The organism is Streptomyces sp. NPDC002640 (assembly GCF_053592575.1).
Map to the genome: position 1 here is coordinate 1 of NZ_JBSFVZ010000011.1, position 55,138 is coordinate 55,138.

Sequence of the window (55,138 nt, forward strand, 5' to 3'; positions counted from 1 at the left end):
GGATCTCCGGGGTCTCCGGGATCTCCGGGGTCTCCGGGCTCTGCGGGGTCGGCGGGATCTGCGGGGTCTCCGGGATCTGCGGGGTCGGCGGGATCTCCGGGGTCTCCGGGATCTCCGGGGTCGGCGGGATCTCCGGGGTCTCCGGGCTCTGCGGGGTCGGCGGGATCTCCGGGGTCTCCGGGATCTCCGGGGTCTCCGGGATCTCCGGGGTCTCCGGGCTCTGCGGGGTCGGCGGGATCTGCGGGGTCTCCGGGATCTGCGGGGTCGGCGGGATCAGCGGGAGAGGAACTGGGGGCCCATGGGGGGCAGGCGGAACTCCTGGTCGCCGACGGGCTGGGGGTAGCCGTACGCGGAGGCGTGCGCCGGCACCCGCTGTGCGGGAGCGGGCTGCGGATACCCGTACCCCGTGGGCGCCACCGGCGCGGCCGGCGGCGGATACCCGTACCCCGGGGTCGTCGGCGGCGCCGCCATCGCGGGCGCCGTGACGTCCTCCGCCGACACCGCGGCCGACGGCCGCGAGAAGTCCGGCCCGCCCTCCGCGGCGGCCCCCTCCGCGTGCCCTCCGGCCGCGTCGGCCTCCGGCTCCTCCACCGAGATGCCGAAGTCCGCCGCGAGGCCTTCGAGCCCGTTCGCGTACCCCTCCCCGAGGGCGCGGAACTTCCAGCTCCCGCCGCGGCGGTAGAGCTCGCCGCAGATCATGGCGGTCTCCTCGCCCGTCTCCGGCACGATGTCGAAGTACGCCAGCGGAGCCCCGTCCGGCAGGTCCGCGTCGTACAGCAGGATGCGCAGGTCCTCCACGCGGGAGAACGGAACGCCGTCCGCCGAGGCGACGACCAGAACACGGCCGACATCCGCCTCGACACCGTCGAGGTTCGTCTGGACCGTGTCGGTGAGGCCCTCGGTGACGCGCTTCTTGCCGAGCCGCCAGACCTTCCCGGAGGGATGCCGTGGCTGGTTGTAGAAGACGAAGTCCGCGTCGGACCGCACACGACCGTCCGTCCCGAGCAGCAGCGCGGAGGCGTCCACGTCCGGCGCCCCCGGTCCGGCGGACCACCGGAGCACGGCGCGTACCGTGCCCGCCTCCAGCGGGACGTTCGACCCCTTCAGCATCGCGTGCGTCATGCGGGCAATCCTGCCCTCTGGCTCTGGCCAGGACAATGCGGGGGTGCCGTCGGACCGGGCCGGCCCCCGGGCAGGCTTTGGCCGGACCTGAGCGGACATATGCCTGTCACCGGAACTTCACGGACCCCGGGAACTACAGAAATGGATCCGTACGTACTATTACCGGCCACCCTTTTCGGCCGCTGATTCACACGGGGGACACCCAATGCGTCACTTCGGGCACGTAGCCCCGGGGGTGCGAGAGCGCCTCTTCCACCAGCAGCCCTGCGCGTTCACGGCCGATTCGCCCGCTCCCGTCCTCTCCGCGGCGCTGGGCGCCACCCTCTACAGCCCGGCCACCCGCCCCCGGCTGGCCGACGACGTGCTCAAGCAGGCCGCCCGCGGGGTCGTCTCGATGGTGCTGTGCCTGGAGGACTCCATCGACGACGCCGACGTCGAGGCCGGCGAGGAGAACCTGGTCCGCCAGTTCGCGGAGCTCGACGCCCGGCTCGGCGACACCTCCGGCGAACGGCTGCCGCTGCTGTTCGTGCGGGTCCGGCACCCCGGCCAGATCGGCGACCTGGTCCGCCGGTTCGGCGCGTCCGTCCGGCTGCTCTCCGGGTTCGTGGTGCCCAAGTTCACCCAGGCACGCGGCACCCCCTACCTCGAGGCCGCCGCCGACGCGGAGACGGCCAGCGGCCGGCGGCTGTTCGTGATGCCGGTCCTGGAGTCCCCGGAGCTGCTGTACCTGGAGTCCCGGACCGAGACGCTGGCCGGAATCTTCGACGTGGTGGACAAGTACCGCGACCGGGTGCTGGCGCTGCGGCTCGGCGTCACGGACTTCTGCTCCGCGTACGGCCTGCGCCGGGCCCCCGACATGACCGCCTACGACGTGCGGATCGTCGCCTCGGTCATCTCCGACGTGGTCAACGTCCTGGGGCGGGCCGACGGCACCGGATTCACCGTCACCGGCCCGGTGTGGGAGTACTTCCGGCTGCAGGAACGAATCTTCAAGCCGCAGCTGCGGGAGAGCCCCTTCCGCGGCGAGGCGCAGGAACTGCGTGAGACCCTGATCGAGCACGCCATGGACGGCCTCCTCCGGGAGATCGCCCTGGACCACGCCAACGGACTGCTGGGCAAGACCTGCATCCACCCCACGCACGTCCAGCCGGTCCACGCGCTGTCCGTCGTCAGCCACGAGGAGTTCTGCGACGCGCAGGACATCCTGCGGCCCGAGCGGGGCGGCGGCGGGGTGCTGCGGTCGGCGTACACCAACAAGATGAACGAGGTCAAGCCGCACCGGGCGTGGGCCGAGCGGACCATGCTCCGCGCGGAGGTCTTCGGCGTCGCGCACGAGGACGTGGGCTTCGTCGACCTGCTCACCGCGGCCGCCGACGCCTGCCCGTGAGGGACACCGCGCCGCGGCGAACGCCCGGCGGCACGCCCGCGCCACAACGAGGTGGCCCGCCGCCGCGCGCCCGGCCTCCGGCTGCCCCTGCTGCCGCGGCTGTCGCGCACGGCCGCCGCCTCACGGCGCGCGCCGGCCGGGGTGGGGTCACCTGGGCCTCGTCGGCCTCGTGGGCTGGGGCCACGTGGGTCGGGGCCACACGGGGTGGGGTCACGTGGGCCGGGGCCACATAGGCCGGGCTCACGTGGGTCGAGGGCACACAGCCCGGGTCCCGCGGGGCGGGTTCCATGGGGGGCGAGGGACAGGGTTCCGGGCCCGTGAGGTGAGGGGGCCCGTGAGGTGAAGAGCCCGGGCGGGAGCCGTGGGCAGGGAGGGTTCGGGTCGTGGGGAGGGCGGCCCGGGGCGACGACGCAGGCAGACGGTCGCCGGCACCTGGTGGCGCACGCCACCGAGGCGCCGGCCGGACACACAAGGGACACATGAAGACAGCCGACACCGCCGAGGACCGCTCCGGGACCTGGACCGGCACCTGGGTCGCCGAACGGCTGGGCCTCGCCCTGGAGGGCGACCCGGCTCTGCGTGACCTGCTCGGGCTCGCCCTGCGCCGCAACCCCCGGCGGGCCCACCTGCTGGTCTCCCACGTCCTCGGCAAGCACGTGCCGCAGTCGCCCGCCGTGGTCCACGGACACGGCCTCGCGCTCGGCCACCGCGTCCGGGAACTGCTGGGCGCCGAACAGGCCGCCCGGGCCGTCGTCCTCGGCTACGCGGAGACCGCCACCGGCCTCGGCCACTCGGTCGCCGACGGCCTCGGCGACGCCCCCTGCCTGCACTCCACCCGCCGCCCCGTCCCCGGAGTGGAACCGGCCGGCGGCTTCGAGGAGTCCCACTCCCACGCCACCAGCCACCTCCTGCTCCCCGAGGACCCCGCCCTCCTCACCGGCGACGGCCCGCTGGTCCTGGTCGACGACGAGTTCTCCACCGGCAACACCGTCCTCAACACCATCCGCGCCCTGCACGCCCGCTACCCCCGCGAGCGGTACGTCGTGGTCGCGCTGGTCGACACCCGTTCCCCCGCCGACAGCGGCCGGCTCGCCGCCTTCGCGCAGGAGATCGGCGCCCGCGTCGACCTGGTCGCCACCGCCTCCGGCCGGGTCCGGCTGCCCGAGGACGTCCTGGCGAAGGGCCAGGCCCTGGTCGCCGAGCACGAGGCCCGCGCCGAGGCCGCCGCCCCGCGCGCCGCGGACCTGGTCCCGCGGCAGCGCACGGCCGCGGCGTCCGCCGTCCGCCGGGTGGACCTCGGCTGGCCCGACGGCCTCCCCGACGGCGGCCGGCACGGCTTCACCCCCGCCCACCGCGCCCGGCTCGACGCCGCCCTGCCCGCCATGACCGGCCGCCTCACCGCGGCGCTCCCGGACGCCGCCCGCCGCGGCCGCGTTCTCGTCCTCGGCTCCGAGGAGCTGATGTACGCCCCGCTGCGGCTCGCCGCAGAGCTCGAGCGGAACCTCCCCGACGCCGGCGTGCGGTTCTCCACCACCACCCGCTCGCCCGTCCTCGCGGTCGACGACCCCGGCTACGCCATCCGCACCCGCCTGGTCTTCCCCGCCCACGACGACCCGGCCGACGGCCCCGGCGACCGCTTCGCGTACAACGTGGCCGGCGCCGGCTTCGACGCCGTGATCGCCGTCGTCGACTCCGCCGCCGACACGCCCGCCCTGCACGGAGAGGACGGCCTGCTCGCCCAGCTCGCCGCGCACACCCCGCAGGTGCTCCTCGCCGTCGTCCCCAGCCACGTCCCCGCGAGAACCGCCCGCCAGGGCGCTCCCGCGCGCGCACCCGAAAGGCCCGCCATGCTGCCAGAGCCCCTCCGCGGACCGGACTTCTCCTCCTACGCCCCCGACGAAGTGGGCTGGCTCCTGCAGGACCTCTCCGACGTCACCCTCGAGGCGCCCACCGAGGAACGCGAGGAGGCGATCCAGAGCGGCGGCGCCCACTACGCCGAATCGCTGCCCGTCGAGTACCAGCCCAGCGACGACTACCAGCGGCTCTTCCACGCCGCCCTGGAGACCTCCGCCGCCCGGATCGCCGAGGCCGTCGGCGTGGTCACCGAGACGGTGCTGGCCGAGCGGGCGCCGCGCAGCGGGCAGACCGTGCTGGTCTCGCTCGCCCGCGCCGGCACCCCCGTCGGCGTGCTGATGCGCCGCTGGGCCCGGCAGCGGCACGGCCTCGACCTCGCGCACTACGCCGTCTCCATCGTCCGCGGCCGCGGCATCGACGCCAACGCGCTGCGCTGGCTCGCCGCCCACCACGACCCGCGCGACGTGGTGTTCGTCGACGGCTGGACCGGCAAGGGCGCCATCACCCGCGAACTCGCCGCCGCCATCGAGGAGTTCGAGGCGACCGAGGGCATCACCGGCTTCGACCCGGAGATCGCGGTGCTCGCCGACCCCGGCTCCTGCGTGCGCACCCACGGCACCCGGGAGGACTTCCTCATCCCCTCCGCCTGCCTCAACTCGACCGTCTCCGGCCTGATATCGCGCACCGTGCTGCGCGCCGACCTGGTCGGCCCGGACGACTACCACGGCGCCAAGTTCTACCGCGAGCTCGCCGGATCCGACGTCTCCGTCGCCTTCCTGGACGCCGTCTCGGCCCACTACGACGACGTCGCCGACGCCGCCGAGGCCCGCGCCAAGGAACTCCTCGCCGCCGACCGCACCCCCACCTGGGAGGGCTGGGCCGCGGTGGAGCGGATCAGCGAGGAGTACGGCATCCACGACGTCAACCTGGTGAAGCCCGGCGTGGGCGAGACCACCCGGGTGCTGCTGCGCCGGGTACCGTGGAAGATCCTCGCCCAGAAGGACGCGGGCGCCGACCTTGACCACGTCCGGCTGCTCGCCGCCCAGCGCGGAGTGCCGGTCGAGGAGGTGGACGACCTGCCCTACAGCTGCGTCGGACTGATCCACCCGCGCTTCACGCGCGGCGCCACCGGCACCGACGGTCGGGCGGTGGCCGCGCGATGACCGAGTTCCCCGCCGCCGAGGCCCGCGCCCCCCGGTCCCGTGCCGCCGAATCCCATACCGGCGGCCCTCGCGCCGTCGTCGCCAGCGACCTGGACCGGACCCTGATCTACTCCACGGCCGCCCTCGCGCTCACCATGCCGGACCCGGACGCCCCCCGGCTGCTGTGCGTCGAGACCCACGAGCACCGACCGCTCTCCTTCATGACGGAGACTGCGGGCGAACTCCTCGCCGAACTCGGCGAGACCGCGTGGTTCGTGCCCACGACCACCCGCACCCGCGCCCAGTACGAGCGCATCCACCTGCCGGGGCCCGCGCCCCGCTACGCGATCTGCGCCAACGGCGGCCACCTGCTGGTCGACGGCGTCTCCGACCCCGACTGGCTGCGCACCGTCGACGCCCGCCTCGCCGACGAGTGCGCGCCGCTCGGCGAGGTCTCCGACCACCTCCGCCGCACCGCCGACCCCGCCTGGCTGCGCAAGCACCGGATCGCCGAGGACCTCTTCGCGTACCTGGTCGTCGAACGGGACCTGCTGCCGCCGCAGTGGGTCAAGGACTTCTCCGAGTGGGCCGAGAACCGCGGCTGGACGGTCTCCCTCCAGGGCCGCAAGATCTACGCCGTGCCCAAGCCGCTCACCAAGAGCGCCGCGGTCCGCGAGGTCGCCCGCCGCACCGGGACCGACCTGGTCCTCGGCGCCGGCGACTCCCTCCTCGACGCCGACCTCCTCCTCGCCGTCGACCGCGGCTGGCGCCCCAACCACGGCGAACTCGCCGACACCGGCTGGGGCGCCCCCACCGTCGTCCCGCTGGTCGAGCGGGGGGTCCTCGCGGGGGAGCGCATCCTGCGCGAGTTCCTCGCCGCGGTGCGGGGGTAGCGGGGGGCGGGCGGCACGCACCGTGCGGCGGGGCGGGCGGGGCGGCGCTGCGGCGGAACCTTGGCGCCCGCCGCGGTGGCTGTTCCCTCGCCTCCGCCGTTCCGTCGCCTCCGCCGTTCCGTCGGCCTGCTCCGCTCCCCGGTCTGCGCGGACCTTCGCTGCCCGACCGTGCTCGTGGGGCGTGGCGGGGCTCATGGGTGCCGTGGTTCACCGTGCCCCGGCGCGGGGCGGGCAGCTGGCTGAGGCCACGGCTCGGCCCTCTTCGACGGGGTCGGGCCCCGGGCCGCGGCCGGAACGCATAATGAGGCCATGCCTCGTTACGAGTACCGCTGCCGCACGTGCGGCGACACCTACGAACTCAGCCGCCCCATGGCGGAGTCCTCCGCCCCCGCCCCCTGCCCCGCGGGCCACGAGGACACCGTCAAGCTCCTCTCCACCGTGGCCGTGGGCGGCCGCTCCGGCGGGTCCCCGGCTCCCGCCCCCTCGGGCGGTGGCGGTGGCGGTGGCGGCTGCTGCGGAGGCGGCTGCTGCGGCTGACCCGCACGGCGGTGGGCCCCGCCCTGTCCGGCGGGTCCCGGCGCCTCACCCCGCCGCGCGTTCCTCCCGGATCGCCGCGACCACCCGCGCCACGTCCTCCCGCACCGCCCGCGTCTCCCGCAGGAACCGCCACCAGTCCGGGTGCCGCGCCCCCTCCACCGCAGCCGCGGCCCGATCGAGGCGGGCCGCCGCCGCGTCCAGGGGCGCGGCGTGCCGCGGGTCCGGGCGGTGCCGTCCCGCCATCGCCAGCCGCTGCGCGTCCCGCACCGCGAACCGGGTGCGCTCGGTCTCCCCGCCGGGGTCCTTCCGCACCGCCTCCAGCAGCCGCAGTCGCTCCCCGACGGCCGAGACCGCCTCGTCGGCGGCGTTCAGCAGCGCGCGAACCGTCGCCAGCAGCGCTGTGGCGTCCGCCCACCGCTGCTCCTGGCGGGCCGCCCGCGCCTCGGCGAGCCGTTCCCCGGCCTGGGTGACGTTCCGCGCCGCCAGCTCCGGCACCTGCTGCAGGTCCTCCCAGCAGGCCAGGGTGAAGCCGCGCCGCAGCTCGCTCAGCAGCGGCTCGACCTGGCCGGTGCGGGTCTCCAGCGCCTCGGCCCGGGTCCGCAGCGACACCAGCCGCCGGTCGATCTCCGCGGCCCGCTCCGGCAGTCGCGCCGCCTCCGCACGGACCGCCTCCGCCTCCCGCGTCATCCGGTCGGCGCGCTCCAGCGTGGCCGCCGCGCCGTGCCGTCCGGCGCCCTCGTTCAGCAGGGTCAGCTCCGGCCCCAGCGCGGCCAGCCGGGTCGCGAGGTCGTCCGCGCGCAGCCCCGCCCCGCGCGTGACGTCCAGCTGCTCCGCCGCCGCCCGCAGCGCCTGCCGGGCCCGCTCCGCGGCGGGGGCCAGCCGGGCCAGCCGGGTCTCCGCCTTGTCCAGCAGCGGCCCGAGCCCCTCCGCGAACCGTTCCAGCTCGCGCCGCACCTGCTCCAGCTCGTCCTTCGCCCGGGTCAGCTCGGCGCGTGCCCGGCCGGCCGTGCCGGCGTCCAGGTCGTCCCGGTCCAGGTCGTGGGCGTCGATCGCCTCGATGTACCGGTGACTGGCCTCGTCGACCCGCCGCCCGAACTCGTCGAACGACGCGAGCGCCCGCCGCGCCTCGGGCGACTCGTCGACGGCCCGGATCGTCTCCAGCGACAACCGCAGCTCCCGCTGCGCGGTGTCGAGCTCGTAGAAGGCCTGCGCCGCCGCGTCCTTCGCCTCCTGCGCCTGCGCCCGCCGGTCGTCCGTCCGCTCCCCGAACCACCGCCGCGTCCCACCGCCCGCGAAGGCCCCCGCCACCAGCGGCGTCAGCAGCAGCGGCAGCGCCAGCAGCGCCACCACGTCCTTGACCGGCCCGGGCGTCCACGACTTGTCCGACACATCCACTCCCCGTCACCGCCGGGCCGACCCCGCCATTGTCCCACCTGTGTCGACGCACCACACGGCCCTGGCAGTTCGCCCGCCGGACGCGGAGTTTGCGGGAGTGGCGGAGCGGCAGGGTAGGCTGTCGGCTCGTATTGTCCTGCGCGCGTAGCTCAGCGGTAGAGCGCCGCCCTTACAAGGCGGATGTCGGCGGTTCGAAACCGTCCGCGCGCACCGGCGAAAAGGCCCCCGCGAGCACCAGTCGCGGGGGCCTTTCACTGCAGTGGCTGACGGCAGTCCCCGCCACCGGCGCCGCTCTGTCGGACCTGCATGGAACACTCCGGCGCATGTCTCTCGCGGATCTCACCTTCGACCAGTGGCGGTCGTTCGACCTCTCAACCGTGCGTCGGGTCGCGCGTCAGGCAGCTGATCGAGTGGGCGGACGCCTGGTCGCCGTCGAGGCCGGTGAACACCTCGGTGCCCCGATGCACCGTGTGCGGATCGAGCGGGCCGCACAGGAATTCGCCCTGGTGCCCGGCGGCGATGTGGAGCTCGGCTTCGACCTCGACGCCTGGCAGCCGACGGCCGAGCAGGTGGCCGACTACCAGGAGAGCGTGGAGCAGGGTTACGGATACGGCCCGGACCTGCGGGCCCACCTCACGCAGGTACTCAGCCCACGCCGGCGCGTCACCTTGGCGTCGGTACTGATGGCGGTGGAGGACGAGAACCTGACCGAGCCGTCCGCCGGCCTTCCTGCCGCGCTCGCGGCTCGCGGCCTGCGGATGCCGACCTCCGACGAGTGGGAGCACGCCTGCGGAGCCGGATCCACCACCCTGTTCCGTTGGGGCAACGACTGTCCCCTCGACCGGTCTCCCTACGGCGACCGGACCGGTCCACAGCAGCAGCCGAACGCCCTCGGCCTCCACATCGCCTACGACACGTACCGGACCGAGCTGACGAGCGATGTCACCGCGGTGCACGGCGGCGAGGCGGTGTGCGGCGGCTACGGCGGCCTGCTGGAGTGGCTGCCCCTGGCCACGGCCAACCGCAACCCCTTCTACGCCACCGAGTTCGTCCACGGCCCGGAGGGCGAAGACATGTACCACCTGTTCTCCACCCGGCCTGTTCTCGCGCTGTAGACGTACCTCTCCGTCCCTGGCCGGGCGCATGGCGATGCGGGCTCGGTACCACGGCGAATGCGCTGTGCGTGTCCGGCGCTTGGGGTGTGGGATTCGCGGCGTGGCGCTTCGGAGCAGAACGGGCCCCGTCGCGGCGGGGCGGGACTAGCCTCGGCTGCCCGGCAACCGTGAGTCAGGGGGCGCGATGAGCGTGGGTCGACGGGTGGGGATGAGGGCCGCGCGGCGGCGGGGCGAACTGCGGGCCGAGGCCGCGCGGCTCCAGGAGCGGGAGAGCAGGCTGGAGGAGGAGCGGCGGGACGTGGGGCGGGTCCGGTCCCGCGTCGAGGCGTGGGCGCTGACCGTCGCCGCCGTGGTGGGCGCCGCCAGTCTGGGGTTCACGGCGTGGTCGACCCACATGAGCGTCCAGGTGGGCAAGGACCAGCTGCAGCAGTCGACGGAGGAGGACGAGGACGAGGAGAGGTCCCAGGCGTCCCTGGTCAACTACTGGGTGGAGGAGTCGAGGCCGGAGGAACCCGGGCAGGCCTCGGAGTGGGGCAACCGCCTGGTCATCGTCAACAGGTCGCCCGACCCCGTGAGTTCGGTGGGGATCTACTACTCCGTGAGGGAGAGGGGCGGCAACGGCTGGACCGGGGAGCCCGGTTCCCACGTGGCGCAGGACGTCGTCAACGTCGGCGAGGACTGGATTCCGCTGCTGCCGCCCTGCTCCCGGGCCGTGGTCCGCGCGAAGGACGTCCTGGCCTACGACGGCACACCGCTGTCCGCGGAGTCCAGGATCGACGCCCACGAGCTGATCTTCACCGACTCGCGGGGGCAGGACTGGTACCGGGACCACCGCTACCGGCTCCTCGCGTTCGAGCGGCCGGGGAAGTACAGCGTCTTCGCCTTCCCCGAGACCGGCGGGACTCAGGCGCTGTTGCTCGGGAAAGCCAGGACGTGGCTGCGGAGCACCTACGGCACGGTGCCCGCGGACCAGCCCGCCATCACGGACGCGGCCGCTTCCGTGGAACCACTGGGGGAGTGCGGGGAGGCTGCCGGCTCCTGAGGCGCGGCCTCGTCGCGGGCCTGGGCGGTCCGCTTGGTCGTGGTCGTAATCGTGGTCGCGGTGGTGCTCGTGGTGGTGGTCGCGGTCGTGACGGTGGGGCCCGGTGTGCCGGGGGTGGTGCCGGGAGCCGCCCGGTAGCGGGCGGCTCCCGGCGCTCGTCGGGCGTCGCGGCAGCCGGCCGGGCGGCGTCAGGCGCTGTCGCGGCGTTCTTCATGGGCGTGCTTCAGTCCTGAGCGGGCCTCCGGGACGTCGGGGCCCTGTACCTCGGTCCAGAAAGGGTGCGTCGTGACGAACACCGCCAACTCGTGTTCCCGGCGGCGGAGCTTCTCGACCTGTTCCTGTTCGTCCGGCGTCCAGCCGGGGGAGGCGGGACGCTCGACCTTGCGCCAGCCGTTGTCGTCGCTGAAGCCGTCGTGGGGGTCGACGGACCAGGGGAGGCGCTTGAGGAGGGCCGAGAGCTCGGCCCTGACCTGGTGCAACTCCGCCTGACCGTCGAGCAGGTCGCTCGGAAAGTCGTAGGTCTTGGCCACATCGACAATGCTACGCCTGTTCGATTTAGTGAGGCGAGTTCGACCCGGTGGTTTCCCTCGAACGGGTGTCCCGCGTTGTCGGAGTTTGATCGGCGGACGGCGGAAAGTCCGTGGTGGGTTCCACTCGGATGCGTCTACGTTCGCCTGCATGACCGACGAAGGCTTCCGGCATCCCCGGCTCGCGGCGCTCTACGACCCGCTGGACCCCGACCGCGGCGACCTCGACGCCTACCTGCGGATGGCGGAGGAGTTCGCGGCGCGCCGGGTGCTGGACATCGGCTGCGGCACGGGCGTCTTCGCGCTCCTGCTCGCCGAGCGGGGGATCGAGGTCGTGGGCGTCGATCCCGCCGCGGCGTCCGTCGACGTGGCGCGGGCGAAGCCCGGAAGCGGACGGGTGCGGTGGATCCACGGGGACGCGACGGAGCTGCCGCCGCTGCGGGTGGACCTGGCGACGATGACGGCGAACGTCGCCCAGGCGATCGTCGAACCCGAGGTGTGGCACGGGACCCTGGAGGGCGCCCGCGCGGCGCTGCGGCCCGGCGGACGGCTGGTGTTCGAGACCCGCGATCCGGACCGGCGCGCCTGGGAGGAGTGGACGCGGGAGGACTCCTGGCAGGTCACGGAGGTGCCGGGGGAGGGGGCCGTCGAGAGCTGGGTCGAACTGGTCGAGGTCGGCCTGCCGCTGGTGAGCTTCCGCTGGACCTACGTCTTCTCCTCGGACGGCGCGGTGCTGACCTCGGACTCGACGCTCCGGTTCCGGGACCGGGACGAGGTCGAGCGGGACCTGGCCGGGCACGGATTCGTGGTGGAGGAGGTCCGTGACGCGCCGGACCGGCCGGGGCGGGAGCTGGTCTTCGTCGCGCGCCGGCCGTGAACGGTGTGCACGTAACTGTGCGGTGCGGAGCGCTCGCGCGCCACACTGGACGTATGTGTCGCAGCATCAAGACGCTCCGTCCGCCCGCGCTGCCGGGTGAGGCGACGGAGGAAGAGATCAGGGCCGCCGCGCTGCAGTACGTGCGGAAGGTCTCCGGGTTCCGCGCGCCCGCGGCGCACAACCGCGAGGTGTTCGACGCGGCGGTTGACGCGGTCGCCGAGGCGACGGCCGACCTGCTCGCCCAGCTGGAGGTGCGGGGAGGCGGCGCGAGGGCCACGACGGCCTAGGCGGCGCCGCGGTCCCTGCCGCCCCGGGCTCTCCTCGAGTGCGGGGTGCGGGGCCTTCGCGCGCGGGTGCGGTGATCCGCGCGCTGGGCCGAACGGGGGACAGACTTCGCAAGGCGCGGAAAACGGACCTACGGGACGAGTAGAAACGGACGCGAAGTCCACCGGACGCGGAAACGTATCCCCACGCCTCACGGCCGGGGTCACGTGTGCGTCATGGATCGTCCTGGAGGGAACCTTGGGTATCCGCCACATCACCGCCACCACCGTCGCCGCCTTCGCCCTGGTCGCGGGCCTGGCCACCGGAACCGCGTCGGCCGCGCCCGCCGCACCGGAGACCACGGCCTCGCAGAGCGTCGGCGTGGACCGCTGCCACAAGCACCGGGACCACGACCGCCACAACTGGCGCGACAACCGCTGTCGGGACCGGCACGACCGGTGCTGGCGCCGGGACCGCGACCGTGACCGCCGTGAGCACGGCCGGCACCACGGCCGCGGCTGCGACCGCTGGGAGCGGGACCGGTGGGACCGGGACCGCGACCGGGACCGCTGGGAGCGGGACCGCTGGGACCGCGACCGTGACCGGTACGACCGCGACCGCCGCGACCGTCGCCGCTGACCGGCAACCGCTCGGCCCCTTCTGATCTCCGCCCCCGTCGGCCCCCGCCGACGGGGGCGGAGTCGCGTCCTCGGCGCGGTGGCCGGGTGCCTCAGGTCGTCGCCGACGGGGCGGTGTCGGCCAGGGGGCGGCGGAGCAGGTACGCGGCGGCGGCGCCCGCGAGGAACAGGGAGAGCACCGAGACCGCCGTGGTGATCCATCCGGCACCCAGCCACTGGCCGCCGAAGTAGCCGAGGCCGATGCTGTAGCCGGCCCAGCTCACGCCGGCCAGCACCGACCAGGGCAGGAACTGGCTCACCCGGCGCTGTGCCATGCCCGCCCCCAGGCTGACCACCGAGCGGCCGGCGGGGGCGAACCGGGCGACCAGGAAGAGCGCGCCGCCGCCCCGGGCCAGGGCCGCTCCGAGCCGGGCCTGGGCGATGCGCAGGCGGCGGGAACGCGCCAGCACCCGGTCCAGGCGCGGGCCGCCGCGCAGGCCGACCCGGAAGGCGGCCAGGTCGCCGAGGACCGAGGCGGTCGTGGCGCACAGGGTGAGGACGATCAGGTCCGGAACGTCCGTGGCCGTGCCGGACACCGCGTCGGCACCGGCCGCGGCGGCTCCCGTCCCCGCCGCCGCTGCGGTGGCGGCGGCCGCGACCAGCACGCCGCTGGGGAGCACCGGCAGGAAGACGTCCAGCAGGATGGAGATCACGATCAGCCCGTAGATCCACGGACTGGTGGCCAGGGTTCCCACGCTCTCCCACACGGCTCTCTCCCGGACCTCTCCCGGCTGTTACCGGGCCGCGGCGTCGCAGGGAGCGGCAGGAGCGGCCGATGACGGACAACTGCCAAAGAGTACGCCGATCAGGTGATTGGCGTTCCTCGAGGGCACGTATGTCCTCAAGGTCCCGTTCCTCCTTGTGCCGGTGTCGACGAGCGCGGCGCGGCCTCCTCCCGTATCAACGGGAGTGCGAACCGACGGCGAGCAGTGAACGACAGTGAGGAGCGGGTGGAGATGGCAGTTCGGGCGGGAGTGTGCGCGGGTGTCGTGGCGATGGCCGTGCTGGGGGCGGGCGGGGTCGCCGTGGCGGGCGGCGGCGAGCAGCACCCCCATGGCGGGAAGCCGGGTTTCCGGATGACGACCGAGGGCGTGTTCGCGCCGAAGAAGACCGCGACCACGGCGTTCACCTATGACAAGAAGCTGGTCCCGGTGGGCTCCTGGGTGCAGGTCGGGCAGCGGACGGCTCCCGGTGGGGCGACCACGGTGACGCTCCGGGTGAAGGGGCTGAAGGCGGGCCACGCCTACGGCGTCCACGTGCACACCAAGCCGTGCGCCGCCGATCCCGCCGCGGCCGGCGGGCACTACCAGCACAAGCCGTCCACCGACCCGGCGGCGGTCAACCCGCGCAACGAGGTCTGGCTGGACTTCACGGCCGACGCGAAGGGCTCCGGCAAGGCCTCGGCCCATCACGACTGGGGCTTCCGCAAGGGCGGGGCGTCCTCCGTGGTGATCCACGACGAGCCCGGATCCTCGGGTGCCCGCGTCGGCTGCTTCACGGTGCCGTTCGGGTGGACGACCGCGAAGTGAGACGACGGAGCGGGGCGCCCAGCGAGAGGGCGCCCGGGCCGGTGACGACGAGAAGGAGGAAGGACCAGCAGAAGAGGGCGGCCGGCTCGCCGCCGTTCTGCAGCGGCCACGGGTCGCGCGCCTGGTGGACGGTGAAGTACGCGTAGGCCATCGAGCCGGAGCAGACCAGCGCGGCGGCGCGGGTGCCGAGTCCCAGGAGGACGAGGGAGCCGCCGACGAGCTGGATGACCGCCGCGTACCAGCCGGGCCAGGCGCCGACCGGGACGGTGCCCCCGGTGCCGTGGGCGCCGCCCAGCACGCCGAAGAGCGAGGCGGCGCCGTGGCAGGCGAACAGCAGGCCGGTCACGACGCGGAAGAGGGCCAGGACGTAGCGGCGGGCCGCCGCGATGCCGAGGTCGACGGCGAGCGCGAGGGAGGCGGGTGACCCGTCCGGGGGCGCGGAGTCCGAGTCCGCTGCCGTGGCCAGGGTCGCCGCGTGTGCTCCGGCCGCCGTGGAGGGCGCGGGCGCCTCGGGGGAGGGCACGCGTACCTCGGCGGAGGAAGGGGCGGGCATCTCCGCCGACGGTGCGAGCACTTCGGCGGAGAGGGCGGGCACCTCCGCGCAGGGCGCGGGCATCTCCGCGGACGGTGCGGGCATCTCCGCGGACGGTGCGGGCATCTCCGCGGACGGTGCGGGCACCTCGGCGGAGGGCGCGGGTACGCCGGCGGGCGGGCCCTGGGCTGCGGTGGTCGCGGGGGAGGCGTCGTGCGAGGCGTCGTGCGAGGGCTGGGGCATGGTGGGCTCCTCGGAGTGGGCCGATCGAGGACAGTGTGATCGGACCGGAGAGCCCCGCCCCGGCCGTGGCCCACCAGGTCACCGGGGAGAGTGACGGCGGGGCCGCGGCCGGGGCGTCGGAGCCGGGCGGGAGACGGGGCGGAGCGTCAACCTCGCCGGGGCGAGGGCGCGCCGACCGGCTAGGGCCGACTCGGCGGTGCCACCGGCTCGTTCCGGTTCCGGCTCAGCAGCCGGACAGGTAGCTGGTCAGCGCGCTCTTCTCGGCGGAGTCCACGGAGAGGTTGTAGTAGTACTTCACCTGCACCCAGGCGCGGACGTAGGTGCAGTGGTACGCGGTGCGGGACGGCATCCAGGTGGCGGGGTCCTGGTCGCCCTTCGCCTGGTTCACGTTGTCGGTGACGGCGAGCAGCTGCGGGCGGGTCAGGTCGTTGGCGAAGGCCTGGCGCTGCGCGGTGGTCCAGTTGCGGGCGCCGGAGTCCCAGGCCTCGGCGAGCGGCACCAGGTGGTCGATGTCCACGTCGGAGGCGAGGGACCAGGTCGCGCCGTCGAAGGGCGAGTACCAGCTGCCGCTGGTCGCGGCGCAGGAGGAGTCGGTGACGACGCCGGAACCGTCGCGCTTGAGCACGGTCTCGCGGGTGTTGCAGGCACCGCTGATGGTGATCCAGTGCGGGAACAGGTCGCGGTTGTAGCCGGTGCGCACCTCCGTCTGGACCGGGAGGGAGGCGAGGTAGCTGCGGGCGGTGGTGGCGCTGACCGGCGTCGGGAGGGCGGCGGAGGCGCTCGGGGCGGTGAAGAGGCCCAGCGAGGCGAGGATCCCGGCCAGCGCCGTGACTATGCCGAATCGACGACCGTGACGCGCGTAGAACTTGGGCATGCGAAGTCCCTCGGTGGTGGGGGAGTGGAGCGCGGACGACGGCATGCTCGTCGCGTCACGTTGCCGGCGGATGAGCAGCCGGTGAGAAATTAGCGACGCGTACATGCCACGACAAGAGGCCGAGGGAGGTTCCGCCGCGTTCGCCCGGATGTTCCGCACCGGACGTTCACACCGCCGCTCGCGCCCGGAGGTTCCCGTACGATGGACGCAGCGGAAGGGGAGTAGCCCTACGCCGGGACCGTCGACATACTGCTCAGCTCGCTGAGCCGGCGCCCGGGGGCCGCGCACCGGTGCGTCACCGGAGCGGCCGGCGAGACCTTCGGCAAGCAGTGCATACCCGTGTGCATCATCCGTGTGTGCTGCCGTGCCGAGGTGTTCGCAGACGCGCAAGCTCTCGGCGGGGTGGCCCGACCGATTGAGGAACAGTGATCAGTATTGGTGTGACGGCGCTCGTGTTCGGCGTCGTCTTTCTCGCGGAACTCCCCGACAAGACCGCCCTCGCGGGCCTGGTGCTGGGGACGCGCTACCGCGCCTCCTACGTCTTCGCCGGCGTGGCGGCGGCCTTCCTGGTCCACGTGGTGCTCGCGGTCGCGGCGGGCAGCGTGCTGACCCTGCTCCCGCAGCAGATCGTGCACGCGATCACGGGTGTGCTCTTCCTCGGCGGGGCGGCGGTGCTGCTGATGAAGAAGGGCGAGGACGAGGAGGAGGTCCGCAAGCCGGAGAACCAGTCCTTCTGGAAGGTCTCCGGGGCGGGTTTCATGCTCATCCTCGTCGCCGAGTTCGGTGACCTCACGCAGATCATGACCGCGAACCTGGCCGCCCGGTACGACGACCCGCTGTCCGTGGGGCTCGGGGCGGTGCTGGCGCTGTGGTCGGTGGCGGCGATCGGCATCCTCGGCGGTAAGGCGCTGATGAAGAAGGTGCCGCTGGAGCTCATCACGAAGGTCGCCGCCGTCGTGATGGTGGGGCTGGGTCTGTGGAGCCTGTGGGAGGCGATCGCCGGCTGACACCGGCCGGGTCCCGGGGCGGCGCCGCCTCTGCGGTTCCGCCGCCGGGGCCCGGTGGCGCCGCCCCGCCCCTACGGTTCCGCCGCCGGGTCCCGGGCGAAGCCCGATCGGTTCTGCCGCCGGGTCCGGCGATGCAGCCCAATCCGTTCCGTCGTCGGGCCCGGGGCGGGGTGGCGCGCGCTTTGCCCGCCGCGCCGCGCTCGACCTGGTGACTCGGCGGGGGCTGGGGGCCGACGCACGTTGGGCGTGGCCGTTCCGGCTGTGTTCCGGTCGCCCCCGGTCGGGAGTCGACAGGTCGCGTTCGGTGCGCCGCACGTGCTCTGAGCTGCTCTTTCGCCTCGTCGGCGCGGAGTCGGCGCGGGGAGGTGTCCACATCCTGGGCCCCAGGGTGGCGGGAAGCGGACAGGTTTTGTATCGTGAAGGAACAAAGTGGTTCCCGCTCGTCACCCCCTGACCGGCGGGCGGGGCCACCTTGGTTTTCTTCTCTCGTTGTCTGGAGCCGTGCCGTATGGCCGTGGGTGCCGCAGTGGAACTCCCCGTCCGCGCCCTTCTGCTGGACATGGACGGAACCCTTGTCAACTCCGACGCCGCCGTCGAGCGCGTCTGGCGACGCTGGGCCGCGGAGCACGGCATGGACGGCGACCGCGTGATGCGGGTGGCGCACGGCCGGCAGGGCTACGCCACGATGGCGCTGCTGCTGCCCGACCGCCCCATGGCCGAGAACCACGCCGACAACGTCCGGCTGCTGGCCCAGGAGACGGCCGACACCGAGGGCGTGGTGGCGGTTCCCGGCGCCTCCGAGTTCCTGTCCTCCCTGCGGGGGCTCCCGCACGCGCTGGTGACCTCGGCCGACGTGGCGCTGTCCACGGCGCGCATGGCGGCCGCCGGGCTGACCGTGCCGGAGATCCGGGTCACCGCCGAGGACGTCTCCGCGTCCAAGCCGGACCCGGAGGGCTTCCTCAAGGCCGCCGCGGAGCTCGGGATCGCGCCGGAGGACTGCCTCGTGTTCGAGGACTCCGAGGCCGGGATCGCCGCCGGCAAGGCCGCCGGGATGCGGGTGGTCGGCATCGGTGAGCGGGCCGCCGCCCACGGCCCGGACGTGGTCGTGCCCGACCTTCGGGCGATCCGCGTCACGGCGGGCGCGGACGGTCTGATCCTGGTCCGGGCGGAGCGGGACGGGCTCGGCCGGCCCGCCGGTGACTGACCGCCGCCGCACGAGCGCGCCATGACGCGGGACCGGACAGGTCCCGCCCTTAGAACCAACCGGGCCCGGCCCTCATCGCCCGCCGGCCGGGCCCGGTTATCGCCTTGTCGATCTATCGACGGCGGTCGCGGTCGCGGCGGTCGTCGTCGCCGTTGTACCGGTGGTCAGGGCGTCCCTCGCCGGTGGTGACCGACTCCAGGGCCGCCCGGGTGTGCGGGCCGTACGTGCCGTACTCGTCGCCCTTGATGCCGTTGACGTACTGGAAGGCGCTCACGCTGTTGCGGACCTGGTCGTCGTACCGGCCGTCCGGCTCGTCGGCGTAGAGCCAGAGCTCCGCCAGGCGGCGCTGGAGCTCCGCCACCTGCGGGCCGGTGTCCCCGGGGCTCAGGGTGCCCGCGGCCAGGCCCGTGTCGCTCTCCGCTCCGTCGGCCGGGGCCGAGGTGCTGGAACGTTCCGGCTCCGGGGTGGGGGAAGGGGTCCGCGAGGGCTCCGAGGACGGGCTGGGTGAGGTGCTGGGCGACGCGGAGGCGTCCGGCTCAGCCGAGGGGGCGGCCGAGGTCGCCAAATCCGTCTCGGCGGCCACCTCCGTCGGGTCCACGTCCGGGACGCTCGCCCGCTGCGGCAGGGAGGTCGTCCGGGAGGGCGGCTGGTACGAGAAGAGTCCGCTGGTCACGCCCGCGATCACCGCGCCCACGCCGACCACCGAACCGGCGGTCACCAGGGCGACCCGGCGCTTGGGCGTCCGGCGGCGGCGGTGCGCGCCACGCGCCCCCGCGGCGTCCGGTCCGGCCGCCCCCGCCGACCCGACGGAGCCCATAGACCCGGCGGAGCCCATAGACCCGGTGGAGCCCGCAGGCCCGGCGAAGCCGGCGGACCCGGTCCCGTCGGCGGAGCCGAAGCCGTCCGCGGCGCCGGGACCACTCGCGGCGCCGGGACCACCCGCGGCGGCGAAAGCGCCCGCACCGGCGCCCGCGGCACCCGCGCCCACCCCGGGACCCACCGGTCCGGCGGCCCCCTCGACGCGAGCGCCCGCGGCACTCGCGCCCGCGGCACCCGCACCCGCACCCGCGCCGTGGACCGGCGCCGGCTGCTCCGGGGGCAGCGGGCCCGCGAGAGGCACCTCGGCGTCCCGCGCGGCGACGATCTCGCCCACGATCACCCGCGGCTGCCCGGCCGGCGGTGTGTCGGTCCCGGAGCCCAGCCCCACGTAGGGCCGCACCCGCAGCGGGTCGAAGTCCTCCGCCTCGGCGACCTCCCGCTCGCGCGCGTCACGCAGCGCGTCGGCGGCCAGCGATGCGCAGGCGCACGACGGGGTGTGATCCGCCCGGCGCGGCGTACCGCACCCGGGGCAGTCGTTCCCCTGGTTCTCGTTCACGCGACGGGTCCCCTCCCAGGAATCTCCCGTGATTATGCAGATTTTCTGACCGTGCGCCTACGGCGGCCGGGATTCGGGCCCGCCCTCGGGGACTCAACAGGCCATAACGGGTGACTCCGGACACGATGGAGGTAGGCCGAGGCACGTGGAGGCGAGGCGTGCAGGCCGAGAGTCGAGAGCCCGGGAGGACCCATGGCCGACGACGCACAGCGGGGGACGGGCGGCCCCCGGTCCGGGGAGCCGGACACCGGCCGCACCGGTTCCGGTCCCCCGTTCGACCAGCGGGTGCCGGCCGCCACCCACGACGCGGCCCACGCCCCGCACGCCGGGCACGCCGGACACGGCACCCGGGGCGGCGTCGCGCAGGAACCCGCCCATGTCGCGCCCAACGTGCTGCTCTCGATCGGCGCGCTGCTGCTCGGCATGCTGCTCGCCGCCCTCGACCAGACCATCGTCTCGACCGCGCTGCCCACCATCGTCAGCGAACTCGGCGGCATGGAGCACCTGTCCTGGGTGGTCACCGCCTACATGCTGGCGGCCACCGCGGCCACCCCGCTCTGGGGCAAACTCGGCGACCAGTACGGGCGCAAACGCCTCTTCCAGACCGCCATCGTCATCTTCCTGGCCGGTTCCGCGCTCTGCGGCATGGCGCAGGACATGCCGCAGCTCATCGCCTTCCGGGCCGTGCAGGGCCTGGGCGGCGGCGGCCTGATGGTGCTGTCCATGGCGATCGTCGGCGACCTCGTCCCGCCCCGTGAACGCGGACGCTACCAAGGTCTCTTCGGCGCGGTCTTCGGCGCGACCAGCGTGCTGGGACCGCTGCTCGGCGGACTGTTCACCCAGCACCTGAGCTGGCGCTGGGTCTTCTACATCAACCTGCCGCTGGGCGTCGTCGCGCTGGGCGTGATCGCCGCCGTGCTGCACATCCCCCGGCACCGGGAGAAGCACCGCATCGACTACCTGGGCACCCTGCTGATCGCCTCCGTCGCCACCTGCCTGGTGCTGGTCACCTCGCTCGGCGGCACCACCTGGCCGTGGGCGTCCTGGCGGATCGTCTCCCTGGCGGTGCTGGGCGTGCTGCTGGCGGTGGCGTTCGTGGCGGTCGAACGGCGGGCCGCCGAGCCGGTGCTGCCGCTGAAGCTGTTCGCCATCCGCACCTTCAGCCTCACCGCGGTGATCAGCTTCATCGTGGGCTTCGCGATGTTCGGCGCGATGACCTACCTGCCGACCTTCCTCCAGGTCGTGCACGGCATCTCGCCGACCATGTCCGGCGTCTACATGCTGCCGATGGTGGCGGGCCTGCTGCTCGCCTCCACCGCCTCCGGCCAGGTCGTCAGCCGCACCGGCCGGTGGAAGGTGTTCCCGGTGGCAGGCACCCTGATCACCGCCGTCGGCCTGGTGCTGCTGCACCAGCTCGACGCGACCAGCCCGACCTGGCTGATGGGCGTCTACTTCTTCGTCTTCGGCGTCGGTCTCGGCCTGGTCATCCAGGTCCTGGTGCTGATCGTGCAGAACGCCGTGTCCTACCAGGACCTCGGCGTCGCCACCTCAGGCGCCACCTTCTTCCGTTCCATCGGCGCCTCCTTCGGCGTCGCCGTCTTCGGCACGATCTTCGCCGGCCGCCTCGACGACAAGCTGGTGAGCACCTTCAGCGGGGTCACGCTGCCGCCCGGGGTGACCGTCGACGGCCTGGAGGCCGACCCGCGCGGCATCGCCGGACTGCCCGCCGCGCTGCGCCTGCGCGCCCTGGACGCCTACGCCTCCGCCATCACCGACGTCTTCCTCTACGCCGCGCCCGTCGCCGCCCTCGCGTTCCTGCTCGCCCTGGCGCTGCGCGAGGACCCGCTGCGCGGCTCGGTCACCGCCCCGGACGCCTCGGAGACGCTGGCCAGCAACCCCGTGGAGCGTTCCTCGCACGACGAGGCGGCGCGCGCCCTGTCGGTGCTGGCGAGCCGCGAGGGCCGGCGCGAGGTCTACCGGCGGATCACCGAACGGGCCGGCTACGACCTGCTGCCCGCGGCGAGCTGGCTGCTGCTGCGGACCCGCCGGTACGGGTGGACCGAACCGGCCGTGCTGGCCGAGTACAGCAAGGTGCCGCTGGAGCGGATCATGGCGGCCGGACGGCAGGTGGAGGAGCGCGGCCTCGCGGTGCGCCGCGGCCTCGACCTGGAGCTCACCCCCGCCGGGTACGAGGTGGCGGAACGGCTGTCGCGGGCCCGGGAGGAGTCGATGGCCGAACTGCTCGGCGACTGGTGGGGACCCGAGCGGCCCCGCGACCTGATCCAGCTGGTCAAGGAGCTCAACGACGAGCTCTCCGGCTCCGACGCGGAACGGCCCCGCAGGGCCGGCGGCTCCACCTCGCACCGCTACTGGCGCGCCGCCTGAGCGGTCCCCCGCGCCCTTCCGGAGGAACACCGCCACCCGCTCCGCCCCGCCGCGCCCGCGTCCCCTGCCGTGAATGCGCCGTTTGAGCGATGAGGCCCCGGCAAGACGAACGGGACGAAGCGGTCCGCGACGAGGAGCGGGCCGGGAGCGACCCCGGAAGGCATCCATGTCCCAAGGCGTGATCATCGCTCTGATCGTCATCGTGGCCGCAGTCGTGCTGATCGCGGCCTTCATGGCCAAGTCCCGCAAGGCGCACGGCGGGCGCAACCTCCGCCGGCGCTTCGGGCCCGAATACGAACGGACCGTCGCCCGGTACGACGGCGACACCGCCGCCGCCGAGCGGGAACTGACCGCGCGCGTCGAGCGCCACGGCGAGCTGAGCATCCGGCCGCTGGAGCCGGCCGAGCGGCAGCAGTACGAGACGCGCTGGGCGGCCGCCCAGGAGCGTTTCGTCGAGTCGCCGCGCGAAGCGGTGACCGAGGCCGACCGGTTGCTCGCCGAAGTGGCCGCCTCCCGCGGCTTCCCCGGCGGCGGCGAGTACGAGGAGCAGGTCTCCGCGCTCTCCGTCCACCACCCGCACCACGTGAACGGCTACCGGCGCATCCACCGCGCGGCCCTCGCCGCCGCGGGCGGCGCCGCGGAGAGCAGCTCGGCCACCGAGGAGCTGCGCGAGGCCCTGGTCGAGGGCCGGGCGCTCTTCGACGAACTGATCAACGACCGCACCCATCGCACGGGCGCCACCCCGGCCGGCTCCGGCGACGCCCACGGGCACGGCGCACGCCACGGCCAGCAGGGCACCGTCGGCGACCGGGTCCGGTCCCACCTGCCGGGCAACGCCCCCCGGCACCACGTGAAGGGGAGCTGACGCATGAGCGAGCGCATGACCGACCGCATCAAGAACCGTCTGACCGACCAGGGCAACACCCACCCGGACGGCGGCGACCACCACGGCACGACCGACCACGGCACCACCCACCACGCCGGCGACCACACCACCGACCGCGGCACGGGCCACACCAACGGCCTGCCCGCCGACCGGACCGCGGACGGAGCGGGCGCCGTCGACGGATGGGGCCCCGGAGCCTCGGCCGGCACCGCCGTCACCCCGGTCCGCCCGCTCTCGGAGCAGGGCGTCCCGAGCACCCCGGACAACCACGACCTGCGCAACGAGCAGGACCGGTCCGCCGGTCAGGGCATCCGCGACGGCCAGGTGTTCCAGGACAGCCACGACACCACGGACTTCCACAGCACCCAGGGCGGCCACGGCACCCAGGGCGGCCACGGTGCCACCGGCACCCACCTGACCCCGGGCCACGGCACGACCGGCACCGCTGCCCAGGGCACGGGCGCCCACGCCGCTCCCCAGGCGGGCGGCCACGACTTCCCGGGCGACGGGCAGCACGGCACGGCGGTCGGCGGCCCCTTCGGCGGCGTCACCGGCGGGCGGGACTCCCAGAGCGGTGAGTCGTACGGCGGCGAGAGCTACGGCGGCGACACCCAGGGCCCGGGCACCCACAGCACCGGAACACATGGCGTCGGAACCCACAGCACCGGAACCCATGGCACCGGCACACACGGTGCCGGTACCCATGGCACCGGCACACACGGCGCGGCGACCCACGGTTCCGCCGGTACCCATGGCGGCGCTCACGGCGGCGCCCACCACACCGACGACGACGGTCCGGGCGAGACCCTGCACCGGCTGCTCCCGCACGAGGACACCGAGAAGCTGAACCAGCGGCTGCACCACGCCGTCGGCGGCTTCGTCGACGAGCCGCGCGGGTCCGTCGGGGAGGCGGAGAAGGTCCTGGACGAGGTGGCCGAGCGCCTCTCCTCGTGCCTGACGGCACGGCGCCGCACCCTGCGCACCGCCTGGCAGTCGCTGGGCGACGAGACCGCCGACCCGGCCGCCGACACCGAGCAGCTCCGGCTGATCCTGCGCGACTACCGCGAGCTCACCGACCGGCTGCTGCGGCTCTGACCCGAGGGCCGCGCCCTCGCCCCGATCAGGCCCCCATCCGGCTGCGATCCGGCCCCGATCAGCTCCGCCGGGCCCGCCGCTCGGCCAGCACGCCCTCCACGTCGAAGGGCTTGCGGCCCAGCGGCGGGCCCGGCGGCGGTTTGTACATCATCTCGCGGATCCGGACGTTGACGTCCTCCAGGATCCTCCGCGCGGCCTGCTCCGACGGGGCGGCCAGCGCGGCCTCGTGGGCGTCCTCCGCCTCCTTGCGCAGGGCGAGCGCCGGCGGCAGCACCGACAGGCCCTCGCGGGCCATCTTGCGCTTCACCCACCACAGGTCGTCGTGGGCGGCGCCCAGGTCCGGCAGCGGCCGGCCCGCGCCCGGCAGGTCGGCGAACTCGCCCCGCGCCTCCGCCTCGCGGATCTGGCGGTCCACCCAGGACTCGAAGTTCACGCCCGGAGGCTTCCGTTCGGTCATGCGTCCATTGTCCAGGACCGGCCGTCCGGAGGACGAGCGGCATCCGGCCGATCTATCATCGGCACCGGTCCCGCCCGGTCGCACCCTAGGAGCTGAGCGCAGTGCTCGAACTGACCATGGCCGCCGTCTCCGGCACGGAGGAGGGCGCCACGGCCGGCATGCAGATGGCCGACGCGCCCAGCGTGCCCGGCTCGGTGCTGCGGGTCGGCCGCGACAAGGCGGTGTGCCGGCTGGGCACGCCGTCGGACTGGCTGTTCGTCTCCCGGGTCCACCTGGAGTTCCAGTTCGGCTCCGACGGCGTCTGGCACCTCACCTGGCTGCGCGGCTCCCAGCCGGACCCCTCCTCCGAGGTCCGCATCGTCCTCGGCGGCGCCACCCACCCGCTGGCCTACGGCGGCACGGTCGCCCTGCCGCCCGGCGGTTCCGGTGAGGTCGTCGTCCAGGACCGCACCTCGCCGCGCAGCGTCAACGTGGGCTTCTACCACGAGGCCTGAACCCCACGGCCCGGACGCCGGCCCGAACGCCGGCCCGGCTGACGGCCCGGCGGCCGACGGCCCGGTCGTCGGCCCCGCCGCCGCTCAGGACACCACGCGCGCCAGCGCGAACCCGTCGTAGCCCTTGGTCCCCACCGTCTGCAGCGCCGTCGCGCTGAGCCGCGGGTGCCCGGCGATCAGCTCCAGCGCCTCACGGGTGCCCCGCACGTCCGGCGCGTCGCTGCCGGCGTCGGCGACCCGGCCGCCGCGCACCACGTTGTCGACGACGATCAGGCTGCCCGGCCGGGTGAGCCGCAGCGCCCACTCCACGTAGCGCGGGTTGTTGCCCTTGTCGGCGTCGACGAAGACCAGGTCGAAGGGGGCGGTGCCCTCCTCGGCCAGCTTCGGCAGCGACTCCAGCGCCGGGCCGACCCGCACCTCCACCACGGCGTCCAGCCCGGCCCGGGCGAGGTTCCGGCGGGCGATCTCCGCGTGCCGCTCCTCGTACTCGAGGGTGACCAGGCGGCCGTCGGCCGGGAGGGCGCGCGCCATCCAGATGGTGCTGTACCCGGCCAGCGTGCCGATCTCCAGGATGTTCCGCGCGCCCTGCGTCTCGGCCAGCAGGCGCAGCAGCTTGCCCGCGCCGGCCGACACGTTGATCGGGGGCAGCCCGGCCGCTTCCGCGTCCCGCAGCGCCGCGGTCAGTGCCTCGTCCTCGGGGGCCAGCAGGCTGGACAGATAGTCGTCGACGTCGTTCCAGTGAGCGGAGTCGCTCATCGGACGGAACCTTTCCTCGGGGCCGTCGGACCGGGCGGGCGGGCCGTGCGCCCACCCGCCTCCGGGATTATCGTCCGGTCGCGGCCCGCCGGGGGAGAATTCCGCCGGACGCGCGGGCACGGCGTCCCGGCGCTCAGTCCTGGACGCGGTCGAAGCGGGGGCCGGAGGGCTCCACGGACACCGCGTAGTCGACGGCGTCGCCGCCCTCGCGGGCCGTGCGGCAGGTGTGCCCGGTCGGCCCGGCCGGCTCGACCGCCTCCGCGGCGGGCATCTCGTCGCAGCTCAGCGAGGTGCCGGCGTCGCCGCCGAACCGGTCCCAGAACGCGTGGTGGACGCGCCGGGCGACCAGCAGTGCCTTCTCCGGCTCGGCGCGGTACGGGGTGAGGACGTCGCCCGGCTCGTAGTCCTCGCCGATGGTGACCGTGTAGGGGATCTCCACCCCCTCGTACGTCGCGACGCACGCGCTCGTGGCGCCGGCCCGCTGGGTGACGCCCTCGGGGCAGACGGCGGTGGTCCTCCCCTCCACGCGGGCGCCGCTCAGCAGATCGCCCTGGAGCGCGTACTCGACCTGGGTGGTGAAGTCCGCGTCGGAGCCCGGCCTGCCGGGCGGATCCGCCATGTCGGAGCCGCTGCCGGCCACCCCCTGCGGCGGGCCGGTGATCTCCACCGCCAGCGGGCCGTCGGCGGCGGGGGAGGAGGCCGGGGCGGAGCTGGAGGCGGGTGCGGGGCTGGAGGCCGCGCCCGGCCGGTCCGCCCGGCCGGGATCGGTGGACGCGTCGTTCTCCTCCTGGCCGCAGCCGGCCATGAGGAGCGCGGCGGCGGCAACGCCCAGCAGGGCGCGGGAATTTCGTCGCATGACCGGAATGCTAGGGATGTGCCGCCACCTCCGGGGAGGCGACGGGAAAACCCGTTGGGCCCGGTGCCGGGACGCCGCGACAATCCCGGCATGACATCGCCGCGCACGACCACCGCCTGGTCGGTCGCCCCCGAGGACGTGACCTCGGCGGACGCCGCCGCCCTCTGGAGGGCGTACTACACCGAGGTCAGCGACCGCTGGTACCTGCTGCACGAGGGGCGGCGCACCGACCCGGACGAGCTGGAGCGGGAGATCGCGGCCGACACCGGGGACGGGCTGGCACCGCCCGGCGGGGCGCTGCTGGTGGCGCGGTACGACGGGACGCCCGCCGGGACGGCCGGGGTCCGGCTGGTCGAGGAGGGCGTCGCGGAGCTCAAGCGGGTCTTCCTGCTGCCCGCGTGCCGCGGCAGGGGCGGCGCGGCGCTGCTGGTCGCGGCGGCCGAGGAGTCCGCCCGGGCGATGGGGGCCCGGCGGATGATCCTGGACACCCGCCACGACCTGGTCGAGGCGCGGGCGCTGTACGCGCGGCTCGGCTACCGGGAGACCGGCCGCCACAACGACGACCCCTACGCCGAGCACTGGTTCACCAAGGACCTCACCGGTCCCTGACCCCGGCGCTCCCCGACGTCACGAGCCCGCGAGGTCACGCGCCCCCGGCATCACGCGCCCTCGCCGTCACCGATCCCCGACGTCACCGATCCCCGACGTCACCGCGCTACAGGGGCCCTCGCCGTCACCGCTCCCCGGCGTCACGCGCCCTCGGCGTCACCGCTCGCCGGCGTCATCCGTTCCTGGCCGCGCGGGGTCTTGGCCGCGCCGGGCGCCTCGAAGGTCACCGGGGCCTCGAACGCCGCCTGCCGGGTCGCCCGGCGCAGCGCGCGCAGGACGGCCGGGCCGACGGTCAGGGTGAGGACCGTGGTGAGCAGGGCGCGGCCCAGGTCCCAGGCCATGGACGTGGTCAGGCAGTAGGCCACGAACCGGGCCAGGTTGACGGCGAGGGGGGCCTGCGGGTCCGGCGCGACGGCCACGGCGATCTGGCCGGCCATGAACGGCCACCCGGCCAGGTTCATCAGCGTGCCGTAGCCGAACGCCGCGAGGAAGCCGTACGCGGCGAGCATCCCCACCTCCGCGCGGCCGGAGGGCCGGCGGGGCAAGAACCCCGCGCCCAGCGTGAACCAGCCGAGGGAGAGCATCTGGAACGGCAGCCAGGGGCCCACCCCGCCGGTCAGCAGCGCCGACGCGAACAGCGTCACCGAGCCGAGCACGAAGCCGAAGCCCGGCCCCAGGACGCGGCCCGCCAGCAGCATCAGGAAGAAGGTGGGCTCCAGCCCGGCCGTCCCCGCGCCGAGGGGGCGCAGCGCGGCGCCCGCGGCGGCGAGCACGCCCAGCATGGCGACGGCCTTCGCGCCGAGGCCCGACTCGGCGATGGTGGCCGCGGTGACCGCGACCAGGAGCAGCAGCAGCGCGGCGAACAGCCAGGGCGCGTCCTCCTGGTGGGCGGCCACCGAGGACTCCGGCGGTATCAGCAGCGGCCAGACGAAGCCGGCCAGGCCGACCGCGCTCACCAGCAGCAGCGTGAGGGTGGAGCGGGCGCCCAGCCGGACCGCGCGGGTGCGGGGGGCCGCCGGGGGGATCGCGGTCATGCCAGCGCCTCCCGGACCTGGCGCACGGTGAGCCAGCGCCGCGGGGCGAGCACCTTGGTGACCTGCGGGGCGTAGGCGGGCAGCGCCAGCACCACGTCGGCGGTCGGGCCGTCGGCGACGACCTCGCCGTCCGCCAGCATCACCACCCGGTGGGCCAGCTCGGCCGCCAGCTCCACGTCGTGGGTGGCGAGGACGATGGCGTGGCCCTGGCCGGCGAGCTGCCGCAGGTGCCCGACCAGGCGGGACTTGGCCGCGTAGTCCAGGCCCCGGGTCGGCTCGTCGAGCAGCAGCAGCGGCGGGCGCGCGGTCAGGACCACCGCCAGGGCGAGGGTGAGGCGCTGGCCCTCGGAGAGGTCGCGGGGGTGGGCGGAGTCCGCGATGCCGGGCAGCAGCCGGGTCACCAGGGCGCGGCAGGTGCCGGGCTCGGCGTCCGCGTCGCGGTCGGCGGCCGCGCACTCGGCGGCCACGGTGTCCGCGTACAGCAGGTCCCGGGGCTCCTGCGGCACCAGGCCCACCCGGCGCACCAGGTCACGGGGCCTGGTCCGGTGCGGGACGGCGCCGCAGGCCAGCACCGAGCCGGAGGCGGGCTCGACCAGGCCGACCAGGGCCGACAGCAGTGTGGACTTGCCCGCGCCGTTGCGGCCCATCAGGGCCACGGTCTCGCCGGGAGCGACGCCGAGCGACACCGACCGCAGCGCCTCGACCGCGCCCCGGCGCACGACCAGGCGGTCCACCACGGCCGGCAGCGGGGCCACCGCCGCGGCCTCGCCGTCCCGCGGCTGCGTTCCGGCCACCACGCCGTCCCGCGGATCCGGCAGCGCCCCGGCCGCCGCCGCCCGCGGCTTGGGGCGCCACCAACGGCGGCGTTCCGGCTCGGGCGTCGGCTCGGGGACGGTGAGGGCGGCCGGCTCCGGGGCGGGCGGGGCGGTGTCGTCCGCGTCGGCGAGGCGGTCGCGGAGGCCGGCCGCCCGGCGGCGGGCGTCGCGGACGGTCAGGGGCAGCGGGGACCAGCCGGCGAGGCGGCCCAGCTCGACCACCGGCGGGAAGACCGGGGAGGCGGCCATCACCTCGGCCGGGTCGCCCACCACCGGCGCCTCGCCGGGCGCCGGCAGCAGCAGCACCCGGTCCGCGTAGTGGACGACGCGCTCCAGCCGGTGCTCGGCCATCAGCACCGTGGTGCCCAGGTCGTGCACCAGCCGCTGGAGCACCGACAGGACCTCTTCCGCGGCGGCCGGGTCGAGCGCGGAGGTCGGCTCGTCCAGCACCAGCACCCGCGGGTGCGGGGTGAGCACCGACCCGATGGCGACCCGCTGCCGCTGCCCGCCGGAGAGCGTGGCGATGGGTCGCTCCCGCAGGTCGGCCAGGCCCAGCAGGTCCAGCGTCTCCTCGACACGCCGCCGCATCACGTCCGGGGCGAGTCCCAACGACTCCATGCCGTAGGCGAGTTCGTCCTCGACCGTGTCGGTGACGAAGTGCGCCGTCGGGTCCTGACCCACCGTGCCGACCACGTCGGCGAGTTCCCGCGGCTTGTGGGTCCGGGTGTCCCGGCCGGCCACCGTCACCCGGCCGCGCAGGGTGCCGCCGGTGAAGTGCGGCACCAGCCCGCTGACCGCGCCCAGCACCGTCGACTTGCCGACCCCGGACGGGCCGACCAGCAGGGCGAGTTCACCCTCGGGGATCTCGAAGTCCAGCCCGCGGACGGCGGGTTCGCCCGCGCCGTCGTACGTCACGGAGACATCGTCGAAGCGGATCACGGTCGTCGGTCCTTGCCGGTCGGTGGGGAGACGTGCGGGGCGAGGAAGGCGGGGAGCAGGCCCAGCAGCAGCGCGGCGGCGGGCCACAGCGGCAGCACGGGCGCGGTCGGCGGTGTGACCGGCGGGGTCAGCGCCACCGGGTCCCAGGACGCGGCGAGGACGGTCAGCACGGCCACCGCCACGCCCGAGCCGGAGACCAGCCAGGCGCGGACGCCCCACCGTTCGGGCCGGTAGCGGGTGCGCGGGGTGCGCCGGCCGCCCAGCCACAGCCCGGCCAGCGCGGCCGCCACCCCGGCCAGCAGCAGCGGCAGCCCGTACACCCCGCCGACCGCGGCGAGCAGCCCGTACGAGCCGGCCGCCACGCCGAGCAGGCCGCCCACGGTGAGGACGGCCGTGGTGCGGCGCACGGCGGGCGGGACGGCGGCGGTGCGGCCGTAGCCGCGGGCGTCCATGGCGGCGGCCAGCGCCACCGAGCGGTCCAGCGCGCCCTCCAGGACCGGCAGCCCCACCTGGAGCAGGCCCCGCACCCCGCGGTCCGGCCGGCCGCGCAGCCGCCGGGCCGCGCGCAGCCGCAGCACGTCGGCGATCAGGTGCGGGGCGAAGGTCATGGCGACCACCACCGCCACCCCCACCTCGTACAGGGCCGCCGGCAGCGCCTTCAGCAGCCGGGACGGGTTCGCCAGCGCGTTCGCCGCGCCCACGCAGATCAGCAGGGTGGCCAGCCGCAGGCCGTCGTAGAGCGAGAACAGCACCTCCTCCAAGTACACCGGACCGCCCAGGCGGACGCCCTGCGCCCAGTCGGGCAGCGGTACCTCGGGGAGGCGGAGCAGCAGGTGCGTGCCGGGGACGGCGGTGCCGAACACCAGGGAGAAGACGAGCCGGATGCCCAGCACCAGCAGGCCCAGCTTGACGAACGCGCCGTAGGAGCGCGCCCACGGCGCGTCCGTGCGGCAGGCCATGACCACGTAGGCGCTGACGCCGATCAGCAGCGCCAGCAGCAGCGGGTTGCGGGTGCGGGACGCGGCGACGCCCAGCGCCAGCGCCCACACCCACCAGGCGCCGGGATGCAGCGCCGCGCCGGGGGCCCGGGCGGCGCCGCGGTTCGCGGACACGGTCACGGTCATGCTCGTCGTCCCCTCGTCCCCTCGCCCCTCGTCCCGTCAGCCGCGCCGGCGCCGGGACTGCAGGACGGCGGCGCCGCCCAGCAGCAGCACGGCGCCCGCGCCCGCCCACAGGCCGAGCGACGGGCCCGGGGAGGCGGCGTCGGTGGAGGCGTTCCCGGTGGAGGCGGGCTCGGCCGGGCCGTCGGACGGGTCCGCGGCGGCCACCTGCTCGCCGCAGCCGGTGCGCGGGTAGCCCCCGATGGCGCACAGCATGGCGCTGCTGTCGTAGCGCAGCGGCGCGGCCACGGCGGCCAGGGCCTCCGCGGCGGAGGCGTCCTCGGTCACGCTCGCGCAGTAGGTGCGGCCCTCGGGCGGCGTCTCGCCTCCCGGCGCGTGCTCCGGCGTGCCGAAGTCGACGACCAGGGCGATCCGCTTGCGGCCGTCGCGCTCCGGGGTGCCGTCGCAGATCTCCGCGAACGGCTTCGTGGTGCGCGGACGGGACGCGTCGGCGGAGTTCTCGGTGATCGCGAAACGGAAGCCCTGCACGGCGCCGTCCGCCGGGCGCAGCGAGGACGGGCCCTGGGTGGCCCACACCCACGTCCGCCCGTCGAGTTCCCAGTAGGACCAGTACCGGTACCCGGCCGCCTGCGCCGCGCCCGCGCCCTGCACCAGCAGGAGCGCGGTCAGCAGCGTCAGGACGGCCGTGGCGAGGGCGCGCGCACGGTTCACGGCCGGCGCTTCCGGGAGGCGCGGACCGCCAGCAGGACCACGAGGGCCGCGACCACCACGAGAGCGGCGCCGCCCGCCCACCACACGGCGGGGGAGACGCCCTCGTCGTCGTTCCTGCCCTGCTCCCCGGCGTCGGCGGGCTGGTCCGCCTCGGGGGCGGGGCCGGTGGCGTTCAGCAGCTTCACCAGGTCCTGGCCGCCGAAGTCCCGCGGGTCGGCGCCGACCGCCTCGGCGGTGAGGATCAGCTGGGCGTAGGCGGCGGGGCCGGTCTGCTTCGCCCAGGCCGCGCCGTTGTCCCGCAGGTGGGCGACGGCCTTCCCGGCCTGGTCGGCGTGGCCGGTGGAGGCGAGCGCGATCACCGCGTCGGCGGTGTTGCCGAGGTCGGGCTGCGGGTCCGCGCCGGGCATCGCCGAGGTGAGGTGGCCGTCCTCGGTCAGCGGGCCGGCCAGGTGGGCGGCGCCGTTCTCGGCCGCCTGCTCCGGGGTCCTCGCCTCGGCGCACTTCGCGGCGGCACCGGCGGGCTCCGCTTTCTTCCCGCCGAGGCCGGAGCCCAGCGAGCCCAGCACGGCGGCGGCGGTGGCGTCGGCGTTGGCGATCAGCTTCCCGGACTTGTCGGGCTGGTAGGCGAACGCGCCCGCGTCCTTGCCCTTGCACGGCAGCGCGAAGGTGAGCAGCGCGTCCAGGGGCGACTTCCCGTCCTTGACGGTCTCGGCGGGCTTCTCGCCCGCCGCGGCCAGCGCGCCGATCACCACGGAGGTCGAGTTGGCGTCCGAGGGGGTGCCGGGGTTGTAGCCCCAGCCGCCGTCCTCGTTCTGCGCCGAGACCAGCCAGTCGACGGCCTTGTCCACGGCCGCGTCGTGCCCGCCGAGCGCCGCCAGCGCCTGCACCGCGGCCGCGGTGCTGTTGCTGTCGACCATGGTCTTCCCGTCGCACGCCGTGGACGGGTCCGGGCGGAACGCGGCGAACGAGCCGTCCGCGCACTGCTGCCCGGTCAGCCAGCCGACGGCCCGGTCCGAGGGGGTCACCCCGGCGGTGTCCTGGGCGAGCAGGGTCAGCGACTGGCGCCAGACGCCGTCGTAGGTGGGGTCGGTGGCTCCGTGGAGGCCGGCGGGTATCTCCGGCGGGGCGGACGGCGACGGCGTCGCGTCGTCGGCGAAGGCGGCCGGGGCCGTACCGGCGCCGAGTACGGCGGCAGCGGCCAGGACCGCTGCGGCGCGGCGAACGTTCATGGTTGGCGGAGTGCCTCTCCCTGTGGGGGAGCCAGGCAGCGACGGGCACCGACTGGGGCCCGGCGGCTCGGCTCCGTATACCTCGACGGTGCCGGCCACCGGCGGGAGCCGGCGGCCAATGAGCCGGTCACGGTCGCGCGGGGCATTCCGGCTCGCCGCCATGACGGCGGCTCACGGTTGCGGGTCAGCGCCGGATTTGCACCGGCTTCCCCCCGAACGAGTGTGATGACGACCGTGCCACTCTACCGGCACCCCCGGGCGGCACCCCGGGCGCGGTACCCCGCCCCCGCCTGGGGCCGGGCCCGCCCCGGCCCCGCGGGCGCCGGGCCACCCGACCGGGCGTGCGCGCATATCCGGCCATGGCGATCGCAAACAGGGCCGAGGGGCCCTCGACCCGGCCCCGAGGTGCGGCTAGATTCCCGGAATGGTCCTGATCGGAGTCGGCCGCACCGCCGACGTGTACGTGCTCGACGAGCGTTGGGTCCTCCGCAGGTACCGGGACGGCGCCGTCGGCGACGTGGGGACCGAGCGGACCCTGATGACCTACCTCCACGGCCACGGCTACCCCGTGCCGCAGGTCCGCCCCGCCCAGGACGGCGCCTCCCGCACGGACCTGGTGCTGGAACGCCTCGACGGCCCCACCATGGCGGGCGCCCTGATCGCCGGACTGATCACCCCGCGGCAGGCGGGCGCCATGCTGGCCCTGCTGCTCACCGGCCTGCACGCCGTCCCGGCCCGGCGGACCGGCGGCCCCGGCGCCAGCATCCTCCACCTCGACCTGCACCCCGAGAACGTCATCCTCACGTCCGGCGGCCCACGGGTCATCGACTGGGCCAACGCCGCCGAGGGCTCTCCCGGCCTCGACTGGGCGACCACCGCGGTGATCCTCGCCCAGGTCGCCACCGGGGCCACGCACACCGCCCGGCCGGCCGGGGAACTGCTGTCCGCGCTGCTCACCGACCCGGCCGCCGTCCACCTCACCCCGGACGCGCTGGGGGAGGCGTTGCGGCGCAGGGCCGGCGACCCGACGATGACGGAGCGTGAGACGGCCGGCCTCGACCGGGCCGGGGCCGCCGTGCGGGAGCTGATGGAACCCCGGCCGGCGTAATGCCGCGCGACAGGCCGCGATCCGGACATCTCCCCACGTCAGCACAGACGTCGGGGAACCGGTGCCGTGGCGAGCATCACCCGGCGGACCACCCACGGTCCGGCTACCAGCGGGTAGATTCGAAGCGCCGTTGTGTGATCAACAGTGGTCACCAGTGATCGATCCGCGACTTGTTGCTGGCAGCCGCCGCGACGTAACCTCGCGGGACAGTTCAGCGAGAAGGGGGCCGTACGTGACCGCTGAGGCCATGGCCGCCGACGGTCAGCCGGCTCTGCGCATCGCGCTCCTCACCTACAAGGGCAACCCGTTCTGCGGCGGACAGGGCGTCTACGTGCGCCACCTCTCCCGCGAACTCGCCCGTCTGGGCCACACCGTCGAGGTGATCGGCTCCCAGCCGTACCCGGTCCTCGACGAGGGCGAGGACCTCGCCGGGCTCTCCCTGACCGAGCTGCCCAGCCTCGACCTCTACCGCCAGCCCGACCCGTTCCGCACCCCGCGCCGCGAGGAGTTCCGGAACTGGATCGACGCCCTAGAGGTCGGCACCATGTGGACCGGCGGCTTCCCCGAGCCGCTCACCTTCTCGCTGCGCGCCCGCCGCCTGCTGCGCGCCCGCCGCGGCGACTTCGACGTCGTCCACGACAACCAGACCCTCGGCTACGGCCAGCTCGGCGACCTCGGGGCGCCCCTGGTGACCACCGTGCACCACCCCATCACCGTCGACCGGCAGCTCGAGCTCGACGCCGCCGGGGACTGGAAGCGCCGCCTGTCGGTCCGCCGCTGGTACGCCTTCACCCGGATGCAGAAGCGCGTCGCCCGCCGCCTGCCCTCGGTGCTCACCGTCTCCGGCAGCTCCCGGCAGGAGATCGTCGACCACCTCGGCGTCCGCCCCGACCGGGTGCACGTGGTGCACATCGGCGCCGACACCGACCTGTTCTCGCCGGACCCGTCGATCGCCCGGGTCCCCGGACGGATCGTCACCACCTCCAGCGCCGACGTCCCGCTCAAGGGCCTGGTCTTCCTGGTCGAGGCGCTCGCCAAGCTGCGCACCGAACAGCCCGACGCCCACCTTGTCGTGGTCGGCAGGCGCGCCGAGGACGGGCCCGTCGCCCAGGCCATCGAGCGGTACGGCCTCGAGGGCGCCGTCGAGTTCGTCAAGGGCATCTCCGACGCCGAACTCGTCGACCTGGTCCGCTCCGCCGAGGTCGCCTGCGTCCCCTCCCTCTACGAGGGCTTCTCGCTGCCCGCCGCCGAGGCCATGGCCACCGGCACCCCGCTGGTCGCCACCACCGGCGGCGCCATCCCCGAGGTGGCCGGCCCCGACGGCGAGACCTGCCTGGCGGTACCGCCGGGCGACGCCGGCGCCCTCGCCGCCGCCCTCGGGCGCCTCCTCGACGACCCGGAGCTGCGCGCCCGCCTCGGTGCCGCCGGCCGCGCCCGCGTCCTGGAGCACTTCACCTGGAAGCGCGCCGCCGAGGGCACCGTCGCCCACTACCGGGAGGCCGTCGCACGCCGCTCGACGGGCGGTCGCGCGCCCGTCGTCCCCACCCCCACAACCGGCCACCACCACGAAAGCAGGACCCCGTGCTGACCGTCGACTTCTCCCGGTTCCCGCTCGCCCCGGGCGACCGTGTCCTGGACCTCGGCTGCGGAGGAGGCCGGCACGCCTTCGAGTGCTACAAGCGCGGCGCCCAGGTCGTGGCCCTCGACCGCAACGGCGAGGAGATCCGCGAGGTCGCCAAGTGGTTCGCCGCGATGAAGGAGGCCGGTGAGGCCCCGGCCGGCGCCACCGCCACCGCCATGGAGGGCGACGCCCTCAACCTGCCGTTCCCCGACGCCTCGTTCGACGTCGTCATCATCTCCGAGGTGATGGAGCACATCCCCGACGACAAGGGCGTCCTCGCCGAGATGGTCCGCGTCCTCAAGCCGGGCGGCCGGATCGCCGTCACCGTGCCGCGCTACGGGCCGGAGAAGGTCTGCTGGGCGCTCTCCGACGCCTACCACGCGGTCGAGGGCGGCCACATCCGCATCTACAAGGCCGACGAACTGCTCGCGAAGATGCGCGAGGCCGGCCTGCGCCCCTACGGCTCCCACCACGCGCACGCGCTGCACTCGCCGTACTGGTGGCTGAAGTGCGCCTTCGGCGTGGACAACGACAAGGCACTGCCGGTGCGGGCGTACCACAAGCTGCTGGTGTGGGACATCATGAAGAAGCCGCTGGCCACCCGGGTCGCCGAGCGCGCCCTCAACCCGGTCATCGGCAAGAGCTTCGTGGCCTACGCGACCAAGCCGCACCTGCCGGCCGCCGCCGTCGCCGGTGCGGGTGCCGGTGCCGGTGCCGCCGAAGGGGACGTGGCGTGACCACGCCCAGGACCGAGCACCTCGTCCTTCCCGGGGTGCTCACCGCCGAGCAGGCCGCCGCCACCGTGCGCGGCCTGCTCGCCGTGCAGCGCGAGGACGGCGCGATCCCGTGGTTCCGCGGCCACCACCTCGACCCGTGGGACCACACCGAGGCCGCCATGGCCCTCGACGCCGCCGGCGAGCACGAGGCCGCCGAACGCGCCTACCTGTGGCTCGCCCGCCACCAGAACGAGGACGGATCCTGGTTCGCCGCCTACGCCGACGGCGCCCACGACCAGGTCACCGACCGCTCCCGCGAGTCCAACTTCGTCGCCTACGTCGCCGTCGGCGTCTGGCACCACTACCTGTCCACCGGCGACGACACCTTCCTCGACCGCATGTGGCCCGTGGTGTACGCGGCCGTCGAGTTCGTGCTGCGGCTCCAGCAGCCGGGCGGGCAGATCGGCTGGAAGCGGGAGGACGACGGCACGGCGGTGAACGACGCGCTGCTGACCGGCAGTTCGTCCATCCACCACGCGCTGCGGTGCGCGCTCGCCGTCGCCGAGCAGATGGAGGAGCCGCAGCCCGACTGGGAGCTCGCGGCGGGCGCGCTGCGGCACGCCGTCCGGCTGCACCCGGAGCGGTTCCTGGACAAGAACCGGTACTCCATGGACTGGTACTACCCGGTCCTCGGCGGGGCCCTGGAGGGCGCCGAGGCGCGGGAGCGGATCGCCTCCCGGTGGGACGACTTCGTGGTGCCCGGCCTGGGCGTGCGGTGCGTCGTGCCCAACGCGTGGGTGACGGGCGGCGAGTCCTGCGAACTCGCGCTCGCGCTGTGGGCGGCCGGGGAGTCGGACCGGGCGCTGGAGATCCTCCAGTCGGTGCAGCACCTGCGGGACGAGGAGTCCGGGCTGTACTGGACCGGGCTCGTCTACGACGACCGGGCGATCTGGCCGCGGGAGCTGACGAGCTGGACGGCGGGGGCGTTGTTGCTGGCCGTGGCGGCGCTCGGGGGCCACGAGGCGACCTGCGCGGTCTTCGGCGGCGACCGCCTCCCCCGGGGTCTCGACCCCGACTGCTGCGACCCCACCCCCACCGAACCGGCCTGACCCACCTCGCCGAGCCGCGGCACGCTCGCCCGCAGGGGCGGGGGCACTCGGACGGGGGTATTGGGGTCGCCGGGAGAGAAGGGCGGGGTGAGGCTGCGGGGAGGGAAACGTTCTCTCCTTCCGGAGGCTGACTCATGCCCGTTTCGATACGCCGTCTCGTCCTCGCCGTCACCCTCTGCTGCGCCCTGGTCGCCGGCACCGCCGCCTGCGGCGGCACCGAGCGCCCCGCCTCCGCCCCCCAGGCGGACACCCAGTCCGTGGAGGAACGGGCGATGGCGGAGATGAGGGCCGAGGCGGACCGGGCCGCCCGCCAGGCGCCGGCCGAGCCCACCCCGACCACCTCCGCCGAGAAGCAGAAGTTCGCCAAGACCCGCTTCGTGGTGAACGCCGGCCTCGCCGCGGGCGCCACCTACCAGTGGATCGTGAAGCCCTTCCGCGCGGGCAAGTTCAAGAAGGGCGCGGACGGCCGCCGCGTCGCCCTCGTCAAGGCGGGTGTCGCCGGCCTGTTCGCCTACAACCGGCTGGACGCGGCCGTCAAGAACGCCAAGGCGGACCCCACCCTGTCCAAGGCGGTCGCCCCGCTGCAGGACGGCATCAACAAGCTCAAGGAGCAGGCGAAGAACCTGCGCAAGGGCGACAACACCGACGACATCGTCGGCAACTTCGACAGCATCATCAACGACGTCAAGGACGCCGGTAAGTCGGCCGGCGCCGAGGTCACCGACAAGGTGCCGTCCGCCGGCGAGCTCACGGGCGGCTCGTAAGGACGCCCGGGCACACCGGCACACGGCGCCGCACGGCACGACGAAGGCCCCCGCCGGGCGGCGGGGACCTTGTCACGAGTTGACGCCGGCCGTCAGCCCCGCTGGATCCCCGAGGCGTCCTGCAGCAGACCGCGACGGCCGTCCTGGGTCTGCGCGATCAGGCCCGGACCCCGCTGGTCGATCGCCAGGTACCAGACGCCCGGAGCGAGTTCGGCGATCTGCGTGGGCGAGCCGTCCTCCGCGTACAGCGGCCGCGGCGCCGGCACGGCGAACCAGAACGGGGAGAACTCCGGCCCCGCCTGCTGCTGCGCCGGGGCCTGCATGCCCTGCTGCGGCTGGCCCTGCGGCTGCGGCTGGCCGCCGCCGTAGGACTGCTGCGGCGCCCCCGGGTAGCCGTACCCGTTCGGCGGCTGCGCGCCGTACGGCTGCGGCGCCGCCGGACGCGGCGTGGCGTTGATCAGCGGCGCCTTCAGCGCGGCCACCAGGTTGCCGGCGACCGCCGCCCCCGCCAGCAGCAGCGCCGCGATGAACCCGAGGATCAGGCCGGCGCCGGCACTGCCCTCGGAGTCCAGCAGCGACCACAGCAGGTACCAGAAGGAGAACACCGTGAAGGCGACGCCCAGCGTTCCGAGGTCGTGACCGGCCACCTTCCGCGGCTGCGGCAGGCACCGGTTGACGACGATCAGCGCGGCGCCGATCACGCCGCCCATGTACACGCCCAGCGCCATGGCCAGGCTGCCCCAGGCGGAGGGGGATTCGATGCCGAAGTCGTTGTCGCCAAGGTCGGCGAGATCGAGGAACGACGCGATGAACAGCAACAGCGCTGCCCCGATCACCACGCCGTCGCCCCGAGTGAGGGAGCGGATGTTCACTACAAGTCCTTCGTCGTCTCGTGTCGTCGTGTCGTACCCGGCTCTGCCGCGGGTTGGACCCTACCGTCAGCACCGGTCACCGCGGGCACCCGGTGGGCAGGTCCGCGCACGGCCGACGGTCATCCGCCCAGGAACCCCACGATTCCGTCGGAAATGCCCTGCGCGGCCTTCTGACGCCACGCGCCGCTGGTCAGCAGCGCGGCGTCCTTGCTGTCCCGCATGTTGCCGCACTCGATGAACACTTTGGGCACCTTCGACAGATTGAGGCCGCCCAGATCCTTCCGCGTGACCAGACCGGTACCGCCGCCGACATAGTTGGAGGGCGCGCTGCCGGTGGCCCGCACGAAGTTGCCCGCGATGCGTTCCCCCAGATCGCGGGAGGGGCCCACGATCGGACGGGTGTCCGCGCCGCCCCCGGTGACGCTCCCGGGCAGGATCACGTGGAAGCCGCGGTTCCCGGCCCCGGAACCGTCGGCGTGCACCGACACCACGGCGTCCGCCTCCGCCTCGTTGCCGATCCGGGCGCGTTCGTCGATGCAGGGACCCCACGGGCGGTCGCCGTCCTGGGTCAACCGCACGGTGGCGCCCTGCTTCTCGAGCAGCGCCCGCAGCCGGCGGGACACGTCCAGGGTGAACGCCGCCTCCGCGTACCCGGCGTCGGTGGCGGTGCCGGTGGTGTCGCACTCCTTGCTGCCGTTGCCGATGCGGACCGTGCGGTTGATCTCGGCGGTGTGCCGGGCGTTGCCGGTGTTGTGCCCCGGGTCGATCACCACCACCCGGCCCCTCAACGGGCCCGACCCGGCCGGCGGCCGGGCCGTGGAGGACGCCGACGGCGACGAAGGGGAGTTCGCGGGTGAAGCGGATGCAGCGGGTGAAGCGGGTGAACTCCCGCGCGGCGAGGGGGAGTCCGAGGGGGACGCGGCGGCCGTGGGGCCGCCCTGGCCGCCGTCGCCGGTCACCGCCTGCTGCACCGCCAGCCCGCCGGCGGCCACCGCCACCACCAGCGCGGCGAGCAGCGCGCGGCGGCCCCGGCCGGGGCGCGGCGACGGGCGGGGATCGAATTCCGGACCTGCGTACGACACGGGGCGAGCCTAACGGGGGGAGGCCGTACGGGGGTTCAGATCCCGGTGCCGGTCCGCCGCAGCACCCGCAGCGAACCGGTCGCCGACACCTCCGTGAACGCGCCGGACCCCAGCGCCCGCAGGTACACGCGGTACGGGGCCTGGCCGGTGAACTCGTCCAGCTTCACCGGGAAGACATCGTGGATCACCAGCAGACCGCCCTCGGCTATGTGCGGCGCCCAGCCCTCGTAGTCGGCGTTCGCGTGCTCGTCGGTGTGCCCGCCGTCCACGAAGACCAGACCCAGCGGCGACCCCCACACGGCCGCCACCTGCGGGGAGCGGCCCACCAGCGCCACCACGTGGTCCTCCAGACCCGCCCGGTGCAGGGTGCGGCGGAACGTGGGCAGGGTGTCCATCACCCCGAGCTCCGGGTCCACCGTCCGCGGGTCGTGGTACTCCCAGCCCGGCTGCTGCTCCTCGCTGCCGCGGTGGTGGTCCACGGTGAGGGCGGTGACCCCGGCGCGCCGGGCGGCGTCCGCCAGCAGGATCGTCGAACGCCCGCAGTAGGTGCCGACCTCCAGCAGCGGCAGACCCAGCCGGCCCGCCTCCACGGCCGCCGCGTACAGGGCCAGGCCCTCGTCCGCGGGCATGAAGCCCTGGGCGGCCTCGAACGCGGCCAGGACCTCGGGGGCGGGGTCGACGGTCGCGGGCATGGGCTCTCCTCGGGGTGGTGCGGCGGACTGCGGGTGCGGGTGCTGGCGCTGCGCGTGTGGGTGCTGCGGGTGTGGGTGCTGCGCGGCCATGCTGCCGTACGGAACCCGTCGGCGGGTGAGGGGGGGGCGGGGGGTACGGGGGACGGGGCGCGGTGAAAGGGCGCCGGTCGGTCCGCTTCGCGGCGGAAGGAGCGCGGGGCCGGGGCGCGGTGACCGGGGGGCCGGTCAGTGCGCCTCCCGGCGGAAGGAGCCGGGGACCGGAGCGCCGGTCAGTCAGCCTCGCGGCGCAGCGCGGCGGCCAGCGCAGGGTCCACCACCGTCTCGCCGGTGAGCACCCGGCGGATCGCGGCGGCGAGTTCGTCGACCGGGCCGTCCTTGACGAGGAACCCGGCCGCGCCGGCGGCCAGCGCGCGGCGCACGTACTCGGGGCGGCCGGCCGTGGCCAGGACGATCACCCGGCAGTCGGGGGCCTGCGCGGTCAGCTCGGCGGCCAGGTCGGGACCGCCGAGCCCCGGCAGGCCGACGTCCACCAGCGCGACGTCGGGGCGGTGGGTGAGCGCCGCGTGCACCGCCTCCTCGCCGGACGAGGCGCGGACGACCACCTTCAGATCGGGCTCCATCTCCAGCAGGCGCGCCAGGCCGCCGCGGGCGGTGCGGCCGTCCTCGGCGAGGAGGAGCCGGACGGACCGGGTGGGACGGTGCGGGGGCGGCATCTCGTTCACGTCCCCAGCGTAGGTTCCCCGGGCCCGCCCGGCCGCGCCGTCCACCGCCGGGGTGAACCCCGTCGACGGCGCCGGCCGCCGCCCGTCCGGGCCCCGCGGGCGCGGTGCGGCGGACCCGGGCTCAGACCGCCGCGCGGGCGGCCAGCGGGGACTGCTGGAGGGGGACCGGCCGGATCGGGGACGCGGCGGCCGGGGCCGCCTCGACGGGCTGGTCGGCGGGCGGCGCGGTGACCGCGGCGAGGCCGCAGGGGTCCTCCCGCGTGGCGTACGGCAACCGCAGGACGCCGTCCTTGCCGAACACCCCCGCCCCGGTCAGCCACCCCGCCGGCGCCGCCACGTGCCACACCCGCCGGTCCGACGGCCGCCACAGCCCGATCCAGGTGCCGCCCACCCCGTCCACGCGCAACGCCACCGCGCACGCCTCCGGCGTCAGCACCTGACCCGGCTGCACCGCGAACGGCGTCATCACGCACTCCGCCGGCCGCAGCCCCTCCGGGAACCGCACCGGCAGCGTCGATCCCAGGACGCCCCAGCCCAGCCGGTGCCGCCCCGGGGAGGGGGCGTCCGAGCGGATCAGCAGCAGTCCGCTGTCCGGGTCGGCCATCACCAGACGGTCGTCGCTGTCCGCCGAGATCTGCAGCAGCGGCGACACCTCGCAGCCCCGCTCCAGGTCCACCACGACCGTCTTGGTGCGGCCGTCCAACTCGCGGTCGAGGGCCAGCATCCGGCCCTCGTGGTCCAGCCAGACCCCGCCGGAGCAGCGGCCGCGGATCTCGCCCAGGTGCTCCGGGCCGCACGACCCGCCGGCCACCAGCCACACCGCCGTGGACCCGCCCGGGCTGACCGCCACCGCGTACGCCCGGCGGCCGCCGGGGGCGGGCGGCAGCAGCCGCAGCGCCTCGCCGTCCGGGCACTCCACGGAGCCGACGGCCAGCTCGCCCGTGCCGGGACCGGTGGGGTAGAGCAGCGTGAAGGTGTGCCGCGCCCCCGCCCTGCGGTGGATCAGCACCCGGCCGTCGCTGAGCGGCTGGACCTCGGCGTCCGGCTCCTCCGGCTGGTTGCCCGGCAGCGGCACGACGTACGGCTCCGGGCCGCCGAGCGCCCACCGCTCGGGCAGCCACGACGCGCCGTCCGCCGCGAGCGTCAGCCGCGCGGCGTACGTCCCGTCCCGGGTCACCAGGCACTCCGGCGCGGGCGGCGGCACGTACGCCACCGGCGGCCGCGGCGGCGGCGCCTGCCGCACCCAGTGGGACGCCGCGCGCGGAGACGTTTCCCCGGTGGGCGTCTCCCGCACCCCCTTCAGCACCACCGGCCGCACACCGCGCACGCCCTGCGGGCTCGGAGCCGCCGCGGCACCGGAACCGTCCGGCTCGCGGGGCGCGATCGGTGCGCCGGACACGTCCGCAGCGGCAGCGGCAGCGGCAGCCGCAGCCGGACCCGCGGTCGCAGTGGCACCCAGGCCCGCGGTCGCGGGCGCACCCGCAGCGGCACCCGTGCCGGCGGGCGCCCCGGTGCCCGCGGGCGACTGCCGGGCCTCCCCGGCGGCCGGCCGCAGCCGCACGGGCCGCACGCCGCGGGCGTTGCGCGGCGGCCGGACGGCAGTACCGGCAGCGCCGGCCGACGGTCCCGCGGGCGCCCCGGCGGCCTGCCTCCCGGCGGCGCCCGCCAGGGGAACGGTCACGGTCCGGACCGCCGCCGCGCCCCGCGGCGGCGGAGCCACCCCCGGGCTGGCCGCGCCCGGCGCCGCCGGGGCCACCGCCAGGACGTACGGCGGCGTCGCGGCCGGGGCCGCGCCCGCGTCGGCCGCCGCGGCGTCCACCGCCTCGGCCTCCTTCGGTTCCGGCATCGTCAGGACCGCCGCATCCGTCTCCGTACTCATGGTCACGTCGTCTCCCGAAACCTCGGTCCGACCACAGGGGAAAGCCTGGGAGAAGCACAGGCTGTCATCCTCGGTCACCTCCTGTGACGAAACCTAGGTTCGGGTGCGCGCCCGGATGAGCCCCCTGCCCCCGCTTCACCCGTACGTGTGGCCGTCCCGCCGTTCCACCGCCCCGCGGGCCGCCCATGTGCTGGGCCCCCGCCGGTGGGGCCGGGCCCGCCCTCGGCCAGGTAGCCTTGCCCCCGTGCCCCGTCTGTCTGAAGTCACCGCCGCCCTGGAGAACCTCTGGCCCGCCGAGCGCGCCGAGTCCTGGGACGCCGTCGGCACCGTCGTGGGCGACCCGGACCAGGAGGTCACCCGCGTCCTCTTCGCGGTCGACCCCGTCCAGGAGATCGTCGACGAGGCCGTGAAGCTCGGCGCCGGACTGCTGGTCACCCACCACCCGCTCTACCTGCGCGGCACGACGACCGTCGCGGCGTCCACCTTCAAGGGCCGCGTGGTGCACGACCTGATCAGGAACGACGTCGCCCTGCACGTGGCGCACACCAACGCCGACAAGGCCGACCCCGGCGTCTCCGACGCCCTCGCCGGCACCCTGGGGCTGCGCGTGCTGCGCCCCCTGGTCCCGGACCGCGACGACCCGGCCGGCCGGCGGGGCCTCGGCCGCGTCTGCGAGCTCGACGCCCCCGTCCCGCTGCGGGAGTTCGCCGCCCGCGCCGCCGCGGCGCTGCCCGCCACCGCGCAGGGCGTCCGGGTGGCCGGCGACCCCGACGCCCCGATCCGCACCGTCGCCGTCAGCGGCGGCTCCGGCGACAGCCTCTTCGACGCCGTCCGCGCCGCCGGCGTCGACGCCTTCCTCACCGCGGACCTGCGCCACCACCCGGTGAGCGAGGCCCGCGCGCACAGCCCCCTCGCGCTGCTCGACGCGGCGCACTGGGCCACCGAGTGGCCCTGGTGTCAGCTGGCCGCCGCCCAGCTGGAGGAGATCTCCGAGCGGCACGGCTGGAACCTCCGGGTCCACGTGTCCGCGACGGTCACCGACCCCTGGACCGCCCACGCGGCGTCCACCCACCCCACCCACTGACCTCACTCCCAGGAGCCCCCAACTGAACGCCGCGCCCGCCGACCAGATCCGTCTCCTCGACGTCCAGGCCCTGGACATCCGCCTCCAGCAGCTCGCCCACAAGCGCCGCTCGCTGCCCGAGCACGCCGAGATCGAGTCGCTGACCAAGGACCTCACCCAGCTACGCGACCTGCTGGTGGCCGCGCAGACCGAGGAGGGCGACTGCGCCCGGGAGCAGACCAAGGCCGAGCAGGACGTCGACCAGGTCCGCAAGCGCGCCGCGCGGGACCAGCAGCGCCTGGACTCCGGGGCCGTCTCCTCTCCGAAGGACCTGGAGAACCTGCAGCGCGAGATCACCTCGCTGGCCAAGCGCCAGGGCGACCTGGAGGACGTCGTCCTCGAGGTGATGGAGCGCCGGGAGTCCGCCCAGGCCCGCGTCGCGGAGCTGACCGAGCGCGTCGCCTCCGTGCAGGCCAAGCTGGACGACGCCACGGCCCGCCGTGACGCCGCCTCCCAGGAACTCGACGGCGAGGCCGCCTCCGTCACCAAGGAGCGCCAGGTCGTCTCCGCCTCCGTCCCGGCGGACCTCCTCAAGCTGTACGAGAAGCTCCGCGAGCAGCAGGGCGGGGTCGGCGCCGCGCGCCTCTACCAGCGCCGCTGCGAGGGCTGCCAGCTCGAGCTCAACATCACCGAGGTCAACGAGGTCCGCGCCGCGGCCGCGGACGCGGTCGTGCGCTGCGAGAACTGCCGCCGCATCCTGGTCCGCACCTCCGAGTCCGGCCTGTAGGCCTGTAGGTCCTGTAGGGCTTGTAGATCCTGTAGGAACGCGAAGGGACGCCGCCGGTGCGGGAGTTCGTGATCGAGGCCGACGGCGGGTCCCGGGGCAACCCCGGGCCCGCCGGCTACGGCGCGGTGGTCGCCGACGCGGCCACCGGCGAGGTCCTGGTCGAGGCCGCGGAGTACCTGGGCGTCACCACCAACAACGTGGCCGAGTACAGCGGGCTGCTGGCCGGCCTGCGCGCGGTGCGGCAACTCGCCGGGGACGGTGAGGTGTCGGTGCGGGTCCGGATGGACTCCAAGCTGGTGGTCGAGCAGATGACCGGGCGCTGGAAGATCAAGCACCCCGGCCTCGCCCCGCTCGCCGAGGAGGCCCGCCGACTGCTCCCGCCGCAATGCGTCACCTACGAGTGGATCCCGCGCAAGGAGAACAAGCACGCGGACCGGCTCGCCAACGAGGCGATGGACGCGGGGGCGCGCGGCGAGGCATGGATGCCGTCGGGCCGCCCCGCCCCCACGGCCCGCGCCCTGGCCGAGTCCTCGGCGGGGGCCACGCCCGCGGAGCCCGCGTCCACTGGGCCCACGCCTGCGGAGGCTGCTCCGACGGGGGCCGCGTCCACGGAGCCCGCGTCGGCGAAACCCGCGCCCGCCGAGGCCGCCCCCGCGGGGGGTGCGCCCAAGGAGACTGTGCCCGCAGAGGCCATGCCTGCGGGGGCCGCGCCCGCGGAGGCGGCGCCTGAGGAGACCGCGCGCGCCGGCGCCGCGCCCGCCGAGCCCGCGCCCGCGGAGCGGGCGGTGTCGGAGCGCGCCCCGGTGGGGGACGGGCGGACACGCACCGTGGCGGTGGGGAAGAGGCAGGCCGACGTGCGGGCCGCCGCGAACGTGGCGGCGACGCCCGCCCCGCGACAGGGACAGGGCTGGGCGGCACCCGACCTCGGCGCCCCCGCCACCCTGGTGCTGCTCCGCCACGGCGAAACCCCGCTGACCCCGCAGAAGCGCTTCTCCGGCAGCGGCGGCAGCGACCCGTCGCTCTCCGAGATCGGCCGGGAGCAGGCCCGCCGCGCCGCAGCGCTCCTCGCCGCCCGCGGCACCGTGCAGGCGATCGTCAGCTCCCCGCTGGCCCGCACCCGGGAGACCGCCGCCGTCGTCGCCGACCGCCTCGGTCTCCCGGTCGAGATCGACGAGGGCCTGCGGGAGACCGACTTCGGCGCCTGGGAGGGCCTCACCTTCGGCGAGGTCATGGAGCGCCACCCCGACGACCTCGACGCCTGGCTGGCCTCCCCCGACGCCCGCCCCACCGGCGGCGGCGAGAGCTTCCAGGCCACCGCCGCCCGCGTCGAGGAGGCCCGCGACCGGCTGATCGCCGCGTACGCGGGCCGCACGGTCCTGCTGGTCACCCACGTGACGCCCATCAAGACCATCGTCCGCCTGGCCCTGGGCGCCCCGTCGGAGGCCCTGTTCCGGATGGAGCTCTCCGCCGCCTCGATCTCCGCCGTCGCCCACTACGCCGACGGCAACGCCAGCCTCCGCCTCTTCAACGACACCTCCCACCTGCGGTAGGCAGGCGGGAGGCGCACCACACGGGAGGGTGCCGGGCGGGCCCGTGCCGTACCGGGCTACGCCCCGACGTGCTTGCGGTACGCGTCCTCCAGATCGCGGACCTCCACGCTCGCGTGCGCCGTCACCTCGGGCCCGGTCCCCACGTGCTTGCGCAGCAGGGTGAGCACGGCCTGCGCCACCTCCGCCTTGACCTCCTCGGTCCGCCCCCGCTTGAGCGCGACCTCGACGTGTATCACCGCGTGCACCGGGTCCCCTTCGCCCACGAACGTCTCGTCGACGCTCCGGAACCGGGTCTTGCAGTCGCCGACGGCCGCCCCGGCGACCTCCGTCAGCAGCGGGTGCAGTGCGCGGGCGAACCCGGGACGGTCGAAGGACGCGGTCAGCGACGCGGAGTGGTCGACGGTGATGTGCGGCATCGGATGCCCCCTGCCAGGTCGGGAACGTGCTGTCGTGGCATCCTCCCGCATCCGCCGCGCCCGGCGGTGCCCCTGTGGAAAACCGGCGCGGAACCAGAGGAACCAGCGGAACCAGCGGAACTAGTGGATCTCCCGCACCACCACGTCCAGCGCCCACGGCCGGCCCGCCTTCGCCGGAGGCTCCGCCTCCACCGTGTGCCCGAGGTCCCGCAGGGCCTCCACCAGCTCCGCCGGGTCCTTCGGGTCCGCGCCCTCGCTCAGCAGGGCGCGGACGATCCGTCCCTTGGTGGCCTTGTTGAAGTGGCTCACCACCGAGCGCTTCTCCACGCCGTCCACCACCTGCGCGTGCAGCACCCGCACCGTCGCCGTCCGGCCCGCGACCTCGCCCTTCGGCTTCCAGGCCGCCGCGTACGCCGAGGACCGCAGGTCCAGCACCAGCCCGTCCCCGGCCGCCTCGGGCATCGCCTCGGCCATCGGTCCCCGCCAGTGCGCGGCCAGCGCACCCGTGCCCGGCAGCTTCACGCCCATGGAGCAGCGGTACGAGGGGATCGCGTCGGCCACCGAGACCGCGCCCCACAGCCCGGAGAACACCAGCAGCTGCCGTCCGGCCCGCTCCCGGGCCGCCCCGTCGAGGGTCCCCAGCCCCAGCGCGTCGTACAGCACGCCCGTGTAGATCTCGCCGGCCGGACGCGCCCCCGCCGTCGGCAGCCCGGCGTTCTTGGCGACCTCCCCGCGCAGGCCCTCGCTCAGCCCGAGCACCTCCCGCGCCTTCTCCTCGTCGCCGGAGCAGAGCTCCACCAGCTCCTCCAGCACCGCGCGCCGCGCCCCGGTCAGCCCGGGCAGCGACAACGACTCCAGCCGCACCGGGGCGCCGTCACCGGACGGCGCCTTGCCTTCGGACGGGGGCAGCAGGACGAGCACGGGGAACTCCTTCGGGTTCAGGGGGACCCCGCCAGCCTACGACGCGCCGGGAGACCGCCCGGCCCCCGCCGGGGAGACCGCCGGACCGGCCCGGTCGGCGGCGGACCCCGCGCCCGGTAGCATGGGCCCCACGGCAGACGAGCCGGGCGGGCGGCCGCGTGAGTGCCTCAGGGCGCTCCCGAGGAACGTCCGGGCTCCACAGGGCAGGGTGGTGGCCAACGGCCACCCGGGGTGACCCGCGGGACAGTGCCACAGAAAGCAGACCGCCGGGGACCTCGGTCCTCGGTAAGGGTGAAACGGTGGTGTAAGAGACCACCAGTGCCCAGGGTGACCTGGGCAGCTAGGTAAACCCCACCTGGAGCAAGGTCAAGAGGGGGTACTCCGGTACCCCTGCGCGGACGATCGAGGGCGGCCCGCCCGATGTCCGCGGGTAGACCGCTGGAGGCCGGTGGCAACACCGGTCCTAGATGGATGGCCGTCGCCCCGGGGTCCGCGAGGACCCCGGGGAACAGAACCCGGCGTACAGCCCGACTCGTCTGCCTCTCAGGCCTCGGCACTGCGATACCGCAGGTCAGGGGCCTTTCTCGTGGAATCGTGGGCGTTGTCCCCCCGTGGGGCCATCGCCGCGCTGACCAGGGCCAGCTCCAGCAGGGCGCCGACGCCGGTCAGGAAGTAGAAGCGCGAGCCGGAGACCTTGGTGCCGCGCTCGACGTCGATGGCGCCGAGGAGTTGGCCGAGCTCCAGGTGGTCGCGGGGCTCGAGGCCGGTGGAATTCCGCTTGTCAAGCCAGGCAAGGTGGTCGGCAGAGCCGCCATGTCGGCGGGGAGTGTGGCCGCTGAGGGCTCAAGCTCACCACTCGGCGAGCGGTTCGTCGTTCACGCCCGGAGGGCAGTGGGTCAGGTGATCCGGTGCTCCCAGCACAGTGACGGCGCCCGGTCGATCCAGTACCGGTGGGACGCGGGCGTCACGCGGAGCCGTACGGAGTCGATCTCCGGCGCCCCGACGTCCTGCCAGGCGACGAGCGCACGTTCCACGTCGTCCCACAGGCCCACCGGGCCGCCTTGGCGGACGGTCCAGCTTTCGCCGTCGGCGAGGAATTCGGCGAACGACTCCTTCTCCGGGTCGAACAGGTACCGCAAGGGCGAGCCGTCACGGCCCGTCGCGCGGACGAACTGAACGCCGGGCGCCGCCAACTGAGCAAGAAGGGCGGGCATCCACTCCTCCAGGACAAGAGGAGACATCTGAGTGCGCCGCTCACTGTCCGCGTACGCGGTCCGGGCGGAGAGATCACCGGCCACGGGGGCCACTGCCTGGGCCCGCGCCTGCATGAAGGAGGCGCGCCTGACAATCGAGCCCTCGGCGGTGCCGTCATCGCCGACGGTCAGTTTCGCGAGGCCGGTTCCCCATGGCCACGAGCCGACCGTGCCAAGGACGATGCCTCCAGGTCTCGTCTGCCTGATCCAGGCGTACGGGATGCGGCGGACCGAGCAGGTGGCGATGACGCGGTCGTAGGGAGCCCGGTACGGGTGGCCGAGGAGCCCGTCGCCCGTCACCGTCCACGTCGAGAAGCCGACGGCTTCGAGAGCGGCATCGGCGCGTGCGGCCACCTGTGCGTCGACCTCGACCGTGGCGACGTTGTCCTCGCCGAGGTAGTGGCACATCAGGGCTGTGGAGTATCCGGTGCCTGTGCCGATCTCAAGGACTCGGTGGCCCTTCGCGAGGCCCAGGGTCTCGATCATGCCGACGACGGTGGCCGGGTCTGTCGAGGAGGACGTGGGCACGCCCACGACGGGTTCGCCGGCCTGGTCGGCGGTGAGGTGGCCGTCGAGCTGGGTGGTGAGGGTGTCGACGCTGTATGCGATCTTCAGCCACTCGTCCGGGTCCGTGCCTGCGGCGGTGACGGGCCGCCAGGTCCGCCCCTCGTACAGGAAGACTCCCGGGCAGAGGAACCGCTCACGGGCGACGGCCTCGACGGCCGCACGCAGCCAGGGGGATTTCAGCACGCCTTCGTTCACGAGCACGGTCGCCATGCGGCGCCGCTCGGACGCAGGGTCGGTCATCGGCGATCTCCTAGTGCGAGTAGGTCGGCGAAGGCAGCGGACATCGGGAGGCCGGTCTCGGTCTCCAGCCACCCCCACTGTCCGTTGGGATTCAGTTCCAGCCACCAGTAGTCCCCCACGCGGTCGACCGCGAGGTCGAAACTTCCCGATACCAGATCCAGCCGGTCCAGGTAGGCACGCAGTCCCTTGGCCACCCGGTCAGGCAGGTGTTCCACGGTGTAGGTCAGAGCGCTGTAGTCCTTGCGCCAGTCCAGGAGGTCGGAGTCGATGCGTACGGCGAACGTGTGCCGGCCTACGAGCAGCACGCGAACGTCGGCGCCCTTGTCCACACGAGCCTGAAACAGGTGGGGGGCGACCCGGACGCTGTCGTCGATCTCATCGGCGGTAACCGGGTCCGCCCAACCGGTCACCGGCACGCTGTCACGCGTGTAGGGGGTCCATCGCAGGGTCTTGTAGATCGTCTGCCCCTGAGCCTGGACGAACTCGCGGGCCTCGTCCGGGTCGTTGGTGACAAGAGTGGGAGGGATGGTGAAGCCGAGTTGCTGGGCGAGAACGAGCTGCGCGGGTTTGTAGTCCGCTGCGGCAACGCGCAGGGGGTGGTTGACCCAGAGCGGACCGCTCAGAGCGTAAAGGGTGCCACCGAGTCCGTGGCGGACCTGCGCCGCCGCGAACCGGGAGTCGTCAGCGGACAGGTGGGGAAACGTGGGCCATTCCGGGCGGCGCCAGTACACCGACCGGACGTGGGTCACATCAGCGGTCCTCGACGGGGTGCGCACCTGCCCGACCACCGGGGCCGGGCAGGTGCCGAACCGGGCCGTCACCGTGAGGTTTTCACCGATGTCGGCGGGGTTGAACCGGACCACCGGCACATCGCGCCGGTTGAGTTCGGTGATCACCATGTCGGCGGTGATGTCGTCCGCCTCGGTGGCCACCAGAACCGGCCTCTCCTCGGTCATGGCCATCAGTCCTGATTGCTGTCCTGATCGTGCCCCTGGTCGTTCCGGGAGTCCGAGTTCGTCGTCGTGGAGGTCTCGGTACCGGAGCTGGTGCCGTGCTTGCCCATCTCGACCACGTGCCCGGCGCGGTCGCGGAACACCCCGAGCTGCGTCGTGGGGTCGATGGTGACCGTGGCGTGGGGGCGGCGGATGACCGTCGGGTAGGGCGCGAGTCGGCCCGCACCCCACGGTCGCGTGCGGGAGGGAAGTGTGGCAGAGGTGGTCATGAGACTCCTTGGGTTGCAGGGTTCGGTGCGGGAAAACCGCCTGCGTCAGGGGGCGCGGACGCGACTTGTGGGCAGCGGCTCAGGAGTAGGCGGCCTGAATGTTGTCGGCCGCGGTCGTCCACTCGACTCCGGAGGCGGGCCGGATATGCGCGATGCGGACCGTGCCGTGGCTGCGGAGCTCGTGTGTGACGGCGACGAGCACACCCTCCCCACGCGAAGCGATGTCACGGACATGCGTGTCCAGGAGCGGGTGGTGCTCGTAGCCGTCGGAACCGACCGGGTTCACTCCTCCGGCTCCTGCCGGGCTTCGGCGCGGCGCATGAACCTCTCCCAGCCGCCGGCCGCCCGTACCCGCAGGGCCCGGCTCGGCGCACCCGGCCGGGGCTCCGGCGGCATGTACGTACGGCCACTGGCCCTGAGGTTCCTGCGGGGCAGCCCGGAGGATGTCATGCGGTCGCTCCTCTCCAAGGGGAGCCGTCCGGAGGGTCCTTCGGCCTCCGAGCGGCGTGTGACCAGTGAACGACGATCCGTTACCTTCTCCCAGAGCGGACCACGGGCAATACCCGGGCGTTTTCCAGGCGTTGGCCCGGGCGGCTATGAGGCGCGTGAAAGGGTTCTCATGAGGGGAGACCTATGACGTCGAGGCGTGAGCACTTTGCGGAACGGCGCGCGGCCCGGGGATACTCTCAGGAGGAATTCGCAGAAGCGCTCTCGGTGGCGGCGTCCACCGTGGTCCGTTGGGAAAGCGGTCGCGCCACCCCGCGTCCCCACCAACGGCTGAAGATCGCAAAACTGTTGGGAGTGACCCTCCCCGAGCTGGAAGCCCTTCTCTCCGGCGAACAGCCGGCCGGGACGGCCGGGCTCTCCGCTGCTCCATCCCTTCTCCATGGTGATGATGACGATATGAAGCGCCGCGAAGTCCTGGGTCTGCTCGCCGTTACGGGTGCGCTGGTCGCCCTTCCCGATCCCGGTGAGGCTGTCCGAGGGCGGGCGGTATCGACGCTCTTGGAGACAGGGGACGCCCTGCATCGCAGCCTCTGGCGGGTCTACGCGCTGTCGGACTCCAAACAGGTCGTCTTCCCCGCGGTGCGCGCGCAGCTCGATGTGATGGCGAAGGGGCTGACCGAGACCCGTACTGCTGTGGATCGGTCCGGATTGTGTCGGATGACGGCCGACGTCTACCAGCTCGTCGGTGAGCTGTTCTTCGACGCCAACCGGTACACCGACGCCGCCCAGTGCTACACACTGGCCGCCAACGCGGCCTACGCTGGTGGCGACCACGACCTGTGGGCCTGTGCCATGACCCGCCACGCGTACGTCGAGCTGTACGCGCGCCGCCCGCGCGCTGCCCAGCCCCTGCTCGCGGCAGCTTTCCGCATCGCCCGGAGGGGCGACGACACTCTCTCCACCCGTCACTGGGTCGCGGCCGTCCAGGCGCAGGCGTACGCGGCCGTGGGTGATCTCGAGGCGTGCAGCCGGGCTCTTGACGAAGCTGAGAAAGTGCACGCCCTCGACGGCGCTCACTCCCACAACGGCGGCTGGCTCCGCTTCGACGGCTCCCGCCTGGCAGAGGAGAGAGGGGCCTGCTACCTACAACTAGGACGCCCTGATCTCGCCGAGGAAGCGCTCACCGCAGCCCTTGCCCAGCCTCTGTCCCTGCGTCGCCGCGCTGCTGTTCTGAGCGATCTCGCCGTGCTCGGGGCGCACAGGCGGGACATCGACCAGGTCGTGCACTACGCGGAGCGAGCACTCGGACTGGCCGACCGGTCGAATTCGGGATTCATCGGCAAGAAGCTGGACGGGCTTCGGAGGCGCCTTGCCCCGCTCAGGTCCGATGATCGAGTCTCGACTCTTGATCACCGAATCGCGGCGCTTGCGCGCACCGCATGACGAGAGGGACACGCGCATGAATGAAGGCCGGATCTTCCGCGAGGCCTGGATCGACGGTGTGAACAAGCACTATCCCGGCGAGCCCAAGCCCGGCTACATCGCGCCGTGGGACGAGACACCCGCGTGGGAGCGCGAAGCCGCCACGGCCGTGTACGGGCAGGTGCGCGACTTCATCGCGGTCAGCGGCGGCCATGCGGCCCGGCTCACCCGCGAGCAGAAGGGCCGGTTCGTCGCGATCTGCTGGACCGCCCAGATGTTCAAGCACTTCGAAGACCCGAAGCCCGGGTATGTTGCCGACTGGTCCGACCTGCCGGTTTGGCAGCGGGAGACGGACGCGGACATCTTCGAACGCGTCGAAGAGACCGTCTGATCTCAGAAGCGGCGACGTCCCCGCCCAGGCCGATCCGGGCGGGGACGTCCTGTCAGGTAGCCATCAGGGGAGCCACGGAAGCACCATCCCTGCCCGTTTGCGCAGGTCATAGCGCTTCGGTGGCTGTCCCCGCCACACAGCCCGACTCGTCTGCCCCTTTGCTGCCCGCTCCCCCCCGAGGGTCAGGCGGAGGGGGTGGAATGCGTGCGGGGGAGGGTTTCGCCGCGGAAGAACTCGGGGCGGCGGATCCGCTGGACGATCATCACGGCGGCGCCCAGCAGCAGCACGGTGACGCCGAGGATGAAGACCAGGCCCACCCCGCCGATCTGCGACCCGGAGCCGTAGGACGGGTCCATGGAGTCGTAGCAGGTCTGGACGAAGAAGATCAGGAGCAGGACGCCGCCGAGGCCGGGCAGCAGGCCCTTCATCAGGAGGGGCCGGATCCCGCTGCCGAGCTCCTTGCGGAAGTACCAGACGCAGGCGAGCGCGGTGATGCCGTAGTAGAAGCAGACCATCATGCCGAGCGCCGTGATGGTGTCCCACAGGACGTCCTCGGAGAGGACCCGCATGACGGCGTAGAAGGCCGAGGCCACCACCGCGGCGGCGACCGTCGCGTACCCGGGGGACTGGAACCGCGGGGTGATCCGGGCGTAGGACGGCGGCAGGGCGCCGTAGTGGCCCATGGCGAGCATGGTGCGGGCGGGGGAGACGAAGGTCGACTGCAGGGACGCGGTCGAGGAGGAGAGCACGGCGAGGGACATCAGGATCGCCATCGGTCCCATCACCGGGCCGGCGAGGGCCGCGAAGACGTTCTCCTGGATCTCCTCGTTGCCGAGGCCGTGCGCGCCGTCGGTGACGCCCGCGTAGCTGAGCACGCCCAGGGCCACCGCCATGTACAGGGCGACGATCACCATGATCGTGGTCAGGGCCGCGCGTCCCGGCGTGGTGGCCGAGCCCTTGGTCTCCTCGTTGATGGTCAGGACGACGTCCCAGCCCCAGTAGATGAAGACGGAGAGGGAGATGCCCGCGGCGAAGGAGGAGAAGGAGTCGACCGCGAACGGGTTGAACCACTCCGGGCTGATCGCGGAGGCGTCGAAGGCCGTCCCGCCGACGACGTGACCGAAGGCGGCGGCGGAGAACCAGACGAGGACGACGACCTGGAAGGTCACCAGGACGTACTGGACGGCCTTGGTGGCCTCGAGCCCCCGGTAGGAGATCCAGCAGGCCAGCGCCATGAACACCAGACAGGTGGCCACGTTGACCGGGACGTTGCGGGTGAGGTCGGCCAGCCCGTCGTCACCCGTGATCTGG

General features: G+C 74.4%; 54 protein-coding genes, 1 tRNA gene, 1 other RNA gene, 2 pseudogenes and 1 riboswitch (1 of these 59 cut by a window edge). Of the genes and pseudogenes, 29 read left to right on the top strand and 29 right to left on the bottom strand.

Translation table 11 applies throughout. The annotated features are described in order from the left end of the window. Window positions 1-273: 273 nt before the first annotated feature. Entirely contained in the window at window positions 274-1,122 is an 849-nt protein-coding gene (locus tag ACWD3O_RS16160; protein ID WP_451409930.1) for a TerD family protein, read from the bottom strand. A 205-nt stretch (window positions 1,123-1,327) separates the two neighbouring features. Here ACWD3O_RS16160 and ACWD3O_RS16165 point away from each other — a divergent pair, with 205 nt between their 5' ends. The 4 genes from ACWD3O_RS16165 to ACWD3O_RS16180 all read left to right on the top strand — a co-directional run bounded on the left by ACWD3O_RS16165 (window position 1,328) and on the right by ACWD3O_RS16180 (window position 6,935). Beyond that, window positions 1,328-2,509, top strand: a complete 1,182-nt coding sequence (locus tag ACWD3O_RS16165; RefSeq protein ID WP_451409931.1) for an HpcH/HpaI aldolase/citrate lyase family protein — start codon at window positions 1,328-1,330, stop codon at window positions 2,507-2,509. Between the two features lie 479 nt (window positions 2,510-2,988). Further along, on the top strand, window positions 2,989-5,526 hold the full coding sequence (locus ACWD3O_RS16170) for a phosphoribosyltransferase (RefSeq protein WP_451416300.1): 2,538 nt from the start codon (window positions 2,989-2,991) through the stop codon (window positions 5,524-5,526). Continuing rightward, window positions 5,523-6,398 (top strand): HAD family hydrolase, encoded by an 876-nt coding sequence (locus ACWD3O_RS16175; protein WP_451416301.1) that lies wholly within the window; start codon window positions 5,523-5,525, stop codon window positions 6,396-6,398. The genes ACWD3O_RS16170 and ACWD3O_RS16175 overlap by 4 nt, the downstream gene beginning before the upstream one ends. 309 nt (window positions 6,399-6,707) lie before the next feature. Continuing rightward, window positions 6,708-6,935: an FmdB family zinc ribbon protein gene (locus ACWD3O_RS16180; RefSeq protein ID WP_451409934.1), complete on the top strand. Its 228-nt coding sequence runs from the start codon at window positions 6,708-6,710 to the stop codon at window positions 6,933-6,935. A 45-nt stretch (window positions 6,936-6,980) separates the two neighbouring features. On the opposite strand, the gene ACWD3O_RS16185 is transcribed toward ACWD3O_RS16180, so the two are convergent. Beyond that, entirely contained in the window at window positions 6,981-8,324 is a 1,344-nt protein-coding gene (locus ACWD3O_RS16185) for a hypothetical protein (RefSeq protein WP_451416302.1), read from the bottom strand. A 144-nt stretch (window positions 8,325-8,468) separates the two neighbouring features. Between ACWD3O_RS16185 and ACWD3O_RS16190 the strand changes: the two genes are divergently transcribed. The 3 genes from ACWD3O_RS16190 (at window position 8,469) to ACWD3O_RS16200 (ending at window position 10,487) form a co-directional block, all read left to right on the top strand. After that, window positions 8,469-8,540 (top strand) — tRNA-Val (locus tag ACWD3O_RS16190). 113 nt (window positions 8,541-8,653) lie between these two features. Beyond that, a complete protein-coding gene (locus ACWD3O_RS16195) occupies window positions 8,654-9,445 on the top strand; it encodes a hypothetical protein (RefSeq protein WP_451416303.1) in 792 nt (263 codons plus the stop codon). Between the two features lie 184 nt (window positions 9,446-9,629). Next, window positions 9,630-10,487: a hypothetical protein gene (locus ACWD3O_RS16200; RefSeq protein WP_451416304.1), complete on the top strand. Its 858-nt coding sequence runs from the start codon at window positions 9,630-9,632 to the stop codon at window positions 10,485-10,487. A gap of 188 nt (window positions 10,488-10,675) precedes the next feature. On the opposite strand, the gene ACWD3O_RS16205 is transcribed toward ACWD3O_RS16200, so the two are convergent. Continuing rightward, window positions 10,676-11,017: a hypothetical protein gene (locus ACWD3O_RS16205; RefSeq protein ID WP_451416305.1), complete on the bottom strand. Its 342-nt coding sequence runs from the start codon at window positions 11,015-11,017 to the stop codon at window positions 10,676-10,678. 148 nt (window positions 11,018-11,165) lie between these two features. Between ACWD3O_RS16205 and ACWD3O_RS16210 the strand changes: the two genes are divergently transcribed. From ACWD3O_RS16210 to ACWD3O_RS16220, 3 genes are all read left to right on the top strand, one after another. Then, the gene (locus ACWD3O_RS16210; RefSeq protein ID WP_451416306.1) at window positions 11,166-11,891 is read left to right on the top strand and encodes a class I SAM-dependent methyltransferase; all 726 of its coding nucleotides are present in this window, start codon (window positions 11,166-11,168) and stop codon (window positions 11,889-11,891) included. A gap of 53 nt (window positions 11,892-11,944) precedes the next feature. Then, window positions 11,945-12,178, top strand: a complete 234-nt coding sequence (locus tag ACWD3O_RS16215) for a DUF2277 domain-containing protein (RefSeq protein ID WP_451409940.1) — start codon at window positions 11,945-11,947, stop codon at window positions 12,176-12,178. A 235-nt stretch (window positions 12,179-12,413) separates the two neighbouring features. After that, complete coding sequence (locus ACWD3O_RS16220; protein ID WP_451416307.1) at window positions 12,414-12,794, top strand: hypothetical protein; 381 nt, start codon at window positions 12,414-12,416, stop codon at window positions 12,792-12,794. 91 nt (window positions 12,795-12,885) lie between these two features. On the opposite strand, the gene ACWD3O_RS16225 is transcribed toward ACWD3O_RS16220, so the two are convergent. Continuing rightward, window positions 12,886-13,539: a DedA family protein gene (locus tag ACWD3O_RS16225; protein ID WP_451416308.1), complete on the bottom strand. Its 654-nt coding sequence runs from the start codon at window positions 13,537-13,539 to the stop codon at window positions 12,886-12,888. A 249-nt stretch (window positions 13,540-13,788) separates the two neighbouring features. Here ACWD3O_RS16225 and ACWD3O_RS16230 point away from each other — a divergent pair, with 249 nt between their 5' ends. Beyond that, the gene (locus ACWD3O_RS16230; protein WP_451416309.1) at window positions 13,789-14,361 is read left to right on the top strand and encodes a superoxide dismutase family protein; all 573 of its coding nucleotides are present in this window, start codon (window positions 13,789-13,791) and stop codon (window positions 14,359-14,361) included. On the opposite strand, the gene ACWD3O_RS16235 is transcribed toward ACWD3O_RS16230, so the two are convergent. Next, window positions 14,327-14,749, bottom strand: a complete 423-nt coding sequence (locus ACWD3O_RS16235; RefSeq protein WP_451416431.1) for a DoxX family protein — start codon at window positions 14,747-14,749, stop codon at window positions 14,327-14,329. The two genes, ACWD3O_RS16230 and ACWD3O_RS16235, sit on opposite strands and share 35 nt — an antisense overlap. A 610-nt stretch (window positions 14,750-15,359) precedes the next feature. Then, window positions 15,360-16,010, bottom strand: coding sequence for an HNH endonuclease family protein (locus ACWD3O_RS16240; protein WP_451409944.1), 651 nt, complete (start codon window positions 16,008-16,010; stop codon window positions 15,360-15,362). Window positions 16,011-16,435: 425 nt separating this feature from the next. Between ACWD3O_RS16240 and ACWD3O_RS16245 the strand changes: the two genes are divergently transcribed. Together ACWD3O_RS16245 and ACWD3O_RS16250 are read left to right on the top strand one after the other, a co-directional pair. Further along, window positions 16,436-17,017: a TMEM165/GDT1 family protein gene (locus tag ACWD3O_RS16245; protein WP_451416310.1), complete on the top strand. Its 582-nt coding sequence runs from the start codon at window positions 16,436-16,438 to the stop codon at window positions 17,015-17,017. Window positions 17,018-17,525: 508 nt separating this feature from the next. Continuing rightward, window positions 17,526-18,221: an HAD-IA family hydrolase gene (locus ACWD3O_RS16250; protein WP_451416311.1), complete on the top strand. Its 696-nt coding sequence runs from the start codon at window positions 17,526-17,528 to the stop codon at window positions 18,219-18,221. A gap of 112 nt (window positions 18,222-18,333) precedes the next feature. Here ACWD3O_RS16250 and ACWD3O_RS16255 read toward each other — a convergent pair whose 3' ends face one another. Then, entirely contained in the window at window positions 18,334-19,596 is a 1,263-nt protein-coding gene (locus ACWD3O_RS16255) for a peptidoglycan-binding domain-containing protein (RefSeq protein WP_451416312.1), read from the bottom strand. Window positions 19,597-19,788: 192 nt separating this feature from the next. On the opposite strand from ACWD3O_RS16255, the gene ACWD3O_RS16260 reads away from it, so the two are divergent. The 3 genes from ACWD3O_RS16260 (at window position 19,789) to ACWD3O_RS16270 (ending at window position 23,962) form a co-directional block, all read left to right on the top strand. Next, window positions 19,789-21,981 carry a DHA2 family efflux MFS transporter permease subunit gene (locus ACWD3O_RS16260; RefSeq protein WP_451416313.1) on the top strand — a complete coding sequence of 731 codons (2,193 nt, stop codon included), beginning with the start codon at window positions 19,789-19,791 and terminating at the stop codon, window positions 21,979-21,981. 166 nt (window positions 21,982-22,147) lie between these two features. Beyond that, window positions 22,148-22,846: a hypothetical protein gene (locus ACWD3O_RS16265; RefSeq protein ID WP_451409949.1), complete on the top strand. Its 699-nt coding sequence runs from the start codon at window positions 22,148-22,150 to the stop codon at window positions 22,844-22,846. 3 nt (window positions 22,847-22,849) lie between these two features. Continuing rightward, the gene (locus ACWD3O_RS16270; protein ID WP_451416314.1) at window positions 22,850-23,962 is read left to right on the top strand and encodes a hypothetical protein; all 1,113 of its coding nucleotides are present in this window, start codon (window positions 22,850-22,852) and stop codon (window positions 23,960-23,962) included. Between the two features lie 58 nt (window positions 23,963-24,020). Here the strand turns inward: ACWD3O_RS16270 and ACWD3O_RS16275 are convergent, their stop codons facing one another. Continuing rightward, window positions 24,021-24,419: a DnaJ family domain-containing protein gene (locus ACWD3O_RS16275; protein WP_451409951.1), complete on the bottom strand. Its 399-nt coding sequence runs from the start codon at window positions 24,417-24,419 to the stop codon at window positions 24,021-24,023. A gap of 101 nt (window positions 24,420-24,520) precedes the next feature. On the opposite strand from ACWD3O_RS16275, the gene ACWD3O_RS16280 reads away from it, so the two are divergent. Next, entirely contained in the window at window positions 24,521-24,913 is a 393-nt protein-coding gene (locus ACWD3O_RS16280) for a hypothetical protein (RefSeq protein WP_451409952.1), read from the top strand. Between the two features lie 84 nt (window positions 24,914-24,997). Here ACWD3O_RS16280 and ACWD3O_RS16285 read toward each other — a convergent pair whose 3' ends face one another. Together ACWD3O_RS16285 and ACWD3O_RS16290 are read right to left on the bottom strand one after the other, a co-directional pair. Then, window positions 24,998-25,669, bottom strand: coding sequence for an O-methyltransferase (locus ACWD3O_RS16285; protein ID WP_451416315.1), 672 nt, complete (start codon window positions 25,667-25,669; stop codon window positions 24,998-25,000). Window positions 25,670-25,802: 133 nt separating this feature from the next. Beyond that, window positions 25,803-26,525 carry a hypothetical protein gene (locus ACWD3O_RS16290; protein ID WP_451416316.1) on the bottom strand — a complete coding sequence of 241 codons (723 nt, stop codon included), beginning with the start codon at window positions 26,523-26,525 and terminating at the stop codon, window positions 25,803-25,805. A 90-nt stretch (window positions 26,526-26,615) separates the two neighbouring features. Here ACWD3O_RS16290 and ACWD3O_RS16295 point away from each other — a divergent pair, with 90 nt between their 5' ends. After that, a complete protein-coding gene (locus ACWD3O_RS16295) occupies window positions 26,616-27,134 on the top strand; it encodes a GNAT family N-acetyltransferase (protein WP_451416317.1) in 519 nt (172 codons plus the stop codon). Window positions 27,135-27,274: 140 nt separating this feature from the next. Here ACWD3O_RS16295 and ACWD3O_RS16300 read toward each other — a convergent pair whose 3' ends face one another. From ACWD3O_RS16300 to ACWD3O_RS16320, 5 genes are read right to left on the bottom strand one after another with little or no spacing between them, the layout of a single operon-like run. Beyond that, entirely contained in the window at window positions 27,275-28,168 is an 894-nt protein-coding gene (locus ACWD3O_RS16300) for an ECF transporter S component (protein ID WP_451416318.1), read from the bottom strand. Then, the gene (locus tag ACWD3O_RS16305) at window positions 28,165-29,922 is read right to left on the bottom strand and encodes an ABC transporter ATP-binding protein (RefSeq protein WP_451416319.1); all 1,758 of its coding nucleotides are present in this window, start codon (window positions 29,920-29,922) and stop codon (window positions 28,165-28,167) included. The genes ACWD3O_RS16300 and ACWD3O_RS16305 overlap by 4 nt, the downstream gene beginning before the upstream one ends. Then, entirely contained in the window at window positions 29,919-31,046 is a 1,128-nt protein-coding gene (locus tag ACWD3O_RS16310; protein WP_451416320.1) for an energy-coupling factor transporter transmembrane component T, read from the bottom strand. The genes ACWD3O_RS16305 and ACWD3O_RS16310 overlap by 4 nt, the downstream gene beginning before the upstream one ends. Window positions 31,047-31,082: 36 nt before the next feature. Next, window positions 31,083-31,754 carry an SCO2322 family protein gene (locus tag ACWD3O_RS16315; protein WP_451416321.1) on the bottom strand — a complete coding sequence of 224 codons (672 nt, stop codon included), beginning with the start codon at window positions 31,752-31,754 and terminating at the stop codon, window positions 31,083-31,085. Next, window positions 31,751-32,983: a prenyltransferase/squalene oxidase repeat-containing protein gene (locus ACWD3O_RS16320; RefSeq protein ID WP_451409960.1), complete on the bottom strand. Its 1,233-nt coding sequence runs from the start codon at window positions 32,981-32,983 to the stop codon at window positions 31,751-31,753. Before ACWD3O_RS16320 ends, ACWD3O_RS16315 begins: the two co-directional genes overlap by 4 nt. Window positions 32,984-33,123: 140 nt before the next feature. After that, window positions 33,124-33,195: riboswitch (cobalamin riboswitch) on the bottom strand. A gap of 212 nt (window positions 33,196-33,407) precedes the next feature. Between ACWD3O_RS16320 and ACWD3O_RS16325 the strand changes: the two genes are divergently transcribed. From ACWD3O_RS16325 to ACWD3O_RS16345, 5 genes are all read left to right on the top strand, one after another. Next, window positions 33,408-34,091 (top strand): phosphotransferase, encoded by a 684-nt coding sequence (locus ACWD3O_RS16325; RefSeq protein WP_451416322.1) that lies wholly within the window; start codon window positions 33,408-33,410, stop codon window positions 34,089-34,091. A 247-nt stretch (window positions 34,092-34,338) separates the two neighbouring features. Continuing rightward, a complete protein-coding gene (locus ACWD3O_RS16330; RefSeq protein ID WP_451416432.1) occupies window positions 34,339-35,679 on the top strand; it encodes a glycosyltransferase family 4 protein in 1,341 nt (446 codons plus the stop codon). After that, on the top strand, window positions 35,673-36,449 hold the full coding sequence (locus tag ACWD3O_RS16335) for a methyltransferase domain-containing protein (RefSeq protein WP_451416323.1): 777 nt from the start codon (window positions 35,673-35,675) through the stop codon (window positions 36,447-36,449). The genes ACWD3O_RS16330 and ACWD3O_RS16335 overlap by 7 nt, the downstream gene beginning before the upstream one ends. After that, window positions 36,446-37,537: a prenyltransferase/squalene oxidase repeat-containing protein gene (locus ACWD3O_RS16340; protein ID WP_451409963.1), complete on the top strand. Its 1,092-nt coding sequence runs from the start codon at window positions 36,446-36,448 to the stop codon at window positions 37,535-37,537. Before ACWD3O_RS16335 ends, ACWD3O_RS16340 begins: the two co-directional genes overlap by 4 nt. Window positions 37,538-37,671: 134 nt before the next feature. Further along, a complete protein-coding gene (locus ACWD3O_RS16345; RefSeq protein WP_451416324.1) occupies window positions 37,672-38,301 on the top strand; it encodes a hypothetical protein in 630 nt (209 codons plus the stop codon). A 92-nt stretch (window positions 38,302-38,393) separates the two neighbouring features. On the opposite strand, the gene ACWD3O_RS16350 is transcribed toward ACWD3O_RS16345, so the two are convergent. From ACWD3O_RS16350 to ACWD3O_RS16370, 5 genes and pseudogenes are all read right to left on the bottom strand, one after another. Continuing rightward, complete coding sequence (locus ACWD3O_RS16350; RefSeq protein WP_451416325.1) at window positions 38,394-39,173, bottom strand: DUF5336 domain-containing protein; 780 nt, start codon at window positions 39,171-39,173, stop codon at window positions 38,394-38,396. A gap of 119 nt (window positions 39,174-39,292) precedes the next feature. Further along, window positions 39,293-40,255, bottom strand: coding sequence for an N-acetylmuramoyl-L-alanine amidase (locus ACWD3O_RS16355; RefSeq protein WP_451416326.1), 963 nt, complete (start codon window positions 40,253-40,255; stop codon window positions 39,293-39,295). 35 nt (window positions 40,256-40,290) lie between these two features. Continuing rightward, window positions 40,291-40,947 carry a class I SAM-dependent methyltransferase gene (locus ACWD3O_RS16360; protein WP_451416327.1) on the bottom strand — a complete coding sequence of 219 codons (657 nt, stop codon included), beginning with the start codon at window positions 40,945-40,947 and terminating at the stop codon, window positions 40,291-40,293. Window positions 40,948-41,237: 290 nt separating this feature from the next. Beyond that, window positions 41,238-41,660: pseudogene (locus ACWD3O_RS16365) on the bottom strand (response regulator); the annotation flags it as partial. Between the two features lie 130 nt (window positions 41,661-41,790). Then, complete coding sequence (locus tag ACWD3O_RS16370; protein WP_451416328.1) at window positions 41,791-43,548, bottom strand: hypothetical protein; 1,758 nt, start codon at window positions 43,546-43,548, stop codon at window positions 41,791-41,793. A gap of 244 nt (window positions 43,549-43,792) precedes the next feature. Between ACWD3O_RS16370 and ACWD3O_RS16375 the strand changes: the two genes are divergently transcribed. From ACWD3O_RS16375 to ACWD3O_RS16385, 3 genes are read left to right on the top strand one after another with little or no spacing between them, the layout of a single operon-like run. Beyond that, window positions 43,793-44,632, top strand: coding sequence for a Nif3-like dinuclear metal center hexameric protein (locus ACWD3O_RS16375; protein ID WP_451409969.1), 840 nt, complete (start codon window positions 43,793-43,795; stop codon window positions 44,630-44,632). A gap of 22 nt (window positions 44,633-44,654) precedes the next feature. Next, window positions 44,655-45,398, top strand: coding sequence for a zinc ribbon domain-containing protein (locus tag ACWD3O_RS16380; RefSeq protein ID WP_451410038.1), 744 nt, complete (start codon window positions 44,655-44,657; stop codon window positions 45,396-45,398). Window positions 45,399-45,454: 56 nt separating this feature from the next. Beyond that, entirely contained in the window at window positions 45,455-46,948 is a 1,494-nt protein-coding gene (locus ACWD3O_RS16385) for a bifunctional RNase H/acid phosphatase (RefSeq protein ID WP_451416329.1), read from the top strand. Window positions 46,949-47,004: 56 nt separating this feature from the next. Here the strand turns inward: ACWD3O_RS16385 and ACWD3O_RS16390 are convergent, their stop codons facing one another. Further along, window positions 47,005-47,364, bottom strand: coding sequence for a 5-carboxymethyl-2-hydroxymuconate Delta-isomerase (locus ACWD3O_RS16390; protein ID WP_451416330.1), 360 nt, complete (start codon window positions 47,362-47,364; stop codon window positions 47,005-47,007). A 120-nt stretch (window positions 47,365-47,484) separates the two neighbouring features. Next, window positions 47,485-48,285, bottom strand: coding sequence for a peroxide stress protein YaaA (yaaA, locus tag ACWD3O_RS16395; RefSeq protein ID WP_451416331.1), 801 nt, complete (start codon window positions 48,283-48,285; stop codon window positions 47,485-47,487). Window positions 48,286-48,423: 138 nt separating this feature from the next. Between yaaA and rnpB the strand changes: the two genes are divergently transcribed. Beyond that, window positions 48,424-48,824: RNase P RNA component class A (gene rnpB / locus ACWD3O_RS16400), an RNA gene on the top strand. 76 nt (window positions 48,825-48,900) lie between these two features. On the opposite strand, the pseudogene ACWD3O_RS16405 reads toward rnpB, so the two are convergent. From ACWD3O_RS16405 to ACWD3O_RS16430, 6 genes and pseudogenes are all read right to left on the bottom strand, one after another. Next, window positions 48,901-49,050: pseudogene (locus ACWD3O_RS16405) on the bottom strand (serine--tRNA ligase); the annotation flags it as partial. A 131-nt stretch (window positions 49,051-49,181) separates the two neighbouring features. Then, window positions 49,182-50,345: an ATP-grasp peptide maturase system methyltransferase gene (tgmC, locus tag ACWD3O_RS16410; protein ID WP_451416332.1), complete on the bottom strand. Its 1,164-nt coding sequence runs from the start codon at window positions 50,343-50,345 to the stop codon at window positions 49,182-49,184. Beyond that, entirely contained in the window at window positions 50,342-51,301 is a 960-nt protein-coding gene (tgmB, locus tag ACWD3O_RS16415) for an ATP-grasp ribosomal peptide maturase (RefSeq protein ID WP_451416433.1), read from the bottom strand. The genes tgmC and tgmB overlap by 4 nt, the downstream gene beginning before the upstream one ends. A 5-nt stretch (window positions 51,302-51,306) precedes the next feature. Beyond that, window positions 51,307-51,567, bottom strand: coding sequence for a putative ATP-grasp-modified RiPP (gene tgmA, locus ACWD3O_RS16420; RefSeq protein ID WP_451416333.1), 261 nt, complete (start codon window positions 51,565-51,567; stop codon window positions 51,307-51,309). A gap of 79 nt (window positions 51,568-51,646) precedes the next feature. Then, window positions 51,647-51,853, bottom strand: coding sequence for a hypothetical protein (locus ACWD3O_RS16425; protein WP_451416334.1), 207 nt, complete (start codon window positions 51,851-51,853; stop codon window positions 51,647-51,649). Further along, on the bottom strand, window positions 51,850-52,017 hold the full coding sequence (locus ACWD3O_RS16430) for a hypothetical protein (RefSeq protein WP_451416335.1): 168 nt from the start codon (window positions 52,015-52,017) through the stop codon (window positions 51,850-51,852). Before ACWD3O_RS16430 ends, ACWD3O_RS16425 begins: the two co-directional genes overlap by 4 nt. 183 nt (window positions 52,018-52,200) lie before the next feature. Here ACWD3O_RS16430 and ACWD3O_RS16435 point away from each other — a divergent pair, with 183 nt between their 5' ends. Together ACWD3O_RS16435 and ACWD3O_RS16440 are read left to right on the top strand one after the other, a co-directional pair. Further along, entirely contained in the window at window positions 52,201-53,457 is a 1,257-nt protein-coding gene (locus tag ACWD3O_RS16435; protein ID WP_451416336.1) for a helix-turn-helix domain-containing protein, read from the top strand. 16 nt (window positions 53,458-53,473) lie between these two features. Next, entirely contained in the window at window positions 53,474-53,827 is a 354-nt protein-coding gene (locus tag ACWD3O_RS16440; RefSeq protein WP_451416434.1) for a hypothetical protein, read from the top strand. A gap of 182 nt (window positions 53,828-54,009) precedes the next feature. Here ACWD3O_RS16440 and ACWD3O_RS16445 read toward each other — a convergent pair whose 3' ends face one another. Continuing rightward, a protein-coding gene (locus ACWD3O_RS16445; protein ID WP_451416337.1) for an APC family permease crosses the window boundary here: on the bottom strand, window positions 54,010-55,138 show its 3' portion. It continues 404 nt past the right edge of the window; only the last 1,129 of its 1,533 coding nucleotides appear in the window; its start codon lies off the right edge, out of view; the stop codon is at window positions 54,010-54,012.

Coding starts and splice junctions, on each gene's coding strand:
- ACWD3O_RS16160 (WP_451409930.1), bottom strand. CDS start 1,122: ATGACGCACGCGATGCTGAAGGGGTCGAACGTCCCGCTGGAGGCGGGC.
- ACWD3O_RS16165 (WP_451409931.1), top strand. CDS start 1,328: ATGCGTCACTTCGGGCACGTAGCCCCGGGGGTGCGAGAGCGCCTCTTC.
- ACWD3O_RS16170 (WP_451416300.1), top strand. CDS start 2,989: ATGAAGACAGCCGACACCGCCGAGGACCGCTCCGGGACCTGGACCGGC.
- ACWD3O_RS16175 (WP_451416301.1), top strand. CDS start 5,523: ATGACCGAGTTCCCCGCCGCCGAGGCCCGCGCCCCCCGGTCCCGTGCC.
- ACWD3O_RS16180 (WP_451409934.1), top strand. CDS start 6,708: ATGCCTCGTTACGAGTACCGCTGCCGCACGTGCGGCGACACCTACGAA.
- ACWD3O_RS16195 (WP_451416303.1), top strand. CDS start 8,654: ATGTCTCTCGCGGATCTCACCTTCGACCAGTGGCGGTCGTTCGACCTC.
- ACWD3O_RS16200 (WP_451416304.1), top strand. CDS start 9,630: ATGAGCGTGGGTCGACGGGTGGGGATGAGGGCCGCGCGGCGGCGGGGC.
- ACWD3O_RS16210 (WP_451416306.1), top strand. CDS start 11,166: ATGACCGACGAAGGCTTCCGGCATCCCCGGCTCGCGGCGCTCTACGAC.
- ACWD3O_RS16215 (WP_451409940.1), top strand. CDS start 11,945: ATGTGTCGCAGCATCAAGACGCTCCGTCCGCCCGCGCTGCCGGGTGAG.
- ACWD3O_RS16230 (WP_451416309.1), top strand. CDS start 13,789: ATGGCAGTTCGGGCGGGAGTGTGCGCGGGTGTCGTGGCGATGGCCGTG.
- ACWD3O_RS16240 (WP_451409944.1), bottom strand. CDS start 16,010: ATGCCCAAGTTCTACGCGCGTCACGGTCGTCGATTCGGCATAGTCACG.
- ACWD3O_RS16250 (WP_451416311.1), top strand. CDS start 17,526: ATGGCCGTGGGTGCCGCAGTGGAACTCCCCGTCCGCGCCCTTCTGCTG.
- ACWD3O_RS16260 (WP_451416313.1), top strand. CDS start 19,789: ATGGCCGACGACGCACAGCGGGGGACGGGCGGCCCCCGGTCCGGGGAG.
- ACWD3O_RS16265 (WP_451409949.1), top strand. CDS start 22,148: ATGTCCCAAGGCGTGATCATCGCTCTGATCGTCATCGTGGCCGCAGTC.
- ACWD3O_RS16270 (WP_451416314.1), top strand. CDS start 22,850: ATGAGCGAGCGCATGACCGACCGCATCAAGAACCGTCTGACCGACCAG.
- ACWD3O_RS16275 (WP_451409951.1), bottom strand. CDS start 24,419: ATGACCGAACGGAAGCCTCCGGGCGTGAACTTCGAGTCCTGGGTGGAC.
- ACWD3O_RS16285 (WP_451416315.1), bottom strand. CDS start 25,669: ATGAGCGACTCCGCTCACTGGAACGACGTCGACGACTATCTGTCCAGC.
- ACWD3O_RS16290 (WP_451416316.1), bottom strand. CDS start 26,525: ATGCGACGAAATTCCCGCGCCCTGCTGGGCGTTGCCGCCGCCGCGCTC.
- ACWD3O_RS16295 (WP_451416317.1), top strand. CDS start 26,616: ATGACATCGCCGCGCACGACCACCGCCTGGTCGGTCGCCCCCGAGGAC.
- ACWD3O_RS16300 (WP_451416318.1), bottom strand. CDS start 28,168: ATGACCGCGATCCCCCCGGCGGCCCCCCGCACCCGCGCGGTCCGGCTG.
- ACWD3O_RS16310 (WP_451416320.1), bottom strand. CDS start 31,046: ATGACCGTGACCGTGTCCGCGAACCGCGGCGCCGCCCGGGCCCCCGGC.
- ACWD3O_RS16320 (WP_451409960.1), bottom strand. CDS start 32,983: ATGAACGTTCGCCGCGCCGCAGCGGTCCTGGCCGCTGCCGCCGTACTC.
- ACWD3O_RS16325 (WP_451416322.1), top strand. CDS start 33,408: ATGGTCCTGATCGGAGTCGGCCGCACCGCCGACGTGTACGTGCTCGAC.
- ACWD3O_RS16330 (WP_451416432.1), top strand. CDS start 34,339: ATGGCCGCCGACGGTCAGCCGGCTCTGCGCATCGCGCTCCTCACCTAC.
- ACWD3O_RS16345 (WP_451416324.1), top strand. CDS start 37,672: ATGCCCGTTTCGATACGCCGTCTCGTCCTCGCCGTCACCCTCTGCTGC.
- ACWD3O_RS16360 (WP_451416327.1), bottom strand. CDS start 40,947: ATGCCCGCGACCGTCGACCCCGCCCCCGAGGTCCTGGCCGCGTTCGAG.
- ACWD3O_RS16370 (WP_451416328.1), bottom strand. CDS start 43,548: ATGAGTACGGAGACGGATGCGGCGGTCCTGACGATGCCGGAACCGAAG.
- ACWD3O_RS16390 (WP_451416330.1), bottom strand. CDS start 47,364: ATGCCGCACATCACCGTCGACCACTCCGCGTCGCTGACCGCGTCCTTC.
- tgmC (WP_451416332.1), bottom strand. CDS start 50,345: ATGACCGACCCTGCGTCCGAGCGGCGCCGCATGGCGACCGTGCTCGTG.
- tgmB (WP_451416433.1), bottom strand. CDS start 51,301: ATGACCGAGGAGAGGCCGGTTCTGGTGGCCACCGAGGCGGACGACATC.
- tgmA (WP_451416333.1), bottom strand. CDS start 51,567: ATGACCACCTCTGCCACACTTCCCTCCCGCACGCGACCGTGGGGTGCG.
- ACWD3O_RS16430 (WP_451416335.1), bottom strand. CDS start 52,017: ATGACATCCTCCGGGCTGCCCCGCAGGAACCTCAGGGCCAGTGGCCGT.
- ACWD3O_RS16435 (WP_451416336.1), top strand. CDS start 52,201: ATGACGTCGAGGCGTGAGCACTTTGCGGAACGGCGCGCGGCCCGGGGA.
- ACWD3O_RS16440 (WP_451416434.1), top strand. CDS start 53,474: ATGAATGAAGGCCGGATCTTCCGCGAGGCCTGGATCGACGGTGTGAAC.